The sequence below is a fragment of the Pseudooceanicola aquaeponti genome, from assembly GCF_050897975.1.
Taxonomy (GTDB): domain Bacteria; phylum Pseudomonadota; class Alphaproteobacteria; order Rhodobacterales; family Rhodobacteraceae; genus Pseudooceanicola.
Genome location: NZ_JBPAXY010000013.1, coordinates 1 through 43,119, shown reverse-complemented (window position 1 = coordinate 43,119; position 43,119 = coordinate 1). Strand labels below are relative to the sequence as shown.

At 60.9% G+C, this 43,119-nt stretch carries 45 protein-coding genes and 2 pseudogenes; 27 read left to right on the top strand and 20 right to left on the bottom strand.

The genetic code is table 11. The features are described 5' to 3' along the window. Nucleotides 1-305: pseudogene (locus ACRARE_RS22100) on the top strand (hypothetical protein); the annotation flags it as partial. 208 nt (nt 306-513) lie between these two features. On the opposite strand, the gene ACRARE_RS22095 reads toward ACRARE_RS22100, so the two are convergent. Beyond that, complete coding sequence (locus tag ACRARE_RS22095) at nt 514-834, bottom strand: type II toxin-antitoxin system RelE/ParE family toxin (RefSeq protein ID WP_009573608.1); 321 nt, start codon at nt 832-834, stop codon at nt 514-516. 5 nt (nt 835-839) lie between these two features. Beyond that, on the bottom strand, nt 840-1,082 hold the full coding sequence (locus ACRARE_RS22090) for a type II toxin-antitoxin system ParD family antitoxin (protein ID WP_009573607.1): 243 nt from the start codon (nt 1,080-1,082) through the stop codon (nt 840-842). Nucleotides 1,083-1,555: 473 nt separating this feature from the next. Here ACRARE_RS22090 and ACRARE_RS22085 point away from each other — a divergent pair, with 473 nt between their 5' ends. Together ACRARE_RS22085 and ACRARE_RS22080 are read left to right on the top strand one after the other, a co-directional pair. Continuing rightward, the gene (locus tag ACRARE_RS22085) at nt 1,556-2,209 is read left to right on the top strand and encodes a hypothetical protein (protein WP_040402907.1); all 654 of its coding nucleotides are present in this window, start codon (nt 1,556-1,558) and stop codon (nt 2,207-2,209) included. A 236-nt stretch (nt 2,210-2,445) separates the two neighbouring features. Continuing rightward, complete coding sequence (locus ACRARE_RS22080; RefSeq protein WP_096807337.1) at nt 2,446-3,288, top strand: hypothetical protein; 843 nt, start codon at nt 2,446-2,448, stop codon at nt 3,286-3,288. Nucleotides 3,289-3,558: 270 nt separating this feature from the next. Here ACRARE_RS22080 and ACRARE_RS22075 read toward each other — a convergent pair whose 3' ends face one another. From ACRARE_RS22075 to ACRARE_RS22055, 5 genes are all read right to left on the bottom strand, one after another. Further along, a complete protein-coding gene (locus ACRARE_RS22075; RefSeq protein ID WP_119400696.1) occupies nt 3,559-3,921 on the bottom strand; it encodes a SpoIIAA family protein in 363 nt (120 codons plus the stop codon). Continuing rightward, nucleotides 3,893-4,858 carry a cation diffusion facilitator family transporter gene (locus tag ACRARE_RS22070; RefSeq protein ID WP_119400695.1) on the bottom strand — a complete coding sequence of 322 codons (966 nt, stop codon included), beginning with the start codon at nt 4,856-4,858 and terminating at the stop codon, nt 3,893-3,895. The genes ACRARE_RS22075 and ACRARE_RS22070 overlap by 29 nt, the downstream gene beginning before the upstream one ends. Beyond that, on the bottom strand, nt 4,848-5,603 hold the full coding sequence (locus tag ACRARE_RS22065; protein ID WP_071167460.1) for a transglutaminase-like domain-containing protein: 756 nt from the start codon (nt 5,601-5,603) through the stop codon (nt 4,848-4,850). The genes ACRARE_RS22070 and ACRARE_RS22065 overlap by 11 nt, the downstream gene beginning before the upstream one ends. Before the next feature lie 95 nt (nt 5,604-5,698). Further along, nucleotides 5,699-6,277, bottom strand: coding sequence for a cation efflux transmembrane domain-containing protein (locus ACRARE_RS22060; protein WP_009573601.1), 579 nt, complete (start codon nt 6,275-6,277; stop codon nt 5,699-5,701). A gap of 103 nt (nt 6,278-6,380) precedes the next feature. Beyond that, nucleotides 6,381-6,809 carry a MerR family transcriptional regulator gene (locus tag ACRARE_RS22055; RefSeq protein WP_013959865.1) on the bottom strand — a complete coding sequence of 143 codons (429 nt, stop codon included), beginning with the start codon at nt 6,807-6,809 and terminating at the stop codon, nt 6,381-6,383. A 207-nt stretch (nt 6,810-7,016) separates the two neighbouring features. On the opposite strand from ACRARE_RS22055, the gene ACRARE_RS22050 reads away from it, so the two are divergent. The 10 genes from ACRARE_RS22050 to lnt are packed head-to-tail and all read left to right on the top strand — an operon-like array spanning nt 7,017 to nt 14,439. After that, nucleotides 7,017-7,583: an SCO family protein gene (locus ACRARE_RS22050; RefSeq protein WP_026155633.1), complete on the top strand. Its 567-nt coding sequence runs from the start codon at nt 7,017-7,019 to the stop codon at nt 7,581-7,583. Between the two features lie 5 nt (nt 7,584-7,588). Further along, nucleotides 7,589-8,011, top strand: a complete 423-nt coding sequence (locus ACRARE_RS22045) for a disulfide bond formation protein B (protein ID WP_018001722.1) — start codon at nt 7,589-7,591, stop codon at nt 8,009-8,011. Then, the gene (locus tag ACRARE_RS22040) at nt 8,008-8,667 is read left to right on the top strand and encodes a DsbA family protein (protein WP_018001721.1); all 660 of its coding nucleotides are present in this window, start codon (nt 8,008-8,010) and stop codon (nt 8,665-8,667) included. Before ACRARE_RS22045 ends, ACRARE_RS22040 begins: the two co-directional genes overlap by 4 nt. Nucleotides 8,668-8,690: 23 nt before the next feature. Continuing rightward, nucleotides 8,691-9,158 (top strand): copper chaperone PCu(A)C, encoded by a 468-nt coding sequence (locus tag ACRARE_RS22035; RefSeq protein WP_066010340.1) that lies wholly within the window; start codon nt 8,691-8,693, stop codon nt 9,156-9,158. Beyond that, nucleotides 9,158-9,784, top strand: coding sequence for an SCO family protein (locus ACRARE_RS22030; protein WP_026155632.1), 627 nt, complete (start codon nt 9,158-9,160; stop codon nt 9,782-9,784). The genes ACRARE_RS22035 and ACRARE_RS22030 overlap by 1 nt, the downstream gene beginning before the upstream one ends. Next, a complete protein-coding gene (locus tag ACRARE_RS22025) occupies nt 9,781-11,154 on the top strand; it encodes a M23 family metallopeptidase (RefSeq protein WP_026155631.1) in 1,374 nt (457 codons plus the stop codon). Before ACRARE_RS22030 ends, ACRARE_RS22025 begins: the two co-directional genes overlap by 4 nt. A gap of 3 nt (nt 11,155-11,157) precedes the next feature. Next, nucleotides 11,158-11,613 (top strand): DUF411 domain-containing protein, encoded by a 456-nt coding sequence (locus ACRARE_RS22020; protein WP_119400693.1) that lies wholly within the window; start codon nt 11,158-11,160, stop codon nt 11,611-11,613. 12 nt (nt 11,614-11,625) lie between these two features. Further along, nucleotides 11,626-12,408 (top strand): ZIP family metal transporter, encoded by a 783-nt coding sequence (locus tag ACRARE_RS22015; RefSeq protein ID WP_026155630.1) that lies wholly within the window; start codon nt 11,626-11,628, stop codon nt 12,406-12,408. Between the two features lie 28 nt (nt 12,409-12,436). Beyond that, a complete protein-coding gene (lspA, locus tag ACRARE_RS22010) occupies nt 12,437-12,895 on the top strand; it encodes a signal peptidase II (RefSeq protein WP_018001715.1) in 459 nt (152 codons plus the stop codon). Further along, nucleotides 12,862-14,439, top strand: coding sequence for an apolipoprotein N-acyltransferase (lnt, locus tag ACRARE_RS22005; protein WP_018001714.1), 1,578 nt, complete (start codon nt 12,862-12,864; stop codon nt 14,437-14,439). Before lspA ends, lnt begins: the two co-directional genes overlap by 34 nt. A gap of 9 nt (nt 14,440-14,448) precedes the next feature. On the opposite strand, the gene ACRARE_RS22000 is transcribed toward lnt, so the two are convergent. Together ACRARE_RS22000 and ACRARE_RS21995 are read right to left on the bottom strand one after the other, a co-directional pair. Further along, entirely contained in the window at nt 14,449-14,961 is a 513-nt protein-coding gene (locus tag ACRARE_RS22000; protein WP_018001713.1) for a L,D-transpeptidase family protein, read from the bottom strand. A 63-nt stretch (nt 14,962-15,024) separates the two neighbouring features. Further along, complete coding sequence (locus ACRARE_RS21995; protein WP_071167356.1) at nt 15,025-17,379, bottom strand: heavy metal translocating P-type ATPase; 2,355 nt, start codon at nt 17,377-17,379, stop codon at nt 15,025-15,027. Between the two features lie 182 nt (nt 17,380-17,561). Here ACRARE_RS21995 and ACRARE_RS21990 point away from each other — a divergent pair, with 182 nt between their 5' ends. After that, nucleotides 17,562-17,846 (top strand): hypothetical protein, encoded by a 285-nt coding sequence (locus tag ACRARE_RS21990; RefSeq protein WP_010138178.1) that lies wholly within the window; start codon nt 17,562-17,564, stop codon nt 17,844-17,846. A 47-nt stretch (nt 17,847-17,893) separates the two neighbouring features. Here ACRARE_RS21990 and ACRARE_RS21985 read toward each other — a convergent pair whose 3' ends face one another. The 7 genes from ACRARE_RS21985 to mntR all read right to left on the bottom strand — a co-directional run bounded on the left by ACRARE_RS21985 (nt 17,894) and on the right by mntR (nt 23,306). Further along, nucleotides 17,894-18,556, bottom strand: coding sequence for a L,D-transpeptidase (locus ACRARE_RS21985; protein WP_071167357.1), 663 nt, complete (start codon nt 18,554-18,556; stop codon nt 17,894-17,896). 291 nt (nt 18,557-18,847) lie between these two features. Then, nucleotides 18,848-19,399 (bottom strand): c-type cytochrome, encoded by a 552-nt coding sequence (locus ACRARE_RS21980; RefSeq protein ID WP_232231047.1) that lies wholly within the window; start codon nt 19,397-19,399, stop codon nt 18,848-18,850. Further along, complete coding sequence (locus tag ACRARE_RS21975) at nt 19,362-19,856, bottom strand: DUF411 domain-containing protein (RefSeq protein ID WP_009573584.1); 495 nt, start codon at nt 19,854-19,856, stop codon at nt 19,362-19,364. The genes ACRARE_RS21980 and ACRARE_RS21975 overlap by 38 nt, the downstream gene beginning before the upstream one ends. Beyond that, a complete protein-coding gene (locus ACRARE_RS21970; RefSeq protein WP_233545079.1) occupies nt 19,856-20,785 on the bottom strand; it encodes a WD40/YVTN/BNR-like repeat-containing protein in 930 nt (309 codons plus the stop codon). The genes ACRARE_RS21975 and ACRARE_RS21970 overlap by 1 nt, the downstream gene beginning before the upstream one ends. Nucleotides 20,786-20,802: 17 nt before the next feature. Beyond that, nucleotides 20,803-22,248, bottom strand: coding sequence for a multicopper oxidase family protein (locus ACRARE_RS21965; RefSeq protein ID WP_432658503.1), 1,446 nt, complete (start codon nt 22,246-22,248; stop codon nt 20,803-20,805). Nucleotides 22,249-22,384: 136 nt separating this feature from the next. After that, the gene (locus ACRARE_RS21960) at nt 22,385-22,729 is read right to left on the bottom strand and encodes a hypothetical protein (protein WP_164193071.1); all 345 of its coding nucleotides are present in this window, start codon (nt 22,727-22,729) and stop codon (nt 22,385-22,387) included. Between the two features lie 124 nt (nt 22,730-22,853). Continuing rightward, the gene (mntR, locus tag ACRARE_RS21955; protein WP_416616971.1) at nt 22,854-23,306 is read right to left on the bottom strand and encodes a manganese-binding transcriptional regulator MntR; all 453 of its coding nucleotides are present in this window, start codon (nt 23,304-23,306) and stop codon (nt 22,854-22,856) included. 116 nt (nt 23,307-23,422) lie between these two features. Between mntR and ACRARE_RS21950 the strand changes: the two genes are divergently transcribed. Then, a complete protein-coding gene (locus tag ACRARE_RS21950; protein ID WP_432658502.1) occupies nt 23,423-24,631 on the top strand; it encodes a multicopper oxidase domain-containing protein in 1,209 nt (402 codons plus the stop codon). Further along, a complete protein-coding gene (locus ACRARE_RS21945; RefSeq protein WP_009573578.1) occupies nt 24,628-25,809 on the top strand; it encodes a ZIP family metal transporter in 1,182 nt (393 codons plus the stop codon). The genes ACRARE_RS21950 and ACRARE_RS21945 overlap by 4 nt, the downstream gene beginning before the upstream one ends. Nucleotides 25,810-26,136: 327 nt before the next feature. Here ACRARE_RS21945 and ACRARE_RS21940 read toward each other — a convergent pair whose 3' ends face one another. Further along, complete coding sequence (locus tag ACRARE_RS21940; RefSeq protein WP_432658501.1) at nt 26,137-27,147, bottom strand: hypothetical protein; 1,011 nt, start codon at nt 27,145-27,147, stop codon at nt 26,137-26,139. Between the two features lie 148 nt (nt 27,148-27,295). On the opposite strand from ACRARE_RS21940, the gene ACRARE_RS21935 reads away from it, so the two are divergent. The 3 genes from ACRARE_RS21935 (at nt 27,296) to ACRARE_RS21925 (ending at nt 30,820) form a co-directional block, all read left to right on the top strand. After that, a complete protein-coding gene (locus ACRARE_RS21935; protein ID WP_432658500.1) occupies nt 27,296-28,930 on the top strand; it encodes a TnsB C-terminal domain-containing protein in 1,635 nt (544 codons plus the stop codon). Between the two features lies 1 nt (nt 28,931). Continuing rightward, nucleotides 28,932-29,813 (top strand): TniB family NTP-binding protein, encoded by an 882-nt coding sequence (locus ACRARE_RS21930; protein ID WP_432658499.1) that lies wholly within the window; start codon nt 28,932-28,934, stop codon nt 29,811-29,813. 71 nt (nt 29,814-29,884) lie between these two features. Then, nucleotides 29,885-30,820 carry a TniQ family protein gene (locus ACRARE_RS21925; RefSeq protein WP_386176705.1) on the top strand — a complete coding sequence of 312 codons (936 nt, stop codon included), beginning with the start codon at nt 29,885-29,887 and terminating at the stop codon, nt 30,818-30,820. 16 nt (nt 30,821-30,836) lie between these two features. Here ACRARE_RS21925 and scpB read toward each other — a convergent pair whose 3' ends face one another. Then, the gene (gene scpB / locus ACRARE_RS21920) at nt 30,837-31,433 is read right to left on the bottom strand and encodes an SMC-Scp complex subunit ScpB (protein WP_036562694.1); all 597 of its coding nucleotides are present in this window, start codon (nt 31,431-31,433) and stop codon (nt 30,837-30,839) included. Between the two features lie 2 nt (nt 31,434-31,435). After that, nucleotides 31,436-32,320: a DUF1403 family protein gene (locus tag ACRARE_RS21915; RefSeq protein WP_432658498.1), complete on the bottom strand. Its 885-nt coding sequence runs from the start codon at nt 32,318-32,320 to the stop codon at nt 31,436-31,438. A gap of 126 nt (nt 32,321-32,446) precedes the next feature. Here ACRARE_RS21915 and ACRARE_RS21910 point away from each other — a divergent pair, with 126 nt between their 5' ends. From ACRARE_RS21910 to ACRARE_RS21875, 8 genes and pseudogenes are all read left to right on the top strand, one after another. After that, nucleotides 32,447-33,586 carry a tyrosine-type recombinase/integrase gene (locus tag ACRARE_RS21910; protein WP_432658497.1) on the top strand — a complete coding sequence of 380 codons (1,140 nt, stop codon included), beginning with the start codon at nt 32,447-32,449 and terminating at the stop codon, nt 33,584-33,586. A 101-nt stretch (nt 33,587-33,687) separates the two neighbouring features. Beyond that, nucleotides 33,688-34,365 (top strand): annotated as a pseudogene (locus ACRARE_RS21905) (recombinase family protein); the annotation flags it as partial. A gap of 134 nt (nt 34,366-34,499) precedes the next feature. Continuing rightward, entirely contained in the window at nt 34,500-35,693 is a 1,194-nt protein-coding gene (gene repA, locus ACRARE_RS21900; protein ID WP_432658496.1) for a plasmid partitioning protein RepA, read from the top strand. After that, a complete protein-coding gene (gene repB / locus ACRARE_RS21895) occupies nt 35,677-36,606 on the top strand; it encodes a plasmid partitioning protein RepB (RefSeq protein WP_207020836.1) in 930 nt (309 codons plus the stop codon). The genes repA and repB overlap by 17 nt, the downstream gene beginning before the upstream one ends. A gap of 213 nt (nt 36,607-36,819) precedes the next feature. Continuing rightward, entirely contained in the window at nt 36,820-38,031 is a 1,212-nt protein-coding gene (repC, locus tag ACRARE_RS21890) for a plasmid replication protein RepC (RefSeq protein WP_432658504.1), read from the top strand. Between the two features lie 180 nt (nt 38,032-38,211). Next, nucleotides 38,212-40,380 (top strand): ParB/RepB/Spo0J family partition protein, encoded by a 2,169-nt coding sequence (locus ACRARE_RS21885; protein WP_432658495.1) that lies wholly within the window; start codon nt 38,212-38,214, stop codon nt 40,378-40,380. A gap of 99 nt (nt 40,381-40,479) precedes the next feature. After that, complete coding sequence (locus ACRARE_RS21880) at nt 40,480-40,953, top strand: UCP036055 family protein (RefSeq protein ID WP_432658494.1); 474 nt, start codon at nt 40,480-40,482, stop codon at nt 40,951-40,953. A gap of 388 nt (nt 40,954-41,341) precedes the next feature. Then, nucleotides 41,342-41,506, top strand: a complete 165-nt coding sequence (locus tag ACRARE_RS21875; protein ID WP_009574204.1) for a hypothetical protein — start codon at nt 41,342-41,344, stop codon at nt 41,504-41,506. A 308-nt stretch (nt 41,507-41,814) separates the two neighbouring features. Here the strand turns inward: ACRARE_RS21875 and ACRARE_RS21870 are convergent. Then, a protein-coding gene (locus tag ACRARE_RS21870; protein ID WP_432658493.1) for an IS3 family transposase occupies nt 41,815-42,968 on the bottom strand; the annotation gives its coding sequence in 2 pieces (ribosomal slippage) (nt 41,815-42,716 and nt 42,716-42,968; 1,155 coding nt in all). Nucleotides 42,969-43,119: the final 151 nt, after the last annotated feature.

The following is a 43,119-nucleotide window of genomic DNA, read 5'->3' as shown; positions in this document are numbered from 1 at the left end:
CGTCCTCGCTCGGCTCCCCAGCACAACGGCATCACGCGTGCCGGACCTTCTGCCCTGGAATTGGCAGCCATCGGAGCGCCGGCGCGCAGCATGACCACGGCCTACGCCGGATGCTTACGATCATGTTGACTGCAATCGGTCTCGACGCGATCGTGCTTGCCGTATTCGCTTCACTAAAGTGGCAGAGCGATCCAATGATTGTAGTGGTCGCATTCGCGATCATGGCTTGTGTATTGATCTTTGAGCATTGGTTTCTTCAGCGCACAAAAACCGAGCCACATCAACATGATCACAATGGGCATTGAGTGCTCGCGTGATGACCAGGTATCGAAGCAGTAATTCTTAGCGCTTCCAACATTCAAATTGGTCGGGTTTGAGCGATTTTGAGACCCACTTTGCCGATGTGTAGGACTACTTTCGTTGCCTCGATGGCGGGCGCCAACGCGCGTTTCACGAGGTCAGTGAAGACTATGGAAGACTGGTCGAGCCATTGAAATGAGGAAACGCAAGGGCTTAACCGCCGTCGAGATCCTCGTAGTAGACGAGCGCGGGCATGTTGCGGCGCTGATGCACGATGCGCAGGATGACTGCCGCCCCATCCGCCGCATCTAGCCGCTTGTAGAAGATCACGTGACGTTGGCAGTTGACGGACCGCAACCCCGGAACGAAGAGACTCCTGTCCCGACCCCGGTCGGGATCCCCGGTGATCTGCTCGAAGGCGTTGACCAACTGGCGGTAATAGACGAGCCATTGGTCCCTACCCCAAGTTTCGACGGTGTAGGCACGGATCTCTTCAAGGTCGGCCCTGGCCCGACCGGAAAGTCGAATAATCATATGGGTCAGCGATCAAATGCATCCGGTTCGAAGGCATGAGCATCGAACTCGGCGAAATCCCCATTTTCGGCCAGGGAGGCTGCTTCCTCTAGGTCGGCCTTGAGGGCATAGAACTGCCGGGCGCCATCCTTCTCCATCAGCATCCTTACGCCGGCGCGCACGACTTCGCTCAGATTGGCGTAGGCGCCGGACTCGATCTGCGCCTGCACATATTTCTGCATCGGTTCGGTCAGGTGGACGTTTGGCATCAGACTCTCCTATCCATGCTCAATCGTATCAGATACTGACATAGATATTCAAGCTCATGCTCGATCCCAACTTGGGCCCCAAATCGGCTCGCTGGCTGCTCCCGCCCTTCTGCTCCCGGATTCCATGCGGAGAGCCGGGCCGGGCAGTTTCCCGATACAGCCCTTCCCGAGGCCAGGAGCGCTGCGCCACGCGGTTTGGAGGGCTCATTCGATCTGTCCTTCCGTGACCACTTTCGCGGCCACATTGGAACACCCAATTTCCCCTTTGTAACAGACGTTTGTTTAGCAGCTAACATGAAAGGGGTCCGCAATTTTGGCCACTTTCAAGACGCAGAAGCAGCCAGAACCGGCGTCAGATCTTGGAAGCGGTCAAGCGACACAAGCGAACAGTCGCAAGCAACCATCAATCAAATCTCCTTGCTATCATTAATGTTGTTTCGTATCGCTGCACCATTATAGATGGAGTCGGCATCATGAAGCACGTGATCCACAGCGTGGCAACAGCCACGGCACTAACCATATCCGGACTAATGGCCTCGTCAGGTCCGGCTCAGGCCTATCAGGTGGACTGTGCAATCCTCCTCTGCCTTGCGGGCGGCTGGCCTGCCTCCGCGCCCTGCGCGCATGCCAGAGCGGTCTTCATTCGGCGGATCACACCATGGCCGATCGAGCCGCCCTTACAAATCTGGCGGTGTCCGATGGGTGTGTCGTTCAACGATCCCAGCCCGATGTCGCCTATGGAACGCCTTTATGACACCACGTTCCGCGATCCGCCCGAACCGCAGGAATCGACTTCGAAACCCCTTGTTCGCGTCCAAGCAGATGAGCAAGCTGACATCGACATTTCGGGCGACGCCTTTGATTTCGTGCGCAGCATACGGGTCTATCACATCCAGTATCGCCAGCACGAAAACCGAGATGGCGACTGCAATCGCAGCGACTCGACGCGATTGGGGTCCTACGGCGTGCAGGGCGACTACCGATGGACAAGATCCACCGTGGGCCAGGTGCCAGCCGCATCCGGCCTGAGCATCCCGAATGGATGCGGCAGCTACTTTTACCGTTCCGTCTTCGTCGACTGGCGTGATCACGCCGGGAACTATGGCTCTGAAGAGGTTCGCTACTGACAAAATCTGCGCGCGGTATTACCGCGCGCGTCCTGACAACCCCGCACGGAAGGCTGTGCAAAACCCCCGAAAAGGAGACGACGCCAGACCGTGAAGCCTGACGCCGTGCTAGAAAACTCCGTGAACAAGAGTTTCCTAGCGCACCGCTAAAACACCCGCAACCAGCAAAGTTGTTTTGCTGGCAAGAATGTTGTTGTCTCACGACATGGCGTCGGTTCTCCAAGGAGACCTCGACCATGGAACCTACGACCGGCCTGATCCTGCGACGGATCACACAGACAAATCTCTCTGTTGCTGCGCACAAGCTTGCTACCCTCATCCTCGATGCCATCGCCTGGAAGGATGGCTACAACGGTTTGTCGCGCGGAACGGCAGCCTTCACCCTCTCGGCCCTGGCGGAGAAGATGGGTGTTTCACGACAATATCTTTCGGTTCTATTGAGCGAACTTGAGACGTCGAAGTTGCAGCTCGAGCGGGCAAAGCCGAATGGAAAGTTCGCGCCCTGGATCTTTCGGTTTTCCGCCTTCGACGAGGAGAGTGAAACCCATGATCTCGTGTCAGGTGAAGGTGACACATCACTATCTAGAGATAATAATAACAAAACTATCTTCTCAGGACTGATCGACATCACCGCGAGTTCGAACGTTTTTCAGACCAGTTGGGCAGAGCTCATCAAAGCAGCGAAGGCCACGTTGCCCTGCTGGAACATCGACACCCAGGTCATCTGGGATCGCTTCCTCGCCTTCAATCGGTCCCGAGGCAACGGCAGGGTGCCGGCCGGCTTCCTGCTTGGCTTCATGCGCCGGTGGCGAAATTCGTCGGGAACTCCAACTCGTCCCGCGGTCAAGCCGCCCGCGAGACCAATAACGGACCCCAAAGAGCGCGAATTGCTGAGACAGATGCAAGCCGCACCAACTTCGAACCGCCAGTTCCACGCGTCCGACTTGTGTCGCTTGATCGGATACACTGCCTACGAAGCGCGTGTACTCGATGTGATCCACGAGTTTGGGTGCCAGAGGTTTTCAGCGACGTTGGCGGTGCACGGACGAGCGGTGCTGGCAGGGGAGATATCCAGGTAGATTCACCTGCCAAGCTTTGGATCCGGGAAGGCTCTGCCCCCGCGTACAGAAAATCGGCAGATAATGAAGTTTATGTTAAATTTCGAAGAATTCAGCGCGTAGGGACTTATTATGCAGCCTAAAGTCGACATCAAACTGCATCGGATTGTTTCATCCGAGCAGACAAATGTTGCTGACTACATTTAGATCGTTCCGTTCCTCCATTAATCGTGAAGCATCTGATGTGATGTCAATTTCCAGGCCAGAGTCCTTTTCTTGCAGAATCGCTGGCTACCCGTCACGCGCCCACGCAATTGCGGACTCGGTATCGCTGGATTCGAACCACTGCATCTCGGAGCCCGTCAATAGGTTGACCACCCGTGCGCCCCATTCCATCCATCTGCGTTCTCCGACAACCGCTATGCGACCGAAATCGTTCGCGTGGGCGGTGTCGACCTTCAGATCTTCTAGCATCGCCGAAGGCTCTTCGTAGCCCTCGAAACTTGTAAGGTCGAGAACCAGACCCGGATTATCGGTTGTTCCAAGACGCTCATGAAGCAGCGCGTGCATTTGCTTGAATTCTGTCTCCGTCAACTTGCCTTCGCAGACGAGCCCGATGACATCATCACGCTCGGTCAGCGTTTCCTTGAACATTGGTCTTCTCCTTTTCACTTGCGTTGCCGTGACCGTAGAGATCGGCGTTCTGATGAGCGCGATCCTCGTGCTCGAATTCGAGGCTGGAATGGCTGATGCCGAATTCTTCCTTCAGCCGCTCCTTGATCGCGCTCTTGATCTCTTCGATCTTCGACCATCCCTCGGCTGCCACGACGACATGACAGTCGAGCGCAGCCTCGTGCTCTTCCATTTGCCAGAGATGGACGTGGTGGACGTCGGCGACGCCTTCGACTTTCCGCATCGCTTCGACGACGGCCTCGTTGTCGATGTCCGGCGGGCTCCCGAGCATCAGGGTTCGGATTGGGCCGCCTATTTCAGTGAAAGACAGATACAGGATGTAGGTCGCGATGCCGATGGTGATGGCAGGATCGACCCAACGCATGTCGTAAAGGATGATCAGCGACCCAGCGACGATAACCGCGACCGAAGCAAGCGCATCCGAAAGGTTGTGGAGAAAAAGCGCACGGATGTTCACGCTCCCCTTCTGCATCGAATAGGTCAGCATTGCGGTCAGCGTGTCGACCACAAGCGCGATTCCACCGAGAATGACGACGGTCCACCCCATGACTTCGGGTGGATCAATCATGCGCATGCCACCTTCGTAGATCAGATAGAAGCCGATCACGATGAGGGTGGTGTAGTTGATCAGGGCCGCGACGATTTCGACCCGGCCATAGCCGAAGGTCATGCGCTCATCGGCCGGGCGGCGCGCGATCTTGCGTGCGGCAAAGGCAATGACAAGCGAGGCCATATCGGAAAAGTTGTGCAGCGCATCGGCGATCAGTGCCAGGCTGCCCGACAATATGCCCCCGACGATTTGCGCAACGGTAAGAAGCCCGTTCGCCCAGATCGCGATGGCAACCCGCCGATCGCCAGAATCCGGATCGATATGCGCGTGCCCGTGGTCATGTGGCATTGGCAGGCTCCTCATGCGCGTGTGTCGCGCGTCGGTCAGTCTTGAGGCGGTCGCTGCGGAAACCACGAACGCGCGCATTCATCCAGTGGCGTATGATATGACGGTAAAGGGCACCACGCAGCCATCCAAAGGATTGCTCATGGGAAAAATAGAAGGCGTCCGGCGTATCAAACACGCCGAAATCCTGCACGATGCCGGTTTTCTGAATGTAGGTATCTTCTCCGTTCCAGGCGACGGGAGGCGCGCCAAGGCAATCCGTGCCCGCGCCATAACCGCAGAGACTTTCTGTGTCCGAGAATGACGTTTGCAGGACATCGAGGAAAGCGTCATCCAGGATGAAGCCTTCAAGGTTGATCCAGGCACCTTGAAATTCGATCTCGACCCATGAGTGGAGAATTTCCTGCGGAGCAAGCGGATACACCAGCTCAGGGACAACACCGCGCTGCAAGCCTTTGTGGATCGTAAACCCATGCAACCGGCAACGAATGCCGACACCACGCAGCAGCGCCATCAAGAGCGTGCCTTTGGTATTGCACTGCCCATAGCCGTCGGAAAGCACTTCGGATGCGGGGATGTCGTCAGCTCGATTGTATCCGAACGCGATTTCATTCCGAACGAAATCATAGGCAGCTCCGATCCGATCGTATTCGGATAAGCCGCGCCAGCTGCGGTTCTCAATTAGACGCGCAAGAGGCGCGGCATCAAAATCCAGTAGTTTGGTGGGTACAAGTAGGGGGTCGATCATCTGCAACGGGTCGCTCCTCGAATCGTCTTGGAACAAGACTAATTGCTATAGTCACTATAGCTTCAATCCTTTCTTTCAGAAAGAATCTCCCGCAACTATTTGTCCGTGTGAACCGCTTTGTGGTGTTCGCCGTGTGCGTCGCGCAGGATGTCGATACCGCCCCAGGCCGCGATCCCGGCGACGATCACACCGACGACAAGGTCCGGCCAGTTGGTTCCTAGCCAAGCGACGAGGCCACCGGCCACGACGATCCCGAGGTTCGCGGCGAAATCGTTGTAACTGAAGGTGTTGGCCGCGCGGATATTGACGTTTGGATTTTTGAGCTTAGCGAGCAGCCAAACGCAGACTGCGTTGATAGCCGCCGCGATCAGGGCCATTGCAATCATGATCGTCCCGAGCGGATCTGACCCACCGATGTAGCGGCGCCACGCATCGTAGAGGATGCCTGCAGCGAACAGGATCAGCAGCCCGCCGGAAACGTTCGCCGCCCCGCGTTTCCATTTGGCGGATCGGGACAAAGCGAAAAGGCTGATCGCGTAGACGAAGCTGTCGGAGAGGTTATCGAGCCCGTTGGCGATCAGGGCACTTGAGTCGCCGAAGGCGCCTGTTGCGAAAAAAGCCACGGCCAAACCGATATTGAGCGCCAGAACGATCCAAAGCGTCCGTCTCTCCATTGAATCTTGTCTAGCGGCCATTTTGTGGTTCCAGCTTGTGTTGTACGACACATTAACTTCTGCGGCTGATCTGCGTTCCAGCCGGAATGTTGGCTGAATTCCTTCAGGCCCCGATTTCCTCGTGTTCGGTCAAGCATTCCGAATGGTCCCGCAACACCTCAAGCACCTTGCAATCTCCCGTCCGCCCGCCGCTGCATTCGTGAACCATGCGTTTCAGTTCCGTGCGCAGCGCCTTCAGGCGGGCCATGCGCTGCTCCACCTGTTTGAGCTGGCGACGCGCGATGGCATCAGCCTCATCACAGGGCCGGTTGGGATGGTCGCTGAGGTCGAGCAGCTCGCGGATCGCATCGAGCGAGAAACCGAGTTGTCGCGAATGGCGGATGAAGGACAGCCGGTCGAGCTGTGCATTGTCGTAGCGCCTCTGCCCGCCTTCGGTCCTGCCAGGTTCGGGCATGAGCCCAATCTGTTCGTAGTACCGGATGGTCTGCACCTTCGTGCCAGTCTTCTTTGACAGAGTACCGATCGTGAGCATTTTCGCCTCCATGAAAAAGATACAGTTTGTGTAGGTTTTGCCGTCGGAATAAACAAGTGTCGGTTTCACAGACGCGTGAGTTCAAGCTATACCATGATTTCGTGCTTGAACCTCTAGCGGCTAGAGGATGTATCCGCACTTGCAATAAGAATCAAAAACAGGCGAACAGGATTGTCCCTTACATCGGCACAGAAGTTTCTTTGGGTTTTGGCAGGCGTGGCAGCGCTTGCCTTCGTATGGCTCTTGCTATGGTCCGATTATCGTGCCGATAGCGCCCGAACTGACGCCGAGCCGCCTTTTTTCGCTGAGTTCGAACTGACGGACCACCAGGGTATGGTTCAAACCGAGGAGGACTTTGCGGGGCGCTGGATGCTGGTTTTTTTCGGCTTTACCAACTGCCCCGACGTCTGCCCGACGACCCTATCTGAGGTCGCGGCGGTGATGGACGGTCTGGGCGACGATGCCGCCAAGGTCCAGCCGATTTTCATCACCATCGACCCCGAACGGGACACGCCCGCCGCACTCGCCGAATACGTCCCGCTGTTCGATGCGGGCATCATCGGTCTGACCGGCACGCCGGAACAGATCGCCGCCACATCCGAGACGTTTCCGATCTTCTTTGAACGCGTCGAAGAGGCTGCGGCGCCGGATGGTTACACGATGGGCCACACGTCGCATTTGTTCCTCTTCGATCCCGACGCGGGCTTCGCCGACTCGTGGCCCTACGGCACCTCCGCCGAAGAGATACTCGCCGATCTGGAAGAAAGGTTCTGACCGACATGAACCGTATGTCCGGAGAAACAGCCCTCGGGCTGGCGTGGATCATCGCGCTCGTCGCCTCGCTTGCCGTGCTTTTTGTCGGCGAGGTGCTGGGGCAGACGCCCTGTGTGCTGTGCTGGTTCCAGCGCGCCTTCATGTTCCCCTTGGCCATTGTCCTCGGGCTCGGCCTTTGGTGGCGGGACGGCCGCGTGGGGCGCTACGGCATCGCATTGGCGCTTGGCGGCGGCGCAATCGCCCTCTGGCACATGGGGCTGTACGTCGGTCTTGTTCCCGAACGCGTCCAGCCCTGCACGGCCACCGGCCCCTCTTGCACCGATGACAACCAACTGGTCTTCGGCATCCCTATCCCGCTGATGGCGCTCGCCGCCTTCGCGCTGATCGGGGCGCTGTCGGCCCTTTCATTGAAGGACACACGAACATGAATCGACGCGGCCTGATCCTGTCCGTTCTTGCCCTCGGCGCCGCCGGTTTCGGCGGAGCCACCTGGTTTGCAATCCGCCCCGGCCCAGTGGCCGAAGCGGAGCCCGTTGCTCCGGAACTTGCGGAGGCGATGATCCGCCCCTACTCGCCCATCCTCGGGCCTGCGGATGCGCCCGTCACGATCGTCGAATTCTTCGATCCGGCCTGCGAGGCCTGTCGCGCCTTTCATCCCATCGTGAAGGACATCATGGCCGAGCATGGGGAAGCTGTCCGCGTCGTGATCCGCTACACGCCCTTCCACGGCGCGGCATCCGAGGAAGCCATCCGCGTGCTCGAAGCGGCGCGCATGCAGGACGTTTACGTGCCGGTGCTCGAGGCCGTTCTGCGGGAACAGCCGAGATGGGCGTCGCACGGTGCCCCGGCGCCTGGCCTGATCCTTCAGATCGCCGCCACGGCCGGACTCGATGCCGAAGCCGCGCGCACGCAAATGCTGGCACCCGGTGTCGTGGCGATCCTTAACCAGGATCGTGCTGACGTCGAGGCCGTGGGAATTCGCCAGACGCCCACATTCTTTGTGAACGGCAAGCCGCTCGATCCATTCGGGGAGGCAGAGTTGCGTCGTCTGGTGGCCGCCGAAGTCGCTGCCGCGCAAAGCTGAATGGAAAGGGCAGGATCAGAACGATGAAAAAGTATATTTTGACTGGCACACTGGCCGCGCTTTTGACCCTTGGAGGGCTCTCGGTGCCCGCGCTGGCCGGACCCGAGGATGTTGTCGTCGAGAACGCGTGGTCCCGCGCCTCCATCGGGATGAACCGTCCCGGGGCCGCTTACATGACGATCCGCAACACTGGCGACGAGCCGGTGACGCTGATCGGCCTTACAACACCGCTCGCGATGATGCCCGAAATCCACGAGACGAAGACCAATGCCGAAGGTGTGAGCTCCATGAGCCCGGCGGGGGAGATCGCGATCGCCCCGGGCGAGAGCGTCGCGCTCGAACCGGGGGGCCTGCACGCAATGCTGATGCGGCTACAAGAACCGATGACGGAAGGGGACACCTTTCCGCTGACCCTGCTTTTCGACGACGGAGGCGAAGTGACGGTCGAGGTGCCGATCCTCGGAATCGCCGCGCGGGGGCCAGAGGACTGATGCGGCGACGGGCGGTCCTGGGGTACGGCGCGGCTGGTGTCGGGGCGGTCGCCCTGATGCTCTTCGTCGGTTGGTGGCAGGTCGATGGACCCGGTGGACCCGAACCTGTCGGGCAGCGGCCTGTGGCCCTGACCGAGATGGATTTCCGTCTGACGGATCATGAGGGCAACGCGGTCGGGCCGGAAACCCTGATCGGTCGCCCGACGATGGCGTTCTTCGGCTTCACCTACTGTCCCGATGTCTGCCCGACCACGCTTTCTGACATTTCGGGATGGCTCGACGATCTGGGAGACGAGGCCGACGAGATGAACGTGGTTTTCATCACGGTCGATCCCGAGCGCGACACTGTCGAAACGATGGCCGAATATGTCGGCTACTTCCATCCGGCGATCCGCGGCTGGACGGGACCGGAAGAGCAGATAGCGCGCGTCGCGGACGGCTTCCGCGCCACCTACGAGCGAGTACCGGCGGAGAGCGGCGATTACACGATGAACCACACCGCGAGCGTCTTCCTGTTCGCAGCCTCTGGGCGATTCGTCACCATGATCGACTATCACGAGCCCAAAGAATTCGCGGTGCCGAAGATCCGCCGCGCGCTGGAAGAAGAAATGGAGGGGGCGACATGAGGCTCAGAACTTTGGCGGCTTGTGTCGCAATTGCGGGGACGGTTTCGGGAGCGGCTATCGCCATCTCTGATTCCATGTCGAAAGAACCCGTGCCGCCGGAACTTGCCCAGGCAGGTAGCTGGATGCCCCAAGGTCCTGAAGCCCCCCAGAACGTTGACATCCCCGTGACGCTGCCCGCGGCGGCATGGGCAGACGATGCACCCGACCTCAGCCCGCTGCCCCTTCTGCAGGCCGCGTTTGCCGACAGGCCGGTGCAAGCGATCGAGCCACCCCTGTCGACGTGGTCGCGCGACATTGCTCCGGGCGAAACGCTCGATTTCTTGCTGTCAGAGGCCGGTCTTGCGGCACCTGACAGAGCCGAAGTTGCCCTCGCGCTTGGTGCGGAATACGATCTGCGACGGCTGCGGCCGGGGCACTCGGTCACTGTCGCTTCGACCGTGGACGGCAGCCCCCGCACCGTCTCACTCGCCGTCGAGGACGGGGTTCGGATCGAGGTGGTTTTCGGCGAGCAGATGTCCACGCAGGTCGTGGCTCCGGATCCGGAAATCGTAACCCTTGCCGGCGAAGCCATGATCGACAGCTCGATCTTCGCGGCACTCGACGAAGCCGGCATACCCGCCCGTTTTTCCGTGGACCTTGCGCAGATGCTGGGTGGGACCGTGGATTTCCGCCGCGAGATGGCCGGTGGCGAAACACTAAGGCTTCTCTGGCGTGAGGCGCGGGTCGGAGAGGACAGGATCGGACAGCCCGAACTCGCCTTCGCCGCACTGGAGATCGGCGGTTCGCTTTACGAGATCGTATGGCCGGACGACGGCAGCGGTCAGGCGACGATCTACGTCGATGGCGAGGTGCTGCGCGTCTTCGCACAGCCGGTCGAGGGTGCGCGCCTCAGCTCGGTGTTCGGACGCCGCACGCATCCGGTCTTTGGCAACGTCCGGATGCACACCGGCGTCGATTTTGCAGCGGCACGTGGGACACCGGTTCAAGCGACGGCACCGGGGCGGGTCAATTTCATCGGCTGGCGCGGCGGATATGGTCGCGTGGTCGAAATCTTGCACGGCTCCGACACCATGACGCGCTACGCGCATCTGAGCGCCGTGCCGGAAGACTTGGCACAAGGCCAACGCGTTGCGGCGGGAGACGTGATCGGCCGCGTCGGCGCGACTGGCACGGCGACAGGTCCGAACCTGCACTATGAGGTGCTCGTAGATGGGCGCCCGACTGACCCCCTCTCTGACGACCGGCTCGCCGAAGCGGCCGAGAGCGATGCGGATGATACCGCCGCGCTCTCGCGTCTGGCCGAGGCGCGGGCGCTTCTGAATGAAAACCTCGGCAGCGAGATTGCCAAAACGACAACCGAAAGGCTCTGACCCATGAAACGCATGACACAAGTTCTTGCCATCACGCTCGCCCTGTTCCCAGCGGCCCAGGCCCTCGCAGAGGCAACGGCGATCGACGTCCGCAAGACCAACGGATGCGGCTGCTGCCTCTCGTGGATGAAACATCTCGAAGAGAACGGGTTTGTGCAGACCGGCCAGGACATGTTCGGCGGGCTTCTCGTGCGCTTCAAGCTAGACAACGGCGTGCCGCAGCGCATGGTCTCCTGCCACACCGCGCTCATTGACGGCTACGTGATCGAGGGCCATGTACCGGCCGCTGACATCCGCCGCCTTCTCGAGGAGCGCCCGGACGCCGTCGGCCTCGCTGTTCCGGGGATGCCCTATGGCTCGCCCGGCATGGGGCCAGAAGACGACCGCGAGGCCTATGATGTCTTCCTCATCCGCAAGGACGGGTCGACGGAAGTCTTTTCGAGCTACGCCGAAGGATAATCTGGCCCGCCCATGGAAAATCTGTCTCCGATAATGCTCGGCTTTCTCGGAAGTCTTGCCGCCGGATCGCTCACAGCAGTCGGAGCAGTTCCCGTGCTGTTCGGGCGCATCCCGTCTCGGGCCACACGCGATCTGTCGCTCGGCTTCGCTGCCGGTGTGATGCTCGCCGCTTCTTTCTTTTCGCTGATCATCCCGGCATTGGATGCGGCGGAGCCGATGTTCGAAAACGGCGCGATGCCTGCGGCCATCGTATGCGTTTCGATTCTTCTGGGCATGGGGGCTGTCGCCCTGATGAACGAAAAGCTGCCGCACGAGCACTTCAAGACGGGACGCGAAGGGCCCGAAGCGGCGTCTTTGCGGCGGGTCTGGCTGTTCATCATCGCAATCACGATCCACAACTTCCCCGAAGGCCTTGCGGTTGGGGTCGGCTTCGGATCCGGAGGTATGGAGGGCGGTCTGCCGCTCGCCATCGGCATCGGGCTTCAGAATGCGCCCGAAGGATTGGCCGTCGCTGTATCTCTGCTGGGCGAGGGATATCCGAAGCTGCGCGCCTGGGGCATCGCGGCGCTGACGGGCATGATCGAGCCGATTGGCGGTTTGCTCGGGGCCGGCATCATCACACTGTCGGAACCGCTGCTTCCATGGGGTCTGGCCTTTGCCGCGGGCGCAATGCTCTACGTCATTAGCCACGAAATCATCCCCGAAACCCATCGCAGCGGCCATCAGAACAGGGCGACGCTCGGTCTCGCAGTCGGGCTCGTTCTGATGCTGTTCCTTGATGTCTGGTTGGGATGAGGCAATGTCACTAAACAAGGTATCTCCGATGATCGGCGTCTTCGCAGCACTTGCTGCGTTCGCGATCGATCAGATCACCAAAGCCATTGTCGTTGCGAATGCCGTCACTTTAAGCGCCGGAATTCCCGTGTTTCCGGGATTCAACCTCGTCTTTTATCGTAATGACGGCGTGACTTTCGGGATGTTGGGCGGCGCGCCGTGGTGGAGCCTCATCGCTTTCGCTCTTGCCATCTGTGTTTGGCTGGGGGTTATGCTGTTTCGCGCCGACAATGCGGTGGAAACGCTTGCCTACGGTGCGATCATTGGCGGAGCCCTGGGCAATGTCATCGATCGTGTGCGGTATCGGGCTGTAACAGACTTTCTCGATTTCTACATTGGCACAACACATTGGCCTGCCTTCAACTTGGCCGATGTATTTGTCGTCAGTGGCGTGGGGCTCTTGCTCGCCGCGCCATGGATCAGCGCGCGGCGTTCGATCAAGTCGTGAAGCCGGAAATTCTGAACCGCATCGCTCTGCGCCACCGTTTGCTTTCGCGGATGACGCTTGGTTTCGCCGCCGGGGCGATGACCGTTCTGACTTTCCCGCCTCTTTCGATTCTCCTGCTCGTTCCCGTTGCCTATTCCGCGTTGTTTGTCGGGCTTCGCGATCTCTCCTTCGGGCGCGCTTTCCTCGTCGGCTGGGCGTTTGGTCTCGGCCAGTTCGGTTTCGGGATTTGGTGGATCGCGGAAAGTTTCTACGTCGAGGCCGAGCGGTTTGGGACGATGGCGATTCCGGCGGTCGCGGGATTGTCCGCAGGTCTCGCGATTTTCCCAGCCATTGCCGCTGCGCTTTTTGCCGAAATCGCGCGGCGCGGAGCCATGGGCAGTCTCTTGGCCTGCCTCCTGTTCGCGACCTCCTGGACCGTGGCCGAGTGGTTGCGTGGTCACGTTCTGACAGGGTTTCCCTGGAACCTGGCCGGTTACGCACTTGTAGACTACGCCGCCCTTCGCCAGACCGCCGCCTGGGTCGGAAGCTATGGGCTAAGCTTTCTCACCGTGTTCGTCGCGGTACTCCCTGGCGCGGCTGCTATGGCGTCCGGGCGGCAACGATTGACCATCTCGCTCATGGCGCTGGCCGGAATCGCGACGATGTGGGCTGTCGGCACGCTGCGCCTCCAGTCGGATGCACAACAGCCACCCGGTGTCGACCTGCGCATCGTCCAGGGCAACATTCCACAAGAGGAGAAATGGGCTCCCGAGAACCGCGAGGCGACCTTCGCGCGCTATCTTGAGCTTTCAACCCGGCCCGGCGATTTCGACGTGCTTCTCTGGCCGGAAACCGCCTTTCCGGGTTTCCTCGATGAGGATACGGAGGCACGGGCCCGCATTGCCGCAGCGCTACCAGACGGCAGAGTGCTGCTTACCGGTGTGCCGGACCGTGTACCGAGCGAGGATGGCACCCGATATTTCAACACGGTCCAGGCATTTGACGAGACCGGCGAGATCCTGACCGGATACGCGAAACACCATCTCGTGCCCTTCGGCGAATATGTGCCATTCCGCGGCTGGTTGCCCATCGAGCGGCTCACGGCGGGTCTGGGCGATTTTACGCCCGGACCGGGCCCGAGAACGCTTGCGCTTCCGGGTGTGCCGCTGGTCGCCGTGGCGATCTGCTATGAGATCATCTTCCCAGGGCATGTGGTCGACGACCTGTTCCGGCCGGACTGGATTTTCAACGCGACAAACGATGCCTGGTTTGGCACCAGCATCGGACCCGAGCAGCATCTGGCTTCCGCACGTATGCGCGCCGTAGAGGAAGGCCTTCCAGTCATCCGAGCCGCGAATACGGGCATCTCTGCGGTCATCGACGCGAGCGGAGAGATCGTTGCGCGGCTCGATACCGGCGAAACGGGCATCATCGACGCTAGCCTGCCCTCCGCGCGACCGCCGACACTCTACGCGAGCTTCGGGGACTGGATGCTGTTGGCGCTCATCTTGGCTTCGTGGAGCTGGGCAATGGCGCCAATGCGACGGCTCACTACCGCCGCATGAGAAAGACCGTCATGCAAAGATGTGGATAGGTGTCCCGTCCTTCACCATTGCATAGATGTCCTCGATCTCCCGATCCGTGACCGCGATGCAGCCAGCTGTCCAGTCGCGGACATTTGTCGGGTCGATGCCGGGGCGTGGGCCACCATGGATGAAGATGTCGCCGCCGGGGGAAAGGCCCTGCGCTTCGGCAAAGGCGATGTCGGCCTCGTTCGGATAAGAGATGCCAATCGAAAGATGGTAGGTGCTGTTGGGGTTTCGCCTGTCGATTGTGTAAACTCCTTCCGGAGTCCGGCCATCCCCCTCGAATTGTTTGTGACCCTCAGGAGCGAAACCCAGCCCGACCGGATAGGTTTGCAAGACGCGATCGGCTCCGTCGAGAACAAGCAAGCGCTGTCCCTTGTAAAGCCGAACACGGGTGACTTCGGGTCCGTCATAGCTGCGGAACTTGCTGGCACACCCGGACAGAAACGCTACCAGCCCGCCCAACAGGACGGCGCGGCGGGGAAATCGGATGGTTTTCACTGCTCGATGCCTCTTTCGTGAGGTCTGTTATGGACATTACGTTACCTTGCAAATGCTGCGTGATCAATGTCCGTGGGCAAGCGCGGCCTTTGCCATCTGTGGGCCAACCTGCTCACCGCCGGACGGCGGCGCCTTGGCCTCTTGGCTGTTCAGCAGGCGCAGGGCATTGGCCACCACCAGCAATGACACTCCTACGTCGGCTGCAATCGCGCCCCACATCGATGCCAGTCCGAACGCGGTAGCGACAACGAAAACGCCCTTGGTCGCCAAGGAAATACCGATGTTCTGATGAATGATCGACATTGTCCGGCGCGAATGACCGATCAGCCAAGGCACCTTGCCGAGATCGTCGGTCATCAGGGCTATATCCGCCGTCTCGATTGCCGCGTCCGAACCAACGGCACCCATTGCGATGGCGTAATGCGCGCGCGCCATGGCCGGGGCGTCGTTGACCCCGTCGCCGATCATGGCCACCATGTCATGCGTTTCGACCAGTTCTTCGATGGCAGTCACCTTGTCTTCGGGCAGAAGCTCGGCACGGACCTCGTCGATGCCGACCTCGGCTGCAACAGCGCGCGCTGTCCGCTCGTTATCACCGGTCAGCATGACGATGGTCTTCACACCCTGCGCGTGAAGCTGCGCCACGATGCCTTTGGCATCCGGTCGGATACGGTCGCGCAATTCCAAGATGCCGGTGACACCGGTGTCGTCGCCCACGGCAACAAGGGTGCTGCCAGCCCCTTCGATGCGGTCGCGCAAATCCTTCGGAATGGCGTCGCCGAAACCCTTCTCCTCGGCAAACCGGTCCGACCCCAGCCAGATCGACCGGCCGTCTGTGCGTCCTTCAAGTCCCCTGCCCGGAACGGTTCGGGTATCTTCCGCGGCGGATACCTTGATGCCGTCGGCTTCTGCCCGCGCAAGAATGGCGCGCGCCAAGGGATGCGAGGAACGTGCCTCCAGCCCAGCGGCGAGGGTCATCAGATCTTGCGCCGATGCTTTGCCCAGCGGATGCACCGCCGCCACCTCGGGCTCGCCCATGGTGATCGTGCCGGTCTTGTCCATGGCCAGTGCAGTGGTCTTGCCCGGTGCCTCAACATATGCACCGCCCTTGATCAGCACCCCGGCCCGCGCTGAGGCGGTGAGTGCAGCGACGATGGAGACCGGTGTCGAGATGACCAGAGCGCATGGGCAAGCGATCACCAGCAGCACGAGTGCATTGTAGAACCAATAATCCCAGGCCCCCCCGAAAATGAGCGGCGGCAGCAGGGCAATTGCAATGGCGAGAGCCATGACGATAGGCGTATAGATGCGGGCGAATTTCGCCACCCACTGCTCCACCGGCGCGCGGCGGGCATGGGCGTCGCCGACCATGCGGATAATCTTGGCCAACACGGTGTCCGAGGCGGCCTTCGTGGCGCGCACCGTCAGTGTGCCTTCGCCGTTGATCGTACCGGCATAGACTTCGTCGCCCCGTTCCTTTGGGACCAGCGCACTCTCTCCGGTGATCGGCGCCTGATCGACGGCCCCTGCCCCATCGACAACCTCACCATCCAATGGGATGCGGTCTCCGCCGCGCACGATGAAACGTGCGTTGATAGCAACCGCAGAAGCCGGAACGTCCGCTTCCGAGCCGTCATCATGAAGAACTCTTGCCGTCGGCGGCGCGAGGTCGAGCAGAGCTGAAACCGCATTCCTCGCACGCCCGACGCTCCAGCTTTCGAGGTAGAGCGAGAGCGAAAAGAAGAACGCGACTGTCGCCGCCTCGAAAAATTCGCCAAGCCCGATGGCACCGGCCACGGCGACCACCATGAGCAGGTTCATGTCGGGCGACAGCCGCCGAGCGGACGACCATGCCTTGGGTGCCACGAGCCAGACACCGAACAGGATCGCAACCGCGAACAGCCCTGCCTCGACCAGTGGCATCGGCGCTTCGCCGTGACCCGCGAAGAGGCCGAGCGCCCCGCCCATGCCGGTCTCGATGATGTGCCACAGAAATCCTGCGGCCCAGAAGCCTCCACTGAGCGCCGTAAACAGCCGCTGTCTTGCAAGATGGGCCGCCTGGTCGACCGACGCGTTCTCGGCATCCCAAGGCTTGGCGGTCATGCCGGTGCTTGCGACCAGTTCTGCAATTTCGCCGTCCGATAAACTCTTGGCGCTGTCGAGAATAGTCATCCGCCCATTGATCACGTCGAACGCGAGATGCTCGGCCCCGCCGATCTTCGGGCCGACCACCTTGTTCAGGATTGCTACCTCCTCGGCGCAATCGAGGCCGGACACCTGAAAACTGCGCCCGCCCGATGGCGCGGGCGTCGTCGGAACGATGTCGCCGCACGTTCCGGCGCCCCCGCAGCAGCTGCCGCCGCTTGTCTGGGCATCTTCGGCGTGATCGTGGTCGTGACGATGGGTGTCGGACGGCATGAATGGACCTCTGGATTCGGGTGCTTTACCATGGCATAACCCCTACAGTAGCTAGAGCTTCAAGAGCAAAATACGGTGGTATTTCAGTTTGTTTTATTGCTAGAGGATGCGGCGATCGGCTCCATCACGCCTTGAGGCATGAAAAGCCGATGCAAAGAAAAACAGACACGAAAGGAAGCTTGATGCGGGTTTTGATGCTGAAGCAAAAAATAATCGTTGCAGTGGCGCTGTCTCTTACGGCCGGGTGCGCAATCCAGCCGACTGGACCGGGCGACTCGGCAGACCGGCGGGGCAACGTTCCCGAAGCCGTGATTGCAATGGCTGCCCCGGATCAGGATGTTGCAACCGCGCGCTTGGTGCCCGAGGACGGGTGCTACTGGTACGAACACAGCGGCCCCGTTGAAACGACCTTGCTGCCGCTGCGCACGGCGAACGGCAACCCTATCTGCGTCGCGCGGGAAGTGTGACGACGACCCGCACGTCACATCAATGCGCTGAGAGTTAATTACCTCATTCAACTTCTCGCGGTAACGCTGTCCTCAGCCGAATAAAGATGTGCTGTCGATCCGATCTCGACGTTCGGATAAAGCTCGTTGATGTGTGCCATAACCATCCGCACGCAACCCGAACTCGCACGACCGCCGATGCTTCTCGGATAGGGTGTGCCGTGTATCCGAAGATAGGTGTCGCGATCACCGACATAGAGATAGAGCGCCCGTGACCCGAGAGCGTTTTCCGGCCCTGGTTCCATCCCATCGGCCCATTGTGCGTTCACGGGATCGCGTTCGATCATGTTTTGTGTTGGCGTCCAGTGCGGCCACCTGACCTTGCGCTTGATGTTATAAACACCCGGCTCGTAGAGGTTGCCCCGCGCGATCGCCACGCCGTAGCGCATCGCGGTTCCACCCTCCTCAATGTGGTAGAGATACCGCGCGACCGCATCGACATGGATGTCTCCCGGCACGAGGCCGTTTTTCGCGTCCACACGCTGAGGCAAGAAACGTGGGTGTAGTCCCCAAGGGTTTGACGTGGCCGGATCGAAGCCGGGCGGGCTGACTTGCGCGTCCCATTCAGCCTTCTGCGCCTCGGTGGGCCAGCTATCGGCAAACACAGGGTTGGCCACAGTCGCCGAAAAGAGCGCTGTTGTCGTTTGAATAAAGTGTCGTCTTGTCAGCATGTCGTACCCTTTCGGTTCCCACCGGCGATCAATGGCAAGAACGATATAAATTCTCGTCGACTAGATAGGACTTCTAGTGGCTAGAGGTTCAAGGGTAAATTTTCGTGAACGCTTGCACGCGACCCTGGTAGCACATGCTTGCCTTGCGGGCGGGTTAACGGCCAACTAGGTCAGGTCCGAATTAGCGTGGTAAAGCGGGAGTCAGGGGGCGGAGTAGGACAGATTTGCCGAATTGGTCCCCCGGTGGATCGGTTTTGGTCGAAAGATACTATCCTGACACCCTGTCGATCTTCACCCGCCCGTGTCATTGGCCGAAACTTCGGCTTGGAACTCACGTTGTCGCTCAGGCCAGGTGCTCTTGATGTAGACGAGGATAGCCGCGATCTCTGCGTCTGTCAGATCCTCTCCGAAGGCCGGCATGTCGCTCTCGTATCCCGGCACGACGGCCCCGACCCCGCCTTTAGTGATCTGAAAAAGCATGCGGTCTGAATGGTGCCAAGTGTGGCCTGAGTCATCATGCGGCGGGGCCGGCATTCTTCCTGTGTCAAGACGACGACGCCAATCGGGCTGACCCTCGAGGCTGGCACCATGGCAACTGGCGCAGTTGTCCGCATAAAGCTGTTGCCCTGCCATGACCTGGGATGCGAGCACGGGCTCTCCCAAAAACGTCAGTCCCTCGACACGCGGGTCAACCGGTTCCGATTGGGCCAGCACCACAACGCCGGTGGTCGCGAGCGCGGACACTAGGGCAGCGAGGTGCACTGACCGCCTGACCGTACACTTCGCCGATCGATCTTTCGGCCCTTTATTCATCGGCATAAATTGAAATTCCGTCTGGGCCAAAGGCATAGGTCCTTAGCGTGCCTGACTTGACCGCAGCCATGCCCGGCGCGTTCGCGGGCATTCCCGGCAAGGTGATACCCGTTATCGCCGGACGGGTTTCCAGCAGCCGATCGATGATGTCGACGGGGACGAGACCGCTGACATAGTAGCCGTCGATCTCGGCCAGGTGGCAGCCGATGCCCTGGGCGGGCACACCGACTTCGACCGAGCGTTTGTCGAAGTCGCGGTCATCCACACGCGTAACGGTAAAGCCGTGTTCTTCGAGATAATCCCCATAGGCATCACAGCAGCCGCAGCCCGGATCGCGCCAGATGGTGATCTGCCTTTCGTTGCCCGCCAAATCGGACGCCATATCGCCTGTCGCTTGCGCCCAGGCCGATGTGGACAGGCCCACCATTCCGACAATGCCGCTGCCAATCAGGCCAAGCGCGTTTCTTCTCTGCATCATTTTCTCCATCATTGTTCTCCTGTTTCGATCCAAGTTGCGCCGCCGTCACGGCTGATTTTCAAGATGCCGCCCAACAGGGCAGCGATGTAGGTCTCGTCTCTTGGATGAACCGCAACAGCGGTCGCAGCTTTGCTGGCCCGCTTTTGCCAGATGACTCCGCCGTCCTGCGATGCCCAGAGGCCCGAGGGCAGCGCGGCGTACATCACTTCCGGCGCCGAGGGGGCACTGGCCAGCGACAGGATCGGTTCACCTCCAGGCAATGGCGCTTCGGACGGTGGGGCTTCACCCGCAACCAATGCGTCCATCGCGTTGCCTGGCTGCACGTCCTGCCAGCGACAAAAGCAATCGGGCACCCGCGTTAGGCCAACTTCGGTGCCCGCATAGATCCAGATCCCGCCCATGCCGGTTTCAAGCTCGACCGAAGCCAGAGCAAGAGGATCGCGCTCTGCGTCGTCGAGCCAGGGGCGGTCCATGGCGAGCGACCAGGTTGCACCGGCGTCTTCGCTCTTCCACAACCCGTCGCCGCGAAGCGAGGCATAGATCATGTCCGGGTTCCGCGAGGCGATAGCAACGGCAGTGATTTCTCCGTCAGGCAGCCTAGCTTCAAAGATACGCCACGAAGCGCCCCCGTCTTCGGAAATGCTGACACCGCCCTCGGCCAGCCCCGCAACCACAAGCCCGGGCCGGTCGCGATGGGTCGCCAGCGACAGCACTTTTCCGGGTGTCTCTGCCGCGGTCCAAGTCCGGCCGCCATTATCACTGACGAACAGCCCTCCTCTCGCCAGCAGGATGGTATCACCATCAAAGGCAAGTGCCGCTGGAACACCATCGCTCGCCGCGAGTGCGAACCCCGGCAACATCGAAGCGACGCCGATACTGAGTGCCGCGGTGAGTACCTTGCGCCGGTTTGGCCGAAATTCGATCTCAATCGACTTCAATCTGCATGCTCCCCTGCTCATGCGACGCGGATCACGCCCATCATCCCGGCCGCCTGGTGCTCGAGGATGTGGCAATGGAACATCCAGTCTCCGGGATTGTCGGCGACCAGGGCGATTTCGACCTGCTCGCGCGGCGCGATCAGCACGGTGTCCTGCCATTCAGGGAATTCGGTCCGAACGCCATCGCGGCTGATGACGCGGAAGGAGTGGCCGTGCAGGTGGATCGGATGGTCGAACGCCGTGGCGTTCGTCATGTGGAGGACATGGCTCGCGTCGCGCTCCAATGTCAGGAAGGGATCGAGCATGTGCCCTTCGGCCGCAACGCCATTGACGAACCACATGCCGCCGCCCACAACGCCACCCATCATTCCGCCCATCATGCTGCCTGACTGGCTCAGGCCCATCTGGCGCTCGACCATTGCTCCCATCATGCCCCCGGTGAACAGGATTTCGTGACGACGGGCCGCGTTCAGATCAGGTTCGACAAGCGGATTGGCTGGAAGGGCAATTTCCCATTCCGGCGGCGCGGCACGCAAGGGCGTGTCGTCAAAGACGACATCCAGCAGGTTGAATTCATTATCGCGATAGGCGCGGTCGACGATTGGAAGCGTGGTTCCCGGGTCGGCAGGGCAATCGAGCATTATGTCGGCACGCATCGCCGGGCCCAGAACCACGACACCGTCAGGCGCGGCGTGCGGGGTGATCGGCTGGCCGTCGAGCGCAATGATGCGCGCGGAAAGGTCGCCGAAGTCGAGCGCGAAGATGCGGGCGTTCGCGGCATTGATCAGCCGCAACCGGATACGTTCGCCTTGCCGCACCACGAAGACATCGGGAACACGCCCATTTATCGTGACAGTATTGCCCAGACGGCCCGCATGGCTCATGTCCATGGCTGCGCCGAAGTCATCCGCAATCGCCGCGTCTTGCGTCAGCCGCCAGTCGTCAAGCAGCCAGGTGACATCGCGATCGACCCGCGGCGGGTTGGATTCGTCAATGATGAGCGGTCCGGCCAGCCCACGTCCGACCTGCTCGAAACTGCGCTGGTGGGGGTGATACCAGAAGGTCCCGGCATCGATCGCGTCGAACTCGTAGATAAAGGTTTCTCTGGGTGCGATCGGCTTCTGCGTCAGGTGTGGAACCCCATCCATCGCGTTCGGCAGACGAAGTCCGTGCCAATGTACGGTGGTTTCCTCGTCCAGACCGTTTGTGACGACGATGCGCAGCCGATCGCTTTGCCGAACCCGTAGCTCCGGGCCGGGAACCTGACCGTTGAAGCCCCAAACGGGGGTTGCGGGATAAGGTTCTGGGACCAGCCTTGCCTGTCCCGCCGTGGGGCGCAGCGAAAAGCTGCGGATTTGCGGTTCGGCGCGCAGGGGCTTTCCGAAAGCCGTGGCGCCGATACCCGCCAAGGACGTTGCAAGAAATGATCGGCGACTGAAAAGGGAATTGATTTGGTAGGACATGGATGAACACTCTCTGATTTCACTGTACGCCGCCAAAGCAATTGCGCGGCGATGTTCATGGCCCCGCGCAAACGCCCATTTGAGTGCGTCCGGCACGGAGAAACACACGAAGCGCAATCAGGCGCCGCGTGTCAGATCAGAGGTAGAATCGAGGAGGTTGCTGGGCCGGGGGGCCGGATATTCCGTGCGGAACGTCCACGAGCTGGATTTCATGGGCTGCGGTGGCAGCGATCGGGCTGGTACCAGCCGGGATCGAAAGAAGAGCGGCCATTCCCGCGGCATTGCACACAAAATCACAGACGGAACCCATCTTACCGTCTTCCAAGCTGCCGCAGGCGTCGCAATCGTCCATCGCCATCATGCCGCCATCCGTGGAGACCATTGACGAGGCCATGGCAATTGAGCCAGCAGACTGCGCGACCGCGCCGATGGCAAAAGCCACCAGCGAGAGGATACAGATAAGGCGTGCCCAACGTCTCATGATCTTGATCTACTACCCGCGCGATCCGAATGCCAGCGGCACAATATCACGTTTCTTGGACCATCCAAAAATTGGCTCGTTCAAATCCTCGGCCAACCGACTTGTTGCAGCGGCAACCACCCGCCTATGACCGCTTGGAAAAGGCCGCGAACAGGGCAAGCGTCCGTTCGCTGACATGGTGCTCGATCCCTTCGGCATCGCGTTCAGCCGTCTCGGGGTCGAGCCCGAGGCTCAGGAGAAACCGCAAGACGATCTCGTGGCGATGTCTGCATTCCTTGGCAAGCGCCCGGCCTTCCTCGGTCAGAAATACCGAGCGGTATTTCGCGCGAGTGATCAGGCCGTCCCGCGCCAGACGGCCAAGCGTCTTGGCGACTGTTGGCGCGGTCACGCCCATGCGTGCCGCAATATCGACCGGCCGGGCCTCGCCGTTCTCGTGGATCAGCTCAGCGATCAATTCGACATAGTCTTCCGCCACTTCGCTGCGCCGCGCTTCGCGCACACCGATGAAGGCCTCGGCGCGGGTTTCAACCGCGCGCGCCTCTGCCTGCGTTGATTCATGGTTCTCATCGTTCGTCATGCCGCCACCCTCGCACGATCGGGATTGACTCGTAAAGCCTAAGCGATGATTGTTAGCCGAAGCTAACTTTTTGCGCCGGGACTTTGGCCTGCGTGTCATTTGAAGGGACCACGTCCATGCCTGCCGATACCAGCAAGCGAGGGCGCGATGTGTCGTCCGCCGTGGAGACATCTCGGCCCACAGCGCCACCTGCGATGGTCACGGAGCCAGTATCGGCGTCGCGACGCGCGTTGTTGGTCGGCGGTCTAGTGGCTGCCGGCGGAGCGGCCGTGGCCGCGAGCCGCGCGCAATCCCAGGCAACGCCCGACCCGATGGCGGGGCATGCGATGCCCGGCGGGGCGGTCGATCCGTATTCGGCCCATGACAGTGGCATGGCGCATGGCAACATGACGATGGTCGGCCAGGTCGACCACGCCCGGAACGGGTTCGACCCGACGGCCATGCTGACCGACTGGGAGACAGGCCAGACCGAAGTTCTGCCGGATGGGCGCACGTTACGAACGTTTGAGGTGGACGTCATCGACGTGGAGATCGAGATCGCTCCCGGCGTTTTCTTTCCCGCCTGGACGTTCAACGGCCGCGTTCCCGGCCCCGCCCTGCGCGCCAAAGAAGGCGAACGGCTACGGATCGTCTTTCGCAACCTCGGTTCACACCCGCATTCCATGCATTTTCACGGCATTCACTCGGCGCGGATGGACGGCGTTCAAGGCGCCGGGCTGATCGATCCGGGTGAGGAGTTCGTCTATGAGTTCGATGCCAAGCCCTTCGGCTGTCATCTCTATCACTGCCATGCCCTGCCGCTGAAACGGCACATGCATAAGGGCATGTACGGACTTTTCGTGGTCGACCCTGATCCGGCGCGCCACCCCGAATTTGCGGCAATCGCCGCGTCGCGCGTGCTGGGCAGCCCGGAAAACGCCGAATGGCAGGAACTGGCGATGGTGATGAACGGCTTTGACACCAATTTCGACGGCGAGAACGAGGTCTATGCCGTCAATACGGTCGGCCAAGCTTACATGAACGCGCCTATCCGGATCGACAAGTCGCGCCCGGTCCGTATCTACCTCATGAATGCGACCGAGTTCGACCCGATCAACTCGTTCCATCTGCACGGCAATTTCTTCGACTACTACGAGACCGGTTCGCAACTCACGCCAACCCTGCGCACGGTCGATGTGATCATGCAGTGTCAGGCGCAGCGCGGCATCCTCGAGTTCAGTTTCGCTGACCACGAGGATGGATTGTACATGTTCCATGCCCATCAGGCCGAGTTCACCGAACTAGGCTGGATGGGATTTTTTGACGTGCGGGAGGCCGGAGCATGACCGATCAGACCGAACAAAGCCGCCCGCCAATGACCCGCCTGCTTCTCGTTCTCGTGCCGCTGGCCGTCATGCTGGGGGCTTTCGTGTGGATTGCCTCGCTCGATCCGCTGCGCGGCTTCAACAATGGCGCGCCCCCGGTCGAGGCGTTGACGGTCGAACGGACGATCCTCGATGGGTCGGGGATTTCGCTCAGTGTGCGCGCCGGCGGATCGGAAGCAATGGTGGTCGCGCAGGTCGCAGTGGACGACGCCTACTGGACCTTCACGCAGGAGCCCGCGGGGCCGATTGCCCGCGGCGAAGCGGTCTGGTTACGAATTCCCTATCCGTGGGTTCTCGGCGAGGCCCATCACGTCAACCTGCTGACCAACACGGGCGCGACCTTCGGGCATGAGATCGGGGTCGCCGTCTCGACGCCAAGTCCCACCTGGGGTCAACTTCGACTTCAGGCGGTGATCGGGGCGATCGTCGGCTTGTTGCCGGTGGCGCTTGGCCTGATGTTCTATCCGGCCATGAAGGGCGTCGGGCGAAGCGGGATGAACTTTCTGCTGGCACTGACGGTTGGGTTGCTGGCCTTCTTGCTGATCGACACCCTATCCGAAGCAATGGAGCTGTCGGCAGAAGCGGCCGCAATATTCCAGGGCTCCGCCATGGTCTGGCTCGCGGCGCTGGCAAGCTTCCTTTTGCTGATGGCGATCGGGCGCTGGCGCGGCAACCCGGAGGGCATTGCGCTGGCGTTCTACATTGCCCTCGGGATAGGGCTGCACAACTTCGGTGAAGGGTTGGCGATCGGCGGTGCATTCGCCGCAGGATCGGCAGGGCTTGGCACTTTCCTCGTCCTAGGCTTTGCCTTGCACAATGTCACCGAGGGCATCGGCATCGCCGCCCCGATGCTTCGTGCCCGGCCAACGCTTTGGACGTTTGCCGCCCTGACCCTGCTCGCCGGTGGCCCGGCCATCCTCGGAATGTGGGCGGGCAGCCTTGCCTATGCGCCGCAATGGTCGGCATTGGCACTCGCCGTCGGAGCGGGTGCTATCCTGCAAGTCATGGTCGAGGTCAGCGCCTACCTTGTACGTCAAAACGCCGACAGGCAGGCGGCGCTGATGTCACCAGCCGTACTGGTCGGGTTTCTGGGCGGCATCGCCTTCATGTACGCGACGGCGGCATTGATCAAGATCTGAGCGGTGATCGGCTGTTTCGGCTTCATGGGGCGGTCGCCCAACTCTATAAACTGACCCCGTCTGTCCACGGGGAGATCGCAATTTTCGTGCCCCAGTTTGTGCGCCCAAGAGACTTATTCTTTCGTGATTTCGAAATAAAGAATTTGAGGCTAGAGCGACTAGAGGATCCCACAGATAGGTGAAAACACTGCAAATCCATCTGACTACTATTGCTGAGCCGCGCGTCGAAATAGACTGTCTCATATTTTCATTCTGTCACGATTCAGCGCCTCCGTTGAACTATCAACAGATGTTACGCACCAAAACGAGTGCTTCTGTAGAGGTGTTTCATGGCATCGCCCGCCACATGCGGAAACGCCCTTGTCCGGTCACCTCGCGGATCAGGTCGCGCGTTTCCATCCAAGCAAGGTTGCGCTGGACGGCGCCGCGGCTGGCACCGGTCAGGGTCTCGGCCATTGGGGCGGAGACGAGGGGCCATTCGGTCAGCACAGCGCGCAATGCAGGTGGTGTCCTGCCAGACAGCGGGGCCATCATGGCTTCCGCCCGCACAGACCATGCCTGGATATCGTCGAGGTGCCGCATCGCGGTCAGGCATGCTGTTTCCATTCCCTCGAGCCAACGCTCCAAGCGCTCAGCAGGTGGGCCACTGGCGCGCAGCCCCCCTGCCCCGCGCATAGCCAGAGGCGCAAAGATGGCCCCGCGATTCGAATTCGGGCCTTCGCTCGCGGCAATGCGTGCGGCGGTAACCGCTGCTTCCGTCCGGTCGCCCTGTTGCCTGAGGCCCGCAAGGTTCCAGAGGTGAAACCCCATGCAGGCGCGTGTGATCGAGTGCAGGTCGGCGGCTTGCGCCATCAGGTCAAGCCAACCGACCGCGCGATCCGCAAAGGGCTCGGCTTCATTGGCCATGTTTTCAGGGTCACGGCGATCGAGGAAAGCGGATAGGTCCACCTCTGGGCCGGGACCGCCTGTCAGACGCCGCACCGCCCATCCGACACGCGCGAGTGCTGCGGGGTCGTCCTGCACACCCGACAGGCGCATGGATATCCAGAGTGCCAGCCGATCCGGGCCAATTCGGTCGCCCACAAACCAGCTGAGGTCTGCCGCCTCCATCAGCGCGAGCCTATGCCGCCAGCCCTCCGGGCCACGGTGCAGACGGTCATCCAGCGCGCCAATCCGGCCCGCCACACGGGCGAGACGGGCGGCATTGCCTGCCTCTGCCTTCCGCCAGTCGTCGAGGACTGCGGTTTCACGCAGCTCTGCCCTCGGTCCGGGCGGCAGATAATCCGGCTCCACTTCCATCGGACCGGGCAGGAACCACTGTCGCATTTTCTTCACCATTTCAGCACATGATTATTACGTGATTTCTGGAAGATACCGCGATATTGCACATCATTTTTCAGCTTAAGGTTTCAATTTTGGTTCCGTATTTCAGCAAGTGGCCGCCCTGTTGGCGCACTGCCCAGCCGGTTTCGAAAGTTTCATATCGATGACGTCCGGCGGAGCGCATGCCTCGGATGAAACTTGGGCCAAGGCGACGCGGATCGCGCGCGAGTTGGACCGGATTCTTGACGGGGCGGCGCCCGTGCGTGAGGCCGTGATGCGCGCGGCATCCGAGCTGCGGCTTTCGACACGCCAAGTCTACAACTATCTGGCGCGGTATCGGGAAGAGCGCAGGGTATCGTCCCTGCTGCCGCGAACGAGTGGGACAAGGAAACCAAGGATCAGCCCCACGGTCGAGAGCATCATCGCGATGACCCTGCGGGAGATGTGGTTGCGCCCGGAGCAGCCGGATCTTGCGCCGATTGTTGAAGAGATCCGCGCCCGCTGCGCAGAGGAGGGGCACTCTCCGCCCGCCTATGTCACTGTCGCCCGGCGGATCACCATCCTGTTCGCCCCGGAAGAAATTGCCCGCCGCCGCCTGTCAGATAGTAAACACCTGAACCGGCTGAAGCCGCGACCCGGCTACATCCGGGCTAACCACGCGCTCGACGTTGTCCAGATCGATCACACGCCGGCAGACATCCAGTTTGTCGAGGTGATTGATGACCACGGCGTCTTCGTTGGTCGCCCCTATCTGACCATCGCTGCAGATGTGGCCACGAGCGCGATCATCGGCTTCTGCCTGACCCTCGAGCGGCCGTCACGACTGTCTGTCGCGCTTTGTCTGGCGCACGCGATGTGCTGCAAGACTGCCTGGCTGGCAGAACGCGGCATCGATCATGCCTGGCCAATGCATGGTCGCCCGAAGCAGATCGTCGTCGATTCCGCCAAGGAGTTCCAAAGCAGCACCTTCAGCAGAGGATGCGCGGACTATGGCATCGCCATACGCATGCGGAAAAAGGGCACCGTGCATCGGGGCGGAGTCGTCGAACGCCTGCTGGGGAAAGTGAACACGGCGCTGCGGGCTTTGCCGGGCAAGACGGGGCGTTCCATCGCGGATCGGGGCGACTATGCCTCGGAAGCGCGGGCACGGCTCAGCTTCGCGGATCTTGAACGCTGCATCGCGCTCGCGATCATCGACCACAACCTGAGTCAGAATGCGCGCAAGCTGACCGTTCCGGCGAAAGAGTGGGAAGATCGGTTCCAGCCGAAAGACCAGCCGATCGATGCACCTGTCGATGTGCTGCTGAATTTCCTGCCGCGCAAGACGCGGAAGATTTCACCTCAGGGCATCAGTCTCTTCGCCATCGACTATTTCGAGCCCTGGCTGGGCCCGCTGGTCGCGCGTCGTGACCGGCTGAACCCGCTCGATCTGTGCTATGATCCTCGCGACATCAGCCATGTCTACGTCAAGGATCCGGATACCCAGGCTTGGCGGCCGGTCAGGCGACGGGACGGACTGGCCGAGCCGATCACGCTCTGGCAGCACCAGGCGGATCGACAGCGGCGGCGCGAAATCCAGCGGCGCCCTGTGCAGGAGGCATCAGCCATCCGACGCGAAATCGCCGCAACTGTTGCCGCCGCCAAAACCCCCAAAAGCCGGTTGAAGGAGATGACCCGCGCCCGGCATGCCACCGAGGCAAAGAAGCCTTATGCCGACTTCGCTGCGCCTTCCGCCTCGGCCCAGGCAAAGCTCGACCCGGATCGTCCGCGGCGGGTCTTCCCTGTCGAGGATTGGTAAGGTGCCGGACCACCTCATGCCCGCCATAGTGCCACTCTTGCAGGCCGATGACGCAGTGCGGATCGCCCATGTGCGCGCGCCGCGCTGGATCAGCCATCCGGCGGCCGGCGCGGCGCATGACGCGATGCGACTGCTGCTTGAGCGACCGCCATCGCTGCGCCCACGCGGTTTGCTGCTTGCCGGTCCCTACCATAACGGCAAGACCATGATCGCCGAACGCTTCGCCGTCGAACATCTGCGTACCGCCGACCAGCAAAAGGTGTGGGTGATCCAGACCCGGGAAGGTGCGGGCCTGTCGCATTTCTACGCCAGCATCCTGTCCGGATTGCGCGCACCACAAGCCGCGGGCTGGCGCAGCCTGTCCCGCGCCGGCGATCAGGTCGATCATCTTCTCGAGCGCCTGAAGCCGCGCCTTTTGATCTTCGACGAGTTCCACAGCGCGTTGCGTGGGCGGCGCCAGGATGTGAAGGCCATCTTCTCGTTCTTGCGGCGGATCGCACGGGTGCATGACATCTCACCCGTCCTTGTCGGCGAGATCGCGATCTACGATGCGGTGCATGACACCGACGAAATGGGCTCACGTTTCGATACGATCCCCATTCCACGATGGGCGTATGACGAGGAGTTCGCGACGCTTCTCGACAGCCTGGAAGCCAGTCTGCCGCTCGCCGACACCTCCGATCTGTCGCGCGAACCCTTGGCGAAGATCATCCACGATCTGTCAGAGGGGCTGATCGGCGAGGTTGTCGAGATCGTCACCCGGGCCGCAGTTGCGGCCATCTCGCGCGGTGAGGACCGGATCACGGGCGCAACCCTGTCGGACCTTGGCTATGTGCCTCTCTCGAGGCGCCGCAATTCGGCTTTGCGTCACGAGATGACATGAGGCTCGGGTCGGCCGGGATCTCCGTCACACCTGCAGAGCGGTATGAAAGTGCGGCGGGAAACCGTTGGCCCATGAGCATTATGCCCGCACCAGGTGAACTTCTGTCGAGTTGGCTGCACCGCCTCGCTTACGCAAACGGCATACCTCCGCACTATTTTGGTGCGCTTCTCGAAGCGCCGGGTGAGAACTGGTCGGCGCGGCTTGATCGGGCATTGCCCGGTCGCATCCTGCAGCTTTTGGAAGAGCATACCCACATACCTCTGGAAGACATAACGGCTCTGACTAATGCTCCCGACCCTTTGGCCGTGCTGCGTTTGCCCCTGCGGGCATCGCCTCAGCAGAGTTGCGCACCAAAGACGCAGGCGACCTGGCTGCAATTCTGCCCGGCCTGTCTGGCGGAAGACGAAACGCCCTATTTTCGCCGAGACTGGCGCCTCGCGACACGCGTTTCTTGCTTTCGCCACGGCTGCCGACTTCGGGACAGGTGCCCATCCTGCGGACAAGGATTGGCTCCGTTCAGCCAGAAGCGTCTTGTGCCGCATCAGATCTGCGCCTGGTGCGGCGCGGCCCTCTGCAAACGCACCCGTCCTGCCACCAATGGGGTTCGGCGTCTTGAGCGTCTGATCGACGATCTGCTTCGTCTGCAGGCATCAGGGCATCGAATGGCAGAGGGGCGATCACTCCCGGACCTTCTTGGATCAGCCTGCTTTCAATTTAGTCGACGGCCAATGTCCATCGCGCGCCTCTCTCATCGGGATCGCTATCAGCTGTTTTGGCAATTGACGGACGGGCAATCGACGCCGTTCGGAACGCGAAGAAGTTCCGCGATCATTTATTGGAAACGCGTCGCTCAGGTTGCGCCAGCTTGGGGCGGACTGGTCACATCTTTCAGCGATGCCGTCCTGCCTCGGCCCAAAGCTGGGCCTTGCTCTAACACCGCTGGCCCGAATTTGGCGGATCTCGTTCAGGCGGCCGCGCGGCTCGATCAGCAGCGGCAAGCGCTGTAAAAATTCCCGGTGAGTTTCAGGCGCTCGCGGCCAGCCCGGCATCATTCAGCTGTTCAGGATCCGGCAGGTCCCGCAAGCTCTCCAACCCGAAGGCCGCGAGGAACGCGTCTGTGGTGACGAAGGTATAGGGGGCACCACGACGCGGCGCGCGCGGCCCAGTTCCAATCAGACCGTGTGCATGGAGCCGCCCGATCAGGTCCCGACCGATCTCCTTGCCGAAGATGTCCTTCAGCCCATCGCGCGTGATTGGCTGATGGTAGGCGATGGCCGCCAAAATCGCGACGTCGAACTCGTTCAGGTCCAGCAACTGGTCCCCGACATCCGCTGCGGAGCGGATCGCAGGCGCGTAAACAGACCGCGTCCGGAACATCCACCCCCCTGCGACCATGGCAATCTCGAACGCCCGCCCTTCTAGATCGGCGGCAAGATCCTCGATCAGCAGATCAACCGAGGTCGCCTGCCCCACTATGCGCGCCAGATCCTCGCGCGGTACAGGCGAGGCAGAGGCAAACAGTACCGCCTCGATCCGCCGCATCCATTCGCGCCAGCGCAGCTCCGGCGGCAGGTCGGACAACTCGCGGTCAAATTCAGGCTCGGAGCGATCCTTGGCCATCGTTACACCCCGTAGAGCCGGAAGGTGTCGCGGCCAGTCAGTTCGCGCACAGCGCCGAGATCGACCAGCCGGTCGCAGAGCCGCCGCGCCGCGCGGTCCGGCAAAGGCAAGACTGAGGGAGCGACCGCGTCCTGTTTCAGGAATATCTCGACGGCGTCGGCCGCCCCCTTGGCCCGAAGCTTTGGTGCGACCGCCTTCAGATGCGCCGCCCGGCGCGCGAGGTTGGTGGAGAGACGCACGGCCTCGGCCGCCGATGACACGAGCGCCCGATGACAGGCGAGCTTCAATTCGTCGCCTTGCTTGCGCAGGTCGGCACGTTTCAGGCCAGCCGCCAGCAGCGGCACGACATGATCCCAACCAAGCGCCTGGGCGAGTGCAGCATCCGCGAGGATCAGCGCAGCTTCGTCAGCACGTGGCGCCTCGCGCAGAACAGCTTCCAGCACCAGTGCTGCTCGTTTGACCGGCGCCCCCACCCCCGCATCGAGCCACGTCGCGATCTGGCCCGGCTCGAAGGCCGACAAGGCTCGGCCCAGAGCCTTGACCGCCACCGGCCGCTCCACCGCGCGCCGCCAGATCAGATAGGTTTCACCTGCCGGTCCGGGTAGATCGCCGGGACGCAGAAGGTGCGCTGCATCGCGCAGTTCCCCTGCCCGCTCCCGTCGGCCAGAAAACGCAACACAAGCCTCAGCTGCGCACAGCGCGAGCCGCTCCCGCAACAAGGCTTGGGGCAACTCCGCGCATCCCAGCACAACATGCAAGTGGTTCAACGCAGCGCCCGACAAAAACGCCACATCTTCAAGGGTTTCAACCCGTGCCGAGGTGACCCAGGCGGGCATCCGGGGTAGAGTGTCTGTGTCGATGGAGTGTTCCGGTCGGGCAAATGTCATGACTGAAGCCTAAACCATCGCGGCGCTTTTCTCCAGAAAATAGCACAGAAAACGCCTCACTCTATCTTTTGCCATAATGTCCGATAACCTTGCGTTATCGGACGTAAAAATGATATACTCAAAAACATGGGTAGTCTCACAAATAGCAGCACCAAAATCGAGGGTTCGGGCGGGTCAGAGACCGAGATTTCGGGCTCAGCACCCCATACCGCACCGAACAGTGACGAGCGCGACGAGAGAACCTCTCGGGACCGAGCCTCAATCGCTCTGCCCGCCCATGTGGCCGGCTCCGGCGCGCTCGACCGGCTGATCGATACCGCCCGCGACTACGCCGAGGCCTCGACGGCTGGGAACACGAACAAGGCCTACGCCGCCGACTGGAAACACTTCACCCGCTGGTGCCGACTGAAAGGCACAGAACCTCTGCCCCCCTCACCCGAGATGGTTGGACTTTATGTGGCTGATTTGGCTGCACCAGCCGGGAAGGCCCCTGCCCTTTCGGTCTCCACGATTGAGCGTCGTCTCTCGGGGCTTGCCTGGAACTACAGGCAGCGCGGGTTCACTCTTGATCGCAAGGACCGCCACATCGCCACGGTTCTGGCCGGGATCAAACGCAAGCATGCGCGCCCGCCGGTCCAGAAGGAAGCGATCCTGCCCGAGGACATCCAGGCCATGGTGGCCACCCTTCCCTATGATCTCCGCGGCCTCCGAGACCGGGCGATCCTGCTCTTGGGCTATGCAGGTGGCCTGCGCCGGTCGGAGGTGGTCTGCCTCGATGTGCATAAGGACGATACACCGGACTCCGGCGGCTGGGTCGAAGTCTTCGACGGCGGCGCCCTGCTCACCCTCAATGCCAAGACCGGATGGCGCGAGGTTGAGGTCGGGCGTGGCTCAAGCGGCCAGACCTGTCCCGTCCACGCGCTTGAGCAATGGCTACACTTTGCGAAGATCGACTTTGGGCCGGTCTTCGTGCGCATCTCGCGGGACGGCAAGCGTGCCCTCGAGTCCCGCCTTTCCGACAAGCACATAGCGCGACTGATCAAGGCAACCGTTATGAAGAGTGGCATCAGATCCGATTTGCCGGAAGCCAAACGGTTGGCAATGTTCTCGGGGCATTCCTTGCGTGCCGGGCTCGCCTCGTCGGCAGAGGTTGATGAGCGCTATGTTCAAAAGCAACTCGGACATGCGTCGGCCGAGATGACCCGGCGCTATCAGCGCAGGCGCGACAGGTTCCGGGTGAACCTGACCAAAGCCGCAGGGCTGTGAAGCTCAGGATTCTTGACCCATTGGTGAAGCGCTAAGGTGAAATTCCAGCGCTTCCGTTTAAACTTACTGCTTCAATTGAAATCGGGAACTAAACGCGACAGCGGTCTTTGTCGCACCTACTTGAGGTGATCGAAAGACTGGAGGGCAAGGGGGCGTTCTTCCGCTCGCTCCAGGACCCGATCGACACTGCCTCGCCCCAGGGCAAGTTCACGTTGCAGGTTCTGGGCGCTGCGGCTGAGTTCGAACGCGCTCTGATCCGCGAGCGTACCAAAGCCGGACTTGCCTCGGCACGCTCAAAGGGCCGCGTCGGCGGCAACCCAGGTCTTCGCGCCAAGGACCCTGAAGCGCTGCGCAAGGTGCGGCTGGCGCGACAGGACGGCTACATGGAGCGCTTGAACGAAACTGCGCAGGATTGGGTGCCCCATGTGCGCCGTTTGCGCCCCGATATGGCTTGGGAAGACGTCCTGCGGATCATCAATGGCCCCCTGCCCCATGATCGGCGCTGGACGCAAAGCCGCCTGCTCCGCGCCGTGAAGGCATACGTGGCGGACGGATTCCTGCCCGCTGAAGTGCTTGGACGCGCTGGACGTCGCGAAACCGACGATCGCCTGCCTGCGATTGTCGCCGCAATCAAAGGTGCTGACCCCGAGATCACCTTGCAGGCAATCTGCGACCGACTGGAATCCATGCGTGAGCGCACCCCTCGCGGTCGCACCAGCTGGCAGCCTTCCTCGGTCAGAATGCTGCTGGAGCGTGCTGAAAAGCTGGGGCTCCTCTGAGGATCACACTTGTGTTGGCCTAACCGATTGCCACTAAATCTAGAAAGTGCTTGCACGAATCTGGTTGGTCGGGCAATAGTCTCGAAAAATAACGCGCGGTCACATAAAAAACGCGCCCACGGATCGGGGCAGACATGAGCGAAGCAGAACAGGATCTAGACATCGCCATCGGGCACTACGCGGAACTTCTCGCGTCGAACCTGCATGCTCAGCGCGCCGCACACTTCCCTCCGGATGCAAAGAAGGTGATGCGCACTTTGACCAGCGGCGAAGCTGCCGAGCTCCTTGGCGTCGACCATACCTATCTTCGGAAGCTTCATCGAGAAGGAAAGATCGTTGACGTCGAGACGACGGCTGGAAGTCATCGTCGCTATACTCTCGACGATATCTGGGAAATCCGGCAGACGCTTGAAGGAAACGCAAAAAAGTCTGGAACTTACGTGCCTGGGCGTCGCGACGGTGACGAGCTTCAAGTTATTTCAGTGGTGAACTTCAAGGGCGGGTCCGGCAAAACGACGACGTCTGCTCACCTCTCTCAGCGCTTGGCGCTCAAGGGGTACAGGGTTCTTGCGATCGATCTCGACCCCCAAGCATCTCTTTCGGCTCTTCACGGAATCCAGCCAGAACTCGACCTTATGGAGGGCGGAACCCTCTATGATGCCGTTCGCTATGACGATCCGGTTCCGATCGCCGAAGTGATCCGCAAGACCTACATCCGCGGCCTTGATCTTATCCCGGGCAACCTTGAACTCATGGAGTTCGAGCACGAGACGCCTGCTGCTATCCAGCGAGGCGGAGCGAAAGCGTTCTTCGCGAGAGTTCATGACGCACTCGATAGTGTTGAAGCGAACTACGACGTTGTTGTGATCGACTGCCCGCCGCAGCTTGGTTTCTTGACGATGTCAGCACTTTCCGCGTCCTCGGGTGTCCTCGTGACGGTTCACCCGCAGATGCTTGACCTCATGTCGATGTCCCAATTCCTGCGAATGACCGCGGATCTCCTGGGAGTGATCAGGGATGCAGGCGCAAATCTGCGCTTCGATTGGCTGCGCTTTTTGCCAACGCGATACAAAGTCGGCGACGCGCCACAAACCGAAGTCATCGCTTTCATTCGCGGACTGTTCGGGAGGTCGGTCCTGACCAATCACATGGTTGAATCGACCGCAATTTCTGATGCCGGCTTGACCAAGCAAACGCTCTACGAAGCTGACAAGAAGGACTTCACGCGTCAGACGTTTGATCGTGCGATCGAATCCATGAACGCAGTGAACGATGAGATCGCTGAAATCATCCAGAACACATGGGGGCGGAATGGCAAGAAAGCCTAAACTTGGCCTGCCGCTGCAGACCCTTCGCAACGCTCCTGACGCTCTTGAAGGGCGCCGACTGCGTGGCGGTGTATTTGAGATCGATCCGGCGCAGATTATTACCGAAGGACGATTGGATGACAGGCTTCAGATTGAAGTTGAGGGCCTGAAGAATTCAATCTCCAAGAACGGTCAGCGTGTGCCTGTCTTGGTCCGCCCACTGGAAGGCGATCGCTACAACCTGATCTATGGCCGCAGACGCCTGGAAGCATGTCGCGAACTCGGTATCAAAGTTCGAGCCATCGTCACGGAAGTTGATGGTGATCAAGCGCTTCGAGATCAGCTTCTCGAGAACCAAGAGCGTCGTGATCTGAGCTTTATTGAACGGGCGCTTGTTGCGACGGCGCTTCTGGACGGTGACCATTTGGAAGGGGCTGAGCGCACCAATCGAGGTGTCGCCGAAGTCCTTAACCTCCACGAAGCCGGGGTTTCACAACTCTTGAGTGTCGTTCGGACGGTCGGCGAGGAACTCATCCAGGCAATTGGTGCGGCTCCCGGGATTGGTCGCCCGAGATGGGAAGAGCTCAAAAAGGCCTTGGGTACCTACGACGGTGATCGAGACCAACTGCAAGCGGTAGCTCATGCAGCCAAGTCCGAAAGTTCCGGCTCGGTCGATGAGGTTTCTGAGCGTGCGTTTCTCGCAGTTCTGGCAGCTGCGAAGAGCCCAGAGAAGAAAGCAAACCCGTCTAGAAAGGGCGTGCCTGCTTTGGCGATCCCCGGTGTCGGAGCTGCGACGGTTAAGACCGGCCGCCAAGGCAAGCAGCTTAAACTCGATCTGACTACGGATGAACCTGATTTTATCAGCTGGTTGGAGGGCAATGCCCCAAAGCTGATTACCGAGCTTCATGAGCGCTGGAAGCGTTCAGGAGACTGAGGAAGAGCAACCAACAAGAAGGAGGCACGATACAGGCAAAAAGAAAAAGGCCCCGAGAAGCTAGCTTCACGAGACCTTTGTAAGGTTTCGCACCGGGATCAGCCCGCTACAAAATCTCAGTTTTCGCACCTCTGAATGTAGCGTTCTGGCCCCTACCCCGCAAGCGCAAAGCGATTCGCGGGCCGTAGAAATTTTGCCTTCGTGAACGTTTTCATGGAGTACACACCGATTTCGCCGTTTATGCGGCCGATCTCGCACGCCCATCTGCGCGTGATCGAGCGACCCGAGGCATCTGTTCCGGGCAGACCCGTCAACAAGTGGGAACTCCTGCGCGAGCTCTCCAAGGCGCAAGCGGCCTTTGGCGTGTCAGAACGTGATCTAACTGTTTTGCAGGGGCTCCTCAGCTTCTTTCCAGACGATGCACTTGGCGGGAACGCCGAGATGGTAGTCTTCCCCTCGAACAAGGCGATCTGTGACCGCCTGAATGGTATGCCCTGCTCCACTATGCGTCGTCACCTCGCGCGTCTTGTCGAGGCTGGTTTGCTCCAGCGGCGTGATAGCCCCAATGGAAAGCGCTATGTCCGCAACCACGGCGAAGAGCGCGTCGCCTTTGGCTTCGATCTTTCCCCGCTCTACTGCCAGTCCGAGGAGATAGCGCGGGCCGCAGAGGCCGTACGTGAGGCTGAGGAGCGCGTCAGGCGTCTGAGAGAGGTTGTAAGCCTCATGCGGCGTGATCTCGCGGCCCTCGCGGAGTTCGGAGACGAGATGCAGCCAGGCCTAGGCATCTGGGACCAGCTTCGTGACAAGGCTATCCTCACAGCGCGCGCGCTTCGCCGCAAGCTTTCAATTGAGGACCTCGCGGCCTATCGAGCCGATCTTGAAGCTCTCCTCGATCAGGCACGCAACATCATTGATGGCTCTGAAACAGAAGAAATGAACACCAATGATGCTCGATCTGAGCGTCACCATCATAATTCAAATAAAGAATCTATAGATCTTGAACCTGCTTTAGAAAAAAGCGGGGCGGCGACCGGCGTGCCAGATGTGGACAGGGATGAGCCCGTGGCTGACGTCGATGAACAGGACACAAGACACCTGCCAAAGATCCCGCTGCACCTGGTGATCGCGGCATGTCCCTCGCTCAAGACCTTCTACCAAGGCGAAATCCGGCATTGGCACCAGCTTTTCGATGCGGCATGCCATGTGCGACCAGCCATGGGGATCAGTGCATCTGCATGGGAAGAAGCGCAGCGGTTCATGGGTCCGGAGCAAGCGTCGATCGTCGTTTCTGCCATGCTGGAACGCTTTGAGGACATCAGATCGCCTGGTGGATACTTGCGAGCTCTGACTGCCAAAGCTGTGGCCGGTGAGTTTTCCTGTGGGCCGATGGTCATGGCATTGATTGGACGACGAACTGCAGCTTAACAGCTGTTAAGGTTGAGAGACTGCGTACTGTTCCGCCACCTCGGGATTGACGACTTAACAGCTGTTAAGGTCCTACCTCGGGAGTGTCAGAACAGGAGAGGGAAAGGTTTGTTGGTTGGAGGGGTGACGGGAAGTGAGATCGGAAGAGTGGCTTCCGGCGCCCGTCGTGGAGAAGATCTGATGGCGAAATCTGCCCAGAAAGTCACCCTGTCCCCGTCCCGGGACATTCCCTTCGACAAGCTCGTGCTGAGCCAGTCCAACGTTCGGCGCATCAAGGCCGGCATCTCCATCGAGGAGCTGGCCGAAGACATCGCCCGCCGCGGGTTGCTGCAGAGCCTGAGCGTCCGGCCCGTTCTGGCGGAAGATGGTTCCGAGACCGGTAAGTTCGAAATCCCCGCTGGCGGTCGGCGCTTCCAAGCCCTGTCACTCCTGGTGAAGCAGAAACGTCTGGCCAAGGCGACGCCCATTCCCTGCATCGTGCGGGATGCCAATTCCACGATTCTTGCCGAAGACGACTCTCTGGCTGAGAACATGCAGCGCGCCGCCCTGCATCCGCTCGATCAGTTCCGCGCCTTCGTGGCGCTGCGCGAGAAGGGTCAGGGCGATGAAGAGATCGCAGCTGCCTTCTTCGTCACCCCACAGGTGGTCAAGCAGCGCCTGAAGCTCGCCGCCGTGGCCCCTGCCCTACTCGAGATCTATGCCGAGGACGAGATGACGCTGGAGCAGTTGATGGCCTTCACGGTCAATCCGGATCATGAGCGCCAGGTTCAAGTCTGGGAGGCGATCCGGTCGTCCTGGAACAAGGAGCCCTATCAGATCCGGCGCATGCTGACCGAAACCTCTGTGCGCGCCTCTGACCGTCGTGCCGTTTTCGTCGGCGTCGAGGCCTATGAGTCTGCTGGCGGAACCATGTTGCATGACCTCTTCCAGGGAGATGACGGCGGCTGGATGGAAAACCCTGCCCTGCTCGATCGTCTGGTCAGCGAGAAGCTTCAAGCTGAAGCCGAAGCGATCGCGACCGAAGGTTGGAATTGGATCGAGGTCTCGCTCGACCTGCCCTATGGCTACAGTCATGGCTTGCGGCGGCTGAGCGGTGACCCGGCGCCGATGACGGATGACGAAGGCGCGGCCCATGCCAAGCTGCTTGCCGAGTACCGGGCGATCGAGGAGGAATACGAGGGCCAGGATGAATTCCCCGAAGAGATCGACGCGCGTCTTGGCGAATTGGAAGTCGCGATGGAGAAGCTCGAGGTTCGGCCGCTGATCTTCGACGCGGAGGAGATCGCACGGGCAGGGGCATTCGTGACGCTTGACCGCTATGGCGAGCTTGCCGTTTATCGGGGCTTCGTGCGGCCCGAGGATGAGCCACGGGCAGACGTCGACGTCCACAGCGGTGAACAGGCGGCAGACAGGCAGGGCGCTGAGCTTTCAGCTCCGAGCAGCGCGGACGGTGTCGGCCATGGTACGGTGATCACCTCTGCCGGTCAGGCGCTTGCCTCCAACGTGCCCGACGACGAGGACGATGGTGCCTTGAAGCCCTTGCCCGAACGGCTGGTCATGGAGCTGACGACGCACCGCACCCTGGCCCTGCGGGAAGCTGTCGGGCGTTCTCCTGATGTCGCCCTGACGCTGCTGCTCCTGAAGCTCGTCAACGACACCTTCCGGACGTCCAGTTCGGCCGGCAGCTGCCTGGAGGCTTCGGTCCGTCACGTCTACATGTCCGCGCAGGCGAGCGATCTGAAGGACAGCGTGGTGGCCAAGCTGGTGGATGATCGCCACGCCGAGTGGGAGGCCGACTTGCCGCTCGGCGACGATGCCGTTCTTTGGGACTATCTGGCTTCCCTCGATCAGGCGAGCCGGCTGTCCCTGCTCGCGCATTGCCTCAGCTTCGGGATCAACGCGCTCCACGAGAAGGTGAACCCCTATGGTGCTGGTATCTCGGCCAGCGGTTTGACCAAGCGGATGACCCAGGCTGACGTGGTCGCACAGGCGGTCGAACTCGACATGGTCGAGGCGGGTTGGCAGCCGACCGCCGATACCTACCTGAACCGCGTGCCCAAGGCACGGATCCTCGAGGCCGTGCGCGAGGCGAAAGGGGAGGGGACGGCGCAACTCCTCGATCACCTGAAGAAGGGCGAGATGGCGACCGAAGCCGAGCGTCTGCTGAAAGGCAGCGGCTGGTTGCCGGAGGTTCTTCGCCGTCACGATCTGGCAGCACTCGACGACGCGGAAGGGCAGGGGGCGCCTGAGCCCGTTTCCGACGCCGGCCAGGCCGAAGATGTCGACCTTCCCGCCTTCCTCACCGCTGACCTGCCGGGCGATGATGCGTCGATGATGGCTGCGGAGTGATCCGCGCCATCCGAGGGCGGGGAGACCCGCCCTCAATCACATAAAAATCAACAATATCAATATGATGAATGCAATTTTGTGCATTCAGAATGAGGAATCATGTCTGCAACGACCATTCTCGACACCGCGCCGCTAGGGGCGCTCATTCGCTACACCGATAGCAGTCCCAAACCTCCGTCGCGGTTCACGAAAAAGCTCGCGGCCTGGGAACGCTCGAACGGCGTCGGCCGTCTCGTCAAGAAGGAGCCGCCGCGACCCTATCCAACCTGGACGGCGCCGGCGTCGTTCACGCTGCACGAGGGGAACTTCTCCTCGGACGGGGTCATTCTCGTCACCATCATGCGAACGCATTCGGCTGACAGTGCGTTGACCTTCGAGGTCGCTGAGGAACCACAGCCCGGGCAGGTGCGCGTCCTGGTGGATTTTGGCGGCTGCACGGAGTTGCTCCACCTGGCCGAGTCTGTCACGGCGGCAGAGCTCTGGATCGCCAGAGAAGGCTATCGCAACGCGCGGCTCGAGATCGTCGGCAGCGAGGACGGCGATAGGGCAGGGGGCTCGGAGCTTGCCGCCTGAGCCCATGTAGAACCCAAGGGGCCCGCCAAAGCGCGGGCCTCTCACCCATCACGACCCTGTCCCGCGAGATCGCGGGGCACCATAGGATCCAATCCAACACGGAAGGAGGTCTTCTACCAAATGTCTGCCCGAGAGGCTGGCAGCGATAGCATCAGCGGGACATCCGGCTCCAGTCAGCGGTCGCACCATCCCCCGCTCGCCATTCCCTTCCTTGCCCCGAATCCTGTCTTCGAGATCAACCCGCGAGGGGTCGGATTACGGGCGAACCCGTGCCGCCGGGTGGATTCGGACGAGCCGAACGCACCCGGTGATGTCAGCCAGTCTTCGGGCCTGCGGGGTCCTGTCGCGCGGGGGATGGTCCTCCGCCTCCAAGACAGGAGCCAAACAGATGTCCCGCAAAGATGCACACGCCTTCGCCGCCTCCCTCGCCGCCACGCTCATGGTCTCGATCGTCGTCTTCCAGGCAGGTGATGGAACCTATGGCGCCGTCCCCGCCGATGAAATCGACGGAGACGAAGTCGTGATCGTCTCGGAATACGATCCCTTCGGGTGAGGCTTCGGCCTCATTTCCCGAGGGCGCGGCGCAGGAGCGCCTCCGGGCCTATCGACGGCCGAGTGAACGGCGAGGCCGTTGCAAGGATCTTTGGGTTGCGACTCGGTCAATCATGGAACGCTCGAGTTGGGCCGAAAATCTACTTATCCCGTATGGTCAGATTTTCGGAACCGTCTCTCTCCTCGCCGCTATTCGCCGTCTAAGCCCCGGAAAAACACTCATCAAGCGCCCTCGACGCTAGCTCCGCAAGCCTCTGGAAGCCCGTCCGCTGAGCTACTCCCCGTCGCTTGGACAGGATCTGGCGTAAATTAAGCTACTCGTTGCACCTGCTGATCGGGTTGGTTGATATCATTTCTCTGCCAGTAGACCAGCGCCGGAGGCTGGCCGCCCAGGGCTGAATGCGGGCGCTGGTGGTTGTAGAAGGTCATCCATTTCCGGATGGCCGCCTTCGTCTCTGATCCTGTCTCCCAGGCATGCAAGTAAACGCACTCGTATTTCAGGGTGCGCCACAGCCTCTCGATGAAGATGTTGTCGAGGAAACGGCCCTTCCCATCCATCGATATCCGCACCGCTGATCGGCGCAGCCGGTCCGTCCAGGCGAAGGATGTGAACTGGGATCCCTGATCCGTATTCATTATCTCGGGCGGGCCGAACTTGTGGATGGCCTCGTTCAGCGCCTCGACACAGAAGTCGGCCTCCAGCGTGTTCGAGATCCGCCAGGACAGGATCTTGCGGGTGTGCCAGTCCATGATCGCCACGAGGTATAGGAACCCGCGCCGCATGGGCAGGTAGGTGATATCCGAGCACCAGACCTGGTTCGGGCGTTCCACCCGCAGACCTCTGAGCAGGTAGGGATAGGTCTTGTGGCCCTTCGTCGGCCTGCTCGTGTTGGGTTTCTGGTAAATCGGCATTAGCCCCATCAGGCGCATCAGTCGCCGGATGCGCTTCTCGTTCACAAGGTGTCCGTCGTTGCGCAGATGCCAGGTCATCTGCCGAACGCCGAAGAACGGGGTCTCTAGGAACTGCTCGTCGATCTGCCGCATCAGGCCGAGGTTCTGATCAGACTCGCCCTTGGGGGTGTAGTAGAAAGACGAACGCGCGATCGACAGCAACTTGCACTGCTGGCCGATCGACAGATCCGGGTGGTCAGGCTCGATCATGCCGCGCCTCACTTCCCGCCCCAGGGCTTCAGCTTTCGTTCCAAAAAAGAGTTGGCCACCGCCAGCTCCCCGATCTTGGCGTGGAGTTCCTTCACCTGCTCCTCGTCAATCTCGGGCTTCTTGCGTCCCCCACGTTCGAACACACCGGAGGCGCCTTCGAGCAGGGCTCGCTTCCATTGATGGATCATCGTCGGATGCACCCCGAACCGGCTTGCCAGCTCGGCGGCCGTCTCCTCGCCTTTCAGGGCTTCCAGCGCGACCTTCGCCTTGAACTCAGGCGCGTGCTGCTTGCGTTTCGACATCTCTGATCTCCTTCTCGTCGAAGATCAGCAGTAACCGACCGATTGGGGCCGCCTGCCTGAGGCTGGGGTTCCGAGGTAAGACACGTGCATAACGACGTCGTTATGCACGTGTCTTATTCGGAGGAGCCATGCTGGGCGAGGTTCTGGGTGT

Coding starts and splice junctions, on each gene's coding strand:
- ACRARE_RS22095 (WP_009573608.1), bottom strand. CDS start 834: ATGATTATTCGACTTTCCGGTCGGGCCAGGGCCGACCTTGAAGAGATC.
- ACRARE_RS22090 (WP_009573607.1), bottom strand. CDS start 1,082: ATGCCAAACGTCCACCTGACCGAACCGATGCAGAAATATGTGCAGGCG.
- ACRARE_RS22085 (WP_040402907.1), top strand. CDS start 1,556: ATGAAGCACGTGATCCACAGCGTGGCAACAGCCACGGCACTAACCATA.
- ACRARE_RS22080 (WP_096807337.1), top strand. CDS start 2,446: ATGGAACCTACGACCGGCCTGATCCTGCGACGGATCACACAGACAAAT.
- ACRARE_RS22075 (WP_119400696.1), bottom strand. CDS start 3,921: ATGTTCAAGGAAACGCTGACCGAGCGTGATGATGTCATCGGGCTCGTC.
- ACRARE_RS22070 (WP_119400695.1), bottom strand. CDS start 4,858: ATGCCACATGACCACGGGCACGCGCATATCGATCCGGATTCTGGCGAT.
- ACRARE_RS22065 (WP_071167460.1), bottom strand. CDS start 5,603: ATGATCGACCCCCTACTTGTACCCACCAAACTACTGGATTTTGATGCC.
- ACRARE_RS22060 (WP_009573601.1), bottom strand. CDS start 6,277: ATGGAGAGACGGACGCTTTGGATCGTTCTGGCGCTCAATATCGGTTTG.
- ACRARE_RS22055 (WP_013959865.1), bottom strand. CDS start 6,809: ATGCTCACGATCGGTACTCTGTCAAAGAAGACTGGCACGAAGGTGCAG.
- ACRARE_RS22045 (WP_018001722.1), top strand. CDS start 7,589: ATGAACCGTATGTCCGGAGAAACAGCCCTCGGGCTGGCGTGGATCATC.
- ACRARE_RS22040 (WP_018001721.1), top strand. CDS start 8,008: ATGAATCGACGCGGCCTGATCCTGTCCGTTCTTGCCCTCGGCGCCGCC.
- ACRARE_RS22035 (WP_066010340.1), top strand. CDS start 8,691: ATGAAAAAGTATATTTTGACTGGCACACTGGCCGCGCTTTTGACCCTT.
- ACRARE_RS22030 (WP_026155632.1), top strand. CDS start 9,158: ATGCGGCGACGGGCGGTCCTGGGGTACGGCGCGGCTGGTGTCGGGGCG.
- ACRARE_RS22025 (WP_026155631.1), top strand. CDS start 9,781: ATGAGGCTCAGAACTTTGGCGGCTTGTGTCGCAATTGCGGGGACGGTT.
- ACRARE_RS22020 (WP_119400693.1), top strand. CDS start 11,158: ATGAAACGCATGACACAAGTTCTTGCCATCACGCTCGCCCTGTTCCCA.
- ACRARE_RS22015 (WP_026155630.1), top strand. CDS start 11,626: ATGGAAAATCTGTCTCCGATAATGCTCGGCTTTCTCGGAAGTCTTGCC.
- lspA (WP_018001715.1), top strand. CDS start 12,437: ATGATCGGCGTCTTCGCAGCACTTGCTGCGTTCGCGATCGATCAGATC.
- lnt (WP_018001714.1), top strand. CDS start 12,862: ATGGATCAGCGCGCGGCGTTCGATCAAGTCGTGAAGCCGGAAATTCTG.
- ACRARE_RS21995 (WP_071167356.1), bottom strand. CDS start 17,379: ATGCCGTCCGACACCCATCGTCACGACCACGATCACGCCGAAGATGCC.
- ACRARE_RS21990 (WP_010138178.1), top strand. CDS start 17,562: ATGCGGGTTTTGATGCTGAAGCAAAAAATAATCGTTGCAGTGGCGCTG.
- ACRARE_RS21985 (WP_071167357.1), bottom strand. CDS start 18,556: ATGCTGACAAGACGACACTTTATTCAAACGACAACAGCGCTCTTTTCG.
- ACRARE_RS21975 (WP_009573584.1), bottom strand. CDS start 19,856: ATGGAGAAAATGATGCAGAGAAGAAACGCGCTTGGCCTGATTGGCAGC.
- ACRARE_RS21965 (WP_432658503.1), bottom strand. CDS start 22,248: ATGTCCTACCAAATCAATTCCCTTTTCAGTCGCCGATCATTTCTTGCA.
- ACRARE_RS21960 (WP_164193071.1), bottom strand. CDS start 22,729: ATGAGACGTTGGGCACGCCTTATCTGTATCCTCTCGCTGGTGGCTTTT.
- mntR (WP_416616971.1), bottom strand. CDS start 23,306: ATGACGAACGATGAGAACCATGAATCAACGCAGGCAGAGGCGCGCGCG.
- ACRARE_RS21950 (WP_432658502.1), top strand. CDS start 23,423: ATGCCTGCCGATACCAGCAAGCGAGGGCGCGATGTGTCGTCCGCCGTG.
- ACRARE_RS21945 (WP_009573578.1), top strand. CDS start 24,628: ATGACCGATCAGACCGAACAAAGCCGCCCGCCAATGACCCGCCTGCTT.
- ACRARE_RS21940 (WP_432658501.1), bottom strand. CDS start 27,147: ATGGTGAAGAAAATGCGACAGTGGTTCCTGCCCGGTCCGATGGAAGTG.
- ACRARE_RS21935 (WP_432658500.1), top strand. CDS start 27,296: ATGACGTCCGGCGGAGCGCATGCCTCGGATGAAACTTGGGCCAAGGCG.
- ACRARE_RS21925 (WP_386176705.1), top strand. CDS start 29,885: ATGAGCATTATGCCCGCACCAGGTGAACTTCTGTCGAGTTGGCTGCAC.
- scpB (WP_036562694.1), bottom strand. CDS start 31,433: ATGGCCAAGGATCGCTCCGAGCCTGAATTTGACCGCGAGTTGTCCGAC.
- ACRARE_RS21915 (WP_432658498.1), bottom strand. CDS start 32,320: ATGACATTTGCCCGACCGGAACACTCCATCGACACAGACACTCTACCC.
- ACRARE_RS21910 (WP_432658497.1), top strand. CDS start 32,447: ATGGGTAGTCTCACAAATAGCAGCACCAAAATCGAGGGTTCGGGCGGG.
- repA (WP_432658496.1), top strand. CDS start 34,500: ATGAGCGAAGCAGAACAGGATCTAGACATCGCCATCGGGCACTACGCG.
- repB (WP_207020836.1), top strand. CDS start 35,677: ATGGCAAGAAAGCCTAAACTTGGCCTGCCGCTGCAGACCCTTCGCAAC.
- repC (WP_432658504.1), top strand. CDS start 36,820: ATGGAGTACACACCGATTTCGCCGTTTATGCGGCCGATCTCGCACGCC.
- ACRARE_RS21885 (WP_432658495.1), top strand. CDS start 38,212: ATGGCGAAATCTGCCCAGAAAGTCACCCTGTCCCCGTCCCGGGACATT.
- ACRARE_RS21880 (WP_432658494.1), top strand. CDS start 40,480: ATGTCTGCAACGACCATTCTCGACACCGCGCCGCTAGGGGCGCTCATT.
- ACRARE_RS21875 (WP_009574204.1), top strand. CDS start 41,342: ATGTCCCGCAAAGATGCACACGCCTTCGCCGCCTCCCTCGCCGCCACG.